Raw genomic sequence first — 57,671 nt, forward strand, 5'->3', positions numbered from 1 at the left:
GGCTCGGGCGCCCGGCTGCGCGAGCGGGTCGCCCCGCAGCTGCCGGGCGCGACCTGGTACGAGGTCGGCGGCGGCACGCTGGACGACGCCGTGCGGCTGGCCGACGAGATGAAGTCCGGCCGCTACGACGCCGTGGTCGGGCTCGGCGGCGGGAAGGTCATCGACTGCGCCAAGTACGCGGCGGCCCGCATCGGCCTGCCGCTGGTCGCGGTCGCCACCAACCTCTCCCACGACGGCATCTGCTCACCGGTGTCCATCCTGGACAACGACGCGGGCCGGGGCTCCTACGGCGTGCCCACGCCCATCGCGCTGCTGATCGACACCGACATCATCCGCGAGACCCCGGTGCGCTTCGTGCGCTCGGGCATCGGGGACGCGGTGTCGAACATCTCGGCCGTCGCCGACTGGGAGCTGGCCAACCGGGTCAACGGCGAGAAGATCGACGGCCTCGCCGCAGCCATGGCCCGCCAGGCGGGCGAGGCGGTGCTCCGGCATCCCGGCGGCTGCGGCGACGACGCGTTCCTCGCGGTGCTCGCCGAGGGCCTGGTGCTGTCCGGCATCGCCATGTCGATCGCCGGCCACACCCGCCCGTCCTCCGGCGCCTGCCACGAGATCAGCCACGCGCTCGACCTGCTCTTCCCCAAGCGGGCCGCCAGCCACGGCGAGCAGGTGGGCCTCGGCGCCGCCTTCGCGATGCATCTGCGCGGCGACACCGAGGGCTCGTTCCTCATGGCCGCCTCCCTGCGCAGGCACGGGCTGCCGGTGCTGGCCGAGGACATCGGGTTCAGTGTGGACGAGTTCGTCCGGGCCGTGGAGTTCGCGCCGGAGACCCGTCCCGGCCGGTACACGATCCTGGAGCACCTGGACCTCTCCCCGGAGCGGATCCGGCAGGCGTACGCCGCGTACGCGGCCTCGCTGGAGCGCTGATCCGCCGCCGGTCAGCGACCGGTTTGACCCGTACGGGACGCCCCCCGTACTCTTGACCGTCGGCGTGTCAGTTGAACATGCCACATCCCCGTAAACCTTCTCCTCCCGGTCGCCTGGGTGCGGTCGGGAGAGGTCGTTCATGGCGTTCTGCCGGTCCGGCTGGCCTGCGGGGGTGCCGTCCTTCGAGCGAAAGTGAGATCCGCGTGTACGCCATCGTGCGCAGCGGTGGTCGCCAGCACAAGGTTGCTGTCGGCGACATCGTTGAGGTTGACAAGATTTCCACGGCCAATGTCGGCGACACGGTCGAGCTCTCGACCCTGCTCGTCGTCGACGGTGACTCCGTGACCAGCGACCCGTGGGTGCTGGCCGGCATCAAGGTCCAGGCCGAGGTCGTGGACCACCACAAGGGCCAGAAGATCGACATTCTGCGCTACAAGAACAAGACCGGCTACCGCCGCCGTCAGGGCCACCGCCAGCAGTACACGGCGATCAAGGTCACTGAGATCCCCGCGGCTGCGAAGTAAGGGACTGAGAAGACATGGCACACAAGAAGGGCGCATCGTCCACCCGGAACGGTCGCGACTCCAATGCCCAGCGGCTCGGCGTGAAGCGCTTCGGCGGTCAGGTCGTCAGCGCTGGTGAGATCCTCATCCGCCAGCGCGGCACCCACTTCCACCCCGGCGCCGGCGTCGGCCGTGGCGGCGACGACACGCTGTTCGCCCTCCAGCCCGGTGCGGTGGAGTTCGGCACCCACCGCGGCCGCAAGGTCGTGAACATCGTTCCGGTCGCCTGAATCCCCGATTCACGGCCGCGAGCGTAAAAGCTGCGCGAGGCGGACCTCACTTCCCGGTCGGGAAGGCGGGTCCGCCTTTCGCGTGTTGACATAGGTATTACCCGTACTTTTCTGGAGGCACCGAACCATGACCACCTTCGTGGACCGCGTCGAACTGCATGTCGCCGCGGGTAACGGAGGCCACGGCTGTGCCTCCGTCCACCGTGAGAAGTTCAAGCCGCTGGGCGGCCCCGACGGCGGCAACGGCGGGCGGGGCGGTGACGTCATCCTGACCGTCGACCAGTCGGTGACCACGCTGCTCGACTACCACCACTCCCCGCACCGCAAGGCCACCAACGGCAAGCCCGGCGAGGGCGGTCACCGCTCCGGCAAGGACGGCCAGGACCTGGTCCTCCCCGTCCCCGACGGCACGGTCGTCCTGGACAAGGCCGGCAACGTGCTGGCCGACCTCATCGGCCACGGCACCTCCTACGTCGCCGCGCAGGGCGGCCGGGGCGGCCTCGGCAACGCGGCGCTCGCCAGCGCCCGCCGCAAGGCCCCCGGCTTCGCGCTGCTCGGCGAGCCCGGTGACCTCAGGGACGTGGTCCTGGAACTCAAGACCGTCGCCGACGTGGCCCTGGTCGGCTACCCGAGCGCCGGCAAGTCCTCGCTGATCTCGGTGCTCAGCGCCGCAAAGCCGAAGATCGCGGACTACCCCTTCACCACCCTGGTCCCCAACCTCGGTGTGGTGACCGCCGGTTCGGCCGTCTACACCATCGCCGACGTGCCCGGCCTCATCCCCGGCGCCAGCCAGGGCAAGGGCCTGGGGCTGGAGTTCCTGCGCCACGTCGAGCGCTGCTCGGTACTGGTGCACGTGCTGGACACCGCCACCCTGGAGTCCGACCGCGACCCGCTCACCGACCTCGACATCATCGAGGAGGAACTGCGCAGCTACGGCGGCCTGGAGGACCGGCCCCGCATCGTCGTGCTCAACAAGATCGACGTGCCCGACGGCAAGGACCTCGCCGAGATGGTCCGCCCCGACCTGGAGGCGCGCGGCTACCGCGTCTTCGAGGTCTCCGCGGTGGCCCACACCGGCCTGCGCGAGCTGACCTTCGCCCTCGGTGACCTGGTCGGCCAGGCGCGCGCCGCCAAGCCGCAGGAGGAGGCGACGCGCATCGTCATCCGGCCCAAGGCCGTGGACGACGCGGGCTTCACCGTCACCCGCGAGGAACTGGACGGCGAGCCGCTGTACCGGGTGCGCGGCGAGAAGCCGGAGCGCTGGGTGCGCCAGACCGACTTCAACAACGACGAGGCCGTCGGCTACCTCGCCGACCGCCTCAACCGCCTCGGCGTCGAGGACCGGCTGACGAAGGCGGGCGCCCGCGCGGGCGACGGCGTCGCCATCGGCCCCGAGGAGAACGCGGTCGTCTTCGACTGGGAGCCCACGGTCACCGCGGGCGCCGAGATGCTCGGCCGCCGGGGCGAGGACCACCGCCTGGAGGAGGAGCGCCCGGCGGCCCAGCGCCGCAGGGACCGCCAGGCCGAACGCGACGAGGCGCAGAAGGAGTTCGACGACTTCAAGCCCTTCTAGGACGCGGAAGTCAGCCACTCGGGCCGGGAACGCGGCGCCGGACACCCTCGTTGAACAGGGTTTCCGGCGTCGCTCCCGGCCTTCTCGTCACCCGCGGGGAGGGGGTCTGACCGATATATGACCTCTTGGCGAGTAACCTTTTACCGCTTTCCCCCGTCTAGTCAGCCGACTTGGCACACGGGAGGCGCTCACGCGCCATGGGGGAAGAACACACAGTGAAGATCGCATTCCTGGTCCGCGACCTCTGCCACATGGGCGGGGTGGTGAGCGCGACCCAGAACCTGGCCGGGGCGCTCGCCGAGAGGCACGAGGTCGAGATCGTCGCGCTGCGCAAGGTCCGTGACGAGTCGTACTTCCCGCTGGATCCGCGGGTGACGGTCCGGGCACTGACCGACCTGCGTCCCCACTCGCCCGTCTCGGACGTGGACGATCCGCTGGCCGACCGCTTCACGCTGGTCTACCCGCCGAACACCGGGGTGAAGAAGCCGGTGGTCAGCCGGCTGGCCGAGCTGCGGCTGCTCCAGTACCTCGCCACCACCGACGCCGACGTGGTGGTCAGCTCCAACCCGCGCATCACCGTGCTGCTGGCGCACGCCCGGGGGGACTTCCTGCGGGTCGCCCAGGAGCACTCGATGCCGCTCGTCTACGCCGACGACGTGAAGAAGAAGCTCTTCCCCGCGTACCTCCACCTGGACGCGCTGACCGCGCTCACCCCGGAGGAGACCGACAGCATCGCCGGGCAGGTGCCCGGCGTCCGCGACCGGCTCGCGGTGATGCCCAACTGCGTTCCGGCCGCACCGGTCCGCTCACGCGGCACGAGCAAGGTGGTCGTGTCCGCCGGCCACCTCACCGACAACAAGAACCACGTGCTGCTCGTCGAGGCGTTCGCCCGGGTGCACGCCGAGGCCCCGGACTGGAGCCTGCGGATCTACGGCAGCGGCGCCGAGAAGGCCCGGCTGCGGGCCCGTGTCCATGAACTGGGCCTGTCCAACAGCGTGTTGCTGATGGGGCAGGCCGCGCCGGTGACGCCCGAGTTCGGCAAGGGATCGCTCTTCGTGCTGCCCTCCAAGCGGGAGGCGTTCGGCAACGTCCTCGTGGAGGCCATGGCGGCGGGGCTGCCCGTGGTCAGCACCGACGCGGACCACGGGCCCCGCAACATCGTCACCGACGGCGAGGACGGCCTGATCGTGCCGTGCGGCGACGTGGACGCCCTGGCCGAGGCCGTCCTGCGGCTGGTGCGGGACGACGAGCTGCGGCGGAAGATGGCCGAGGCGGCGGTGCGCGGCGCCGAACGGTTCCAGGAGAGGGCGAGCCGCGAGCGGTTCGAGGAGATCATAGAACAGGCGTACGCCCGCAAGGAGCTGCCCCGCGACGCCACCGTACGGGTAGACGAGCAGGGGAGCCTGCACGTCGCCGTGGGCCCGCTGCCCGCGGGCGCCGAGGGCGCCGACCTGCTGCTGCGCAAGGAGGGCAGGGCCCCCGAGGAGCGCCGGTTCGCGCTGACCCCCGGCGGCGACGCGCTCGTGCCCTGGGACGGCGGACTCCCGCAGGGCACCTGGCAGTTGGCCCTGGCCACCCCGGCGGGCGCCGAGGTGCCGCTGACCGCCGGCGGCTTCGGCTGCGACACGCGGGACCTCCTCGCGGTCGAACTCCCCCGCACCGAGGGCCCCGCCCTCGCGCTGCTGCTGCCGCACCGGGACGCGGACGGCCGGCTGCGGGTGCGCAGCGTGCTGCGCGCGACGCACGCCGAGGCCCGGACCGCCGCCGTCGACGAGCGGACCCTGCGGCTGCGGGCGTGGCTGTGGGGCGTGGCGGCCGGCGAGGGCGCGGTGCTGGAGGCCGTGCACCGGCGCGACAGCAAGCGCGTACTGGCCTTCCCGCTCCAGGACGCCGGGGACGGCACCGTGACCGCCGTCGTGGAATGCGCGGCCCTGGCGGAGGAGCACACCGGCGGGACCGGCTCGGAGATCGTCTGGGACTTCTGGGTGCGCCCGGCGGCCGGTGCCGAGCGGGTGGCACTGGCGAAGCTGGCCACCGACGTGCTCAGCCCGATCGACGTGTTCGTGCTGCCCAGGCCCGTGCTCGTCACCGAGGAGGCCGTGGCGGGCGCGCTCCAGGAGCGGTCCTTCTCCCTGGGCGGGCGCGCCCTCCGGGAGGCGAGGCGGGTGCTGAAGCCGGCCCCGCGACCGAAGCCGGAAGTGCGCCGCCGGGAGACCGAGCTGCGGCCCTACTTCACCCTGACCGGCCAGTTCGCGGTGAAGACCGTCCGCCTGTGAGGACACCGGGACGCGAGAAGGGGCCGGGCCCGGAGGACATTCCCTCCGGGCCCGGCCCCTTCCTCCGCGTGCGGGCTCAGATCTCCTTGGCCTGCTCCAGCATCCGGTCCACGACCCGCGCCGAGGCGTGGCCGTCGTCGAGGTCGCAGAACAGGTGGTGGAAGCGGTCGAACCGCTCCTGGTACTCCGCGGACACCGTGTCGATGTCGCGGATCGCGCTCACCAGGTCCTCGGAGTTGTCGATCAGCGGGCCGGGCGAGTCCTGCTCGAAGTCGAAGTAGAACCCGCGCAGCTTGTCGCGGTAGTGCTCCAGGTCGTACGTGAAGAAGAGCATCGGCCGCTTGAGGTGGGCGTAGTCGAACATCACGGACGAGTAGTCGGTGATCATGATGTCCGCCGCCAGGTACAGGTCGGCGATGTCCGGGTACTCCGAGGCGTCGAAGACGAATCCGTTGCCCGCGCCGGGCACCGCGTCGACCACGTTGGAGTGGCGGCGGATCAGCAGCACGTGGTCGTCGCCGAGGCGGCGGCGCGCGTCCTCCAGATCGATCCGCAGGTCGAACAGGTACTGGCCGGCGCTGTGCGACTGGTCGTCGCGCCAGGTCGGCGCGTACAGGACGACCTTCTTGTCCTTCGGGATGCCCAGCGACTCCTTGACCTTGTCCGCGATCTTGTCCTTGTCCGGGGAGTACAGGTAGTCGTTGCGGGGGTAACCCGCCTCCTGGATCTCACCGTCGTAGGAGAAGGCACGCTTGAGGATCGGCGTGGAGAAGCGGTTGGAGGAGACGAGCAGGCTCCAGTTCTTCGCCTCCAGCGCCAGCCGGTTCTGGTACTCGCGGTCGAAGTAGAGGGTCTCGATGTCGTGACCGATCTTCTTCAGCATGGTGCCGTGCCAGGTCTGCACGATGACCTGCCCGGGGCGGCGTTCCACCCACTCGGGCAGGTGCCCGTTGGTGACGATGTAGCGCGAGGTGGCCAGTGCCTCGAACCACTCCCGGCCCCACATGCGGACCTTGTCAGCGGTGGGCGGCAGCACCACCTGGCCGTCGCGCACGGCCCACAGGAACTTCATGTCGCTGCCCCGGCGCAGCAGTTCCTCGTGCATGGCACGCGGGCTGTCCGAGTACTGCTTGCCGTTGTAGCTGAGGAAGAACACCTGGTCACGCAGCGGCTGCTCGCGGCCGGGCTCGTACACCTCGCGGCGCAGCTGGAGCATGCGGTACGGGCCGCGCTCCAGGTCGGTCAGCTCCGAGCGGCAGTTGAGCTGCGGGAAGTCGCCCCAGCGGCTCTCGAACCAGTAGCGGCGGCCGCCCAGTTCGGTGTGGAGCGGGAACTGCGCGGCGGCGAGCCGGTCGATGACGAACTGGGCGTCCGGCACACTCTCGTTCTCGCTGCGCAGCAGCAGGTTCCAGCGGCCGGCCTTCAGCGGGACCCCGCCGGAGCCGCCCATCACGGACGGGTCGAAGGACACGGTGAAGGTGCCGTCGTCCGCCCAGTCCACCGACGCCCTGCGCTCGTCGAAGCGGTTGCTGGCCTTGAGCACCAGCTCCGAGCCGATCAGCTCACGCGAGGCACGGCCGCCGACCGCGATCCTGCCCTCCCGGACGGCGACCGAGGTCAGCACGGCCCGGCGCACCCGGCCGACGATCTTCAGGTAGCCGTTGTTGCCGGAGATCAGGGAGACCTCACGGTTGGCACCCGCCTGGCCGAAGGACTCGGGCACGTCGGCGGAGAGGTCCGCGAGGCCCTCGCTCATGACACTGCCGAACTGGCGCTGCGTCCCGTCCGGGGACTTGGCCAGCAGCGCGACACTCCACAGCCGGCGCTCGGGCTGGGCGTGATCCTCGACGTCCTCGCTGGCCAGCAGCACCACGTCGGACAGCGGCACCCGGCTCTGGAACGTGGTGCGCGTCCCCGCGCGGCCGACGTCGATCGGGTACCAGCGGACCTCGCCGCTCCTGGCGTTGGTCAGCCGCAGCGACAGCTCCTCGCCGGACTTCAGGTCGGTGCGCAGCTCACCGTCGATCTCGACCGAGTCCGCGGTGATCCGGCGGTCGGTGATCAGCGCGCGCACCTTCTCCACGCGCAGCTTGAGCGCGCCGCGCTCCACGACCGGCAGCATCCGGAAGTCGTCGTCCAGCCACTGGTACGGCGCGAAGTTGGCCGCCGCGCCGCCGCGCGCCCACACCGCGCTGCGGCGCACCAGGCCGGAGGCGTAGACGTTGATACCGACGTGCCACAGGCCCTCGCGCCAGGCGCCGCCCTTGCGCAGCTTCGCCGGGTCCAGCTCCAGCTCCCAGCCGGCCCAGTCGTAGTTGTAGCGCTTCTGGCCGGAGTCGGTGGTGGTCTCCGGGCGGTAGACGTTCTTCGCGGGGAGGAACATGCGCTGGCGCGAACCGGCCCGCTTGAGCTGGACGACCTTCAGGCTGCTCCGCTTCGCCGACATGTCGATCTTGTCGATGTAGGCGTCGCCGGTCAGCAGCAGCTTGCCGTCGCGCCAGGTCGCCGCGCGCAGCGGGGCCCGCAGACCGAGGTCGCCGTCGATGCGCAGCGCGGCCTTGGGCAGCTCGAAGCCGCTCTCCTGAAGCGTGCGGAAGCTGGCGTACTTGCGGAAGGTGCCGGAGACCTCGATCGGGTCCTTGCGGCGCTGGGAGGCCAGCAGGGCGATCAGCTCGGGCATGGCGTGCTTGCGCACCAGCAGCCACTGCACGCGCAGGTCCGTGGGGAGCGCCATGACGATCTTCGGGTCGATGGTGTCCAGGAAGCGGTTGGTCGCCTCCAGGAACGCCTCGTGGAACTCGGCGGTCGCGTCCGGCACGACCCGCAGGAACAGGCGCAGGTCGTCGCGGAGCACCCGGTCGTCGTACTGGCGCTTGTACTCGGCGAACTCGGCGCCGGACTGCTGGGCGAGGTAGTCGCTGACCATGCTGACCGCGGTCACCCGGTCGCGGATGGCCTGCGGCTCGCGGCGGCGCTGGGTGATCGAGGGGGCCGACTCGCCCTCGCGCAGCCGCCAGTAGTACGTCGGCTCGCCGATGATGTCGACCGCCTCGGCCTTGTAGTGCGCCGGGAGCACGACCGGGATGTCCTCGTGCAGGATGCCCTCGGGGAAGGAGAAGCCCTGGCCCTCCCAGAACGTCCGGCGGAAGACCTTGTTGCAGGCGATGCGGTCGGCGACCAGCTTCGGGATCTTCGAGATGTGGGTGCGCTTGCGGGCCTCCCCGGCCAGCATCTTCAGCAGCGGCACCTGCCAGGAGCGCTCGCCCTTGAGGTGGAAGACGTTGCCGGTGGCGAAGTCCGAACCGGTCTCGTCCAGGCTGCTCACCATCAGCCGGTAGGCGTCCGGCGGGATCACGTCGTCACTGTCGACGAAGGTCAGGTACTCGGCGCCGGCGGACATGTGCGCGATGCCCGTGTTGCGGGCCGCGCCGAGACCGGCGTTCTCCTTGCGGATGAGGCGGAACCGCTCGTCGCGGGCCGCGTATTCGGCGGCTATCGCGGCCGAGTCGTCGGGTGAACCGTCGTCGACCATCAGGACCTCGAGGTCCTCGAAGGTCTGCGCCGCCAGCGAGTCGAGGCAGGCGGGCAGGTAGCGCTCCACGTTGTAGATGGGGACGATCACACTGAGCCGAGGGGCCATGGTCGGGTTGTCTCTCCTCATGAGTGGTCAGGCCCGCTCGAGCGGTTCGAGCGCCTGCGGGGGAGTCGGTGCGTGGTGACGGTCGGCGAACGGGACGAGGGGCAGCATGTCCTCCTCGCCGAGGAATACCCGGCGCACCACTCGCTCGGCCGCGCGGCCGTCGTCGAATTCGCAGTAGCGCCTGCGGAAGCGGTCACGGTAGCGGGCCGCCTCCGGCCCGTCGTACTCGCCCGATTCGAGGAGCCTGATCAGCTCCGCCTGCGAGGTGGCCACCGCGCCGGGCGGCTCCTCCATCAGGTTGAAGTAGGTGCCGCGCACCGCCGAGTAGATGTCCCAGTCGGAGGCGTAGACGATGACCGGCCGGTCCAGCACCGCGTAGTCGAACATCGCGGAGGAGTAGTCCGTGATCAGGGCGTCCGCGGCGAGGTACAGCTCCTCCACGCGCGGGTGGCCCGAGACGTCGACGATACGGCCGCTGCGGCGCAGCTCCTCCACGTGCGGGGAGTTGCCGTAGAAGTAGTGGCCGCGCACCATCAGCGTGACGTCCGGGCCGAGTTCGTCGGCGAGCCGGACCAGGTCGAGGCTGGGGGTGAAGCCGGCCTGGTACTCGCGGTGGGTCGGCATGTACAGGAACGCCCGCGTGCCCTCGGCGAGTTCGAGGGAGGCGCGGGCCCGGCGCACGTCCTCGGCGGTGGCGTTGACGAGGATGTCGTTGCGCGGGTAGCCGGTCTCCAGCGAGACGTAGGAGCAGGGGTAGACCCGCTCCCACACCGTGGTGGAGAAACGGTTGGAGCTGAGGCTGAAGTCCCAGCGGTCGCAGCGCTCCAGGAGCTTGTCGAAGCTCATGCTGGTGGACGCCGGGTACTTGCGCTGGTCCAGGCCCATGGTCTTGAGCGGGGTGCCGTGGTGGGTCTGGAGGTGGATCTGGCCCTCACGCTTGACCACGCTGTCCGCGAAGTTCACGTTGTTCACGAGGTACTTGGCGCGAGCCAGCACCGACCAGTACTCGCGCGAGCCGACCCGCACGAACTCGTGCCCGGCCGGCACCCGGTCCACCGCGTCCGCCTGGACCGCCCACACCCGGCGCACGTTCGGCGCCAGCCGGGCCAGTTCGGCTTCGATGGCGGCGGGGTTGCAGGAGACGCTGCGGCTCCAGTAGGCGGAGAACAGCGCCAGGTTCTCGTCCAGCGGCAGCTTGAGCTGGGACTGGTAGAACACGCCCATCGCGTTGCGCTTGGACTGGTTCAGGGTGGTGCGGGCCCGGCGGCGGACCGCCTGGCGCAGCTTCACCGCGCCCAGCGCGCCCGCCATCGTCAGGTACGAGCCCCGCTCCAGCATCGCGTACTTGTGGCCGAGGTTGCCGCCGGGCCGGGCGAAGCCCTTCGGCAGCCGGGCCCGGTAGTCGGCGGAGGCGCGGCGGAAGAACTCGGCCCGCGCGTTCTGCGGCAGCCGGCCGGGCTTGGTGAGTACGGTGAGGTAGTGGTCGACCATCTTGCGGAACAACGGCCCGCGCCACTGGTCGAGTTCGGGGTGCGCGTCCAGGAAGCCGAAGACGCGGGCGTACTGGTCGAAGACGTCGAAGTGCTTGCGGCTGACCGTCTTCAGGATGTTGCCGCCCTCGCGGCGCTGGCGGTACATCACGCAGACCCGGTCCAGCACGGCGATGTGCTCGGCACTGATCATCGAGCAGAACGTCCAGGGGGCGTCCTCGTAGTAGCCGGGCGGGAAGCTCAGGCCCATACGGAGGACGAAGTCGCGGCGGTACGCCTTGTTCCACACGATCTGGAGCAGGTCCAGCAGCTGCGGACGCCCGGACAGCGGGAAGGACTCCGGCCCGTCGGGGCGGAGCAGGGCGGCGCGCATGTTCGGGCGGACCCTGCCGTCCCAGTAGCTGCGCGCGTAGTCGTAGACGAGTATCTCCGGGTCGCCGGCGGCCTCGAGCCGCCCGGCTATCGCCCGCAGCGCGCCCTCGGTGAGGGTGTCGTCGCTGTCGAGGAACAGGAGGTACTCGCCCGTCGCCTTCTCCATGCCCGCGTTGCGCGCACGGCCGAGACCCACGTTCTCCGTGAGGTGAATCACGTGAACACGGGGGTCGCGCTCGGCGTACTCGTCCAGAATGGCGCCCGAGGCATCCGGGGAACAGTCGTCGACGGCGATGACCTCGAAGTCCGGGAAGTCCTGTTCGAGGATCGAGTCGAGGCACTCCGCGAGGTACGCCTGCACCTTGTACGCAGGGACGACGAGAGAGAGTTTGGGCATCCTTTACAACCTGTTCCGAGAACCGATCACGTGAGTGTGGGCCGGGACCGGAGTGAACCTTGAGTGAACTCTGTCCGCCGACGGGCCCAATCGTGCCGCCGCCACAGAGTACAAGGACGCTCCCGCAGCGCGAATCGCTCCTTTCCGTCGCGCGGAGTGGTCCACCTCATATCTCCGCCCGAATCACTTTTAGGAATGTCCGTCACGGAATGTCGGATTCGATTTTCCCCGGACCATCAAGGAGTCTGCTGCCGGTAGTGAACTTCGAGGAGGCCCTGGAATGAGCTGGCTGGTCACGGGAGGCGCCGGGTACATCGGCTCGCACGTGGTGCGCGCGATGACGGCGGGCGGCGAGAGCGTCGTCGTGTACGACGACCTGTCGACGGGCAGTGCCGACCGGGTCCCCGCCGGGGTGCCGCTGGTCGTGGGCAGTGTGCTGGACCAGGAGCTGCTCGAAGGCACCCTCCGCGAGCACGGCGTGACCGGCGTGGTGCACATCGCCGCCAAGAAGCAGGTGGGGGAGTCGGTCGAGCGCCCGCTCCACTACTACCGCGAGAACGTGACGGGCCTGCAGAGCCTGCTCGCCGCCATGACGGCCACCGGTGTGGAGCGGATCGTCTTCTCCTCCTCCGCCGCCGTCTACGGCATGCCCGACGTCGACCTCGTGACCGAGGACACCCCGTGCGCCCCGATGAGCCCCTACGGGGAGACCAAGCTCGTCGGTGAGTGGCTCATCGCGGCCGCCGCCCGGGCCCACGGTCTGCGCGCCGTCAGCCTGCGCTACTTCAACGTCGCCGGGGCGGCCGCGCCCGAACTCGCCGACGAGGGTGTGTTCAACCTCATCCCCATGGTCTTCGAGCGCCTGGAGGCCTCCGAGGCCCCCCGCATCTTCGGTGACGACTACGCCACCGAGGACGGCACCTGCGTGCGGGACTACATCCACGTCCAGGACATCGCCTCCGCCCACCAGGCCGCCGCCGTCCGGCTGCGCGAGGCCCCCGAGGGCACCTCGCTGGTCCTCAACATCGGTCGCGGTGAGGGAAGTTCGGTCAGGGAGATGGTGGACCGCATCCTCAAGACCACCGGCAACGAGGACGTCACCCCCGAGGTCACCGAGCGCCGCGCCGGCGACCCCGCCCGGGTGGTGGCCGCCGCCGGCCGCATCCGCGCCGAACTGGGCTGGACGGCCCGGCACGGCCTGGACGAGATGATCGACTCCGCCTGGCAGGGCTGGCGCCACCACCACGGCTGATCCCGGACAGCGAGAAGCGCCGGTGCGGACGTCCGCACCGGCGCTTCACCGTCCTCACACCTTCAGGTCCGCCGCGTCGCCCATCACCACGACCGGATGCCGCTTCGGATCCAGCGTGCGCAGCAGGTACTCCATGTCGGCCTTCGACTGGCTCACGCACGCCGACGTGCCGCTGCCGTGGTCCATGTGGAGCCAGATGCCGCCGCCCTTGGACTGCCCCTGCGGGCGCGTCTGGTCGTTGGGCGGGGTGCCCTTGACGCGGTTGTAGTCGATGGCGATGACGAGGTCGAAGTCGTGCCGGTACGACTTCTTCCAGTAGCTCGGCGCCCGGAAGGCCGCCGACTCGGTGTAGGGCAGCTTGGCCTCGGGCTGGGCCAGCACCCCGCCGGCGTCGCTGAGCGTGAACACCCCGACCGGGCTGCGCAGGTCGTTCTCGTGATGATCCGTCGTCCAGCCCCTGCGGCCGTTGTGGGTGGCCCAGGCACGCTCCCGCGTCCAGGTCTGCCCCTGCTTCGTGTACAGCGCCGCGCCGGAGTCCGCCGAGTTCCGCCCCTTGCCCGAGACGACCAGGACCTGCCGGGAATCCTCGGGCACGCGCTCCCACAGCCGGTCACCGACACCGGGCACCCGCTTCAGGCCGGCCTGCGGGGCCTTTTCGTCCTCCTGGGTCCGCGCGGACGCCGGGTTCTTCTTCTCGGACTTCCCCGGACCCCCGCACCCCGTCGCCCCGAGGACGAGCAACGCCCCGCCCGCCGCAGCCGCAACCGCTCGCACCGCACCGCCATTTCGCATGGGCTCCATGGTCGCAGAACGCCCCCCGTCCCTACGCCGTACCCTCACCGCCCCCGTCGTCCGCCTGCTGGAACCCGGCTGCACCGGCCACCGGCATTCCCGTAGATTGCGGGCACACGGACCGGGGCGAGAGGGGAAGCGGGCAAGGTGGCAAGCGCAAGGCAGACCGTGGGCGAGGCCCGGCGGATCGTCGTCAAGGTGGGGTCCTCCTCGCTGACCACCGCCGCCGGCGGACTCGACGCGGACCGGGTGGACGCGCTGGTCGACGTGCTGGCGAAGGCGCGCGGCGGCGGGGACAAGGAGATCGTGCTGGTCTCCTCGGGCGCCATCGCCGCCGGACTCGCGCCCCTGGGGCTGGAGCGCCGCCCCAAGGACCTCGCCCGCCAGCAGGCCGCCGCCAGCGTGGGCCAGGGACTGCTGGTCGCCCGGTACACCGCCTCCTTCGCGCGCTACGGCGTCCGCGTCGGCCAAGTCCTGCTCACCAGCGACGACATGAGCCGCCGGGCCCACCACCGCAACGCCTCCCGCACCCTGGACAAGCTGCTGGCGATGGGCGCCTTCCCGATCGTCAACGAGAACGACACCGTCGCCACCGACGAGATCCGCTTCGGCGACAACGACCGGCTGGCCGCCCTCGTCGCCCACCTCGTCCACGCCGACCTGCTGGTCCTCCTCTCCGACGTCGACGGGGTCTACGACGGCGACCCCGCCCGCCCCGGCACCTCCCGCGTCGCCGAGGTGCGCGGCCCGGCCGACCTCGCCGGAGTGGAGATCGGCAGCGCGGGCAAGGCGGGCGTCGGCACCGGGGGCATGGTCACCAAGGTCGAGGCGGCCCGGATCGCGGCCGCCGCCGGCATCCCCGTGGTCCTCACCAACGCCGTGCACGCCGCCGACGCCCTCGCGGGCGGCGACACCGGCACCTGCTTCCACCCCACCGGCAGGCGCTCGGCGGGCCGGCTGCTCTGGCTGCAGCACGCCTCCGCCCCGCAGGGCTCCCTCACCCTGGACGACGGCGCGGTGCGCGCGGTGGTGGAGCGGCACAGCTCCCTGCTGCCGGCCGGTATCGCCGCCGTCAGCGGCGAGTTCAGCGCCGGGGACCCGGTGGAGCTGCGGGACCGGGCCGGGCACGCGGTGGCGCGGGGACTGGTGAACTTCGACGCCAGGGAGCTGCCGCAACTGCTCGGGCGTTCGACCCGCGAGCTGGCACGCGAGCTGGGCCCGGCCTACGAACGCGAGGTCGTCCACCGGGACGACCTGGTACTCCTGCGCCCCTGACCGGCGGCGCGGCGCCGGAAATGCCGGGCGGGACGGAGGACCCCGGTGGGGGACGTTCCGTAAAACCGCCACGCGGAGCCCGGCGGCCTGCTCAACTTTGTTGCGGGGGCGTGTTGAAGGGACACGTCCCGTCAAGGGGCCATGCGTGAAGGAGGCCGTCGTGAGACGAGTCCGTCCTGGGGCGGCGTCCCGCGGTGCTCTGACGAGCGTCGCGGCGGGGGACACCTACGAGGAGCCCACGGACCTGCCCCGCCTGTGGCACGTCACCCTCAGCGTCTCCGGGGAGCACGTCCCCCTCCAGGATCTGCGGCGGGCCCTCGAACAGCTCGCCCACGACCACCCCTTCCTCCTGACCAGCAGATACGCCGGCGACCACGCGGAGATCCGGTACTGGGAGGAGGCCCGCGACCTGCACGACGCGGCCGCCGTCGCGCTGCGGCTGTGGGGCGAGCACCGGCAGACCGCCGGGCTGCCGCCCTGGGAGATCGTCGGCCTGGAGGTCATCGACCGCGAGACCTACCACCAGCGCATCGCCGAGGGCTACGGGCCGGCACCGGCCACGCCCGTGGGGGTGCACCCGTTCTGAAGGGGCCCCACGCCCCGTCTCGCGGTGCGGAACAGCCTCCGGAGAGCCTCGCGCCCCGCACTACCCTTCCCCCATGACCACGCTCTCCCCGTACGACTCCCTCTCTCCGGTCACGCAGGCCGCCTACCGGGCCAAGGCGGCCGCATCCGCCCTCGCGCCGCTGCCGCGCGCCGACAAGGACGACGCGCTGCTCGCCGTCGCGGACGCGCTGGAGGTCCGCACCGCCGAGATCGTGGCCGCCAACGGCCGTGACGTGGCCAGGGCGCGGGAGAACGGCACCAGCGAGTCCGTCGTGGACCGGCTCACCCTCACCCCCGAGCGGGTCCGTGCCATCGCCGCCGACGTGCGCGACGTGGCGAAGCTGCCCGACCCGGTCGGCGAGATCGTCCGGGGCAACACCCTGCCCAACGGCATCGACCTGCGCCAGGTCCGCGTCCCCCTCGGTGTCGTCGGCATCATCTACGAGGCCCGCCCGAACGTCACCGTCGACGCCGCCGCGCTCTGCCTGAAGTCCGGCAACGCCGTCCTGCTGCGCGGCTCCGCCTCCGCCTACGAGTCCAACACCGCCCTGGTCCGGGTCGTCCGGGACGCCGTCGGGGGCGCCGGGCTGCCCGCCGACGCCGTGCAGCTCGTGCCGGGGGAGAGCCGGGAGAGCGTGCGCGAGCTGATGCGTGCCCGCGGTCTGGTCGACGTGCTCATCCCCCGCGGCGGCGCCTCCCTGATCCGGACGGTGGTCAGCGAGTCCACGGTGCCCGTCATCGAGACCGGCACCGGCAACTGCCACGTCTACGTCGACGCCGAAGCCGACATCGACATGGCCGTCGACATCCTGGTCAACTCCAAGGCCCAGCGGGTCAGCGTCTGCAACGCCGCCGAGACCCTGCTGGTCCACCAGGACATCGCCGCCGCCTTCCTGCCCCGGGCCCTGGAGGCGCTGGCCGACGCCGGGGTCACCGTGCACGCCGACCCGCGCGTCCTGGCCCACGCCGAGGGCACGAGGGCGACCGTGGTGGAGGCCGTGCCGGAGGACTGGGAGACCGAGTACCTGTCGTACGACATCGCCGCCGCCGTGGTGGACTCCCTCGACAAGGCCGTCGAGCACATCCGGCTGTGGAGCTCCGGCCACACCGAGGCGATCGTCACCACCAGTCAGCAGGCGGCCCGGCGCTTCACCCGTCTGGTGGACTCCGCCACGGTCGCCGTGAACGCCTCCACCCGCTTCACCGACGGCGGCCAGTTCGGCTTCGGCGCGGAGATCGGCATCTCCACCCAGAAGCTGCACGCCCGTGGCCCCATGGGCCTCCCGGAGCTGACCAGCACCAAGTACATCGTCACCGGTGACGGCCACCTGCGCCCCTGAGTGTGCGGGCATCTCCACGAAGCGGCCACGGGACGGCGGACGAATTTCTGTACCGTCTGCCCAAATTGACCCCCCAGGTCTACTCTGGACCCGTGCCGGAGGACGTGGGGGGCGCGCCGTTTCCCGACGGCTGGGAGCCCGACGACGACCACGACCGCGGAAGGCCGGACGAAGAGTTCGCCTCCGTGGTGTTCGACGCGGCCTTCGTCGCCGCAGCCACCGTCCACGAGCCCACCGCCGTGGAGCGCCTCCTCGCCGCCGCCGAGGCGAGAGCCGAGGCTGCCGAGACCGACGCCCGCCGCACCCACGCCCCCGCCGACCCCTACGACGAGGGCTACGGCCCAGACGGCACCGGTTTCGGCCACGACCTCGACGACGACCTCGACGGCCGCTACGCCCACGACGGCCACGAGAGCCCCCTCGCGGGGCTGCGCTGGCACCGCCCCGTGGCCTGGCTGCTCGCCGTGGTGATGGGCGTCGGCATGGTCGCGCTTGCCTTCGCCGCCGTCTACCGGGGCGCCTCCGCCGGCAACCGCGACCGGGTGCCCGCCCCCGCCTCCACCGGCCTCGGCCGGGACGGCGCGGCCGTCCCCTCCCTCACCGCCGAGCAGTCCCGCCCGGCCGTCCCCGCGGTTCCGCCCACGCGCTGACCTCGCCCGACGCTCTTGGTGGGAACCTGACAGAAGTTGTCGCGTACCGGCGCGTTTACCCGAGGCCGCCGCGACCTACCCTGAAGGTATGGGCGGGCCTGGAGACCCACCGGACGGCACCCCCGAGGGCGCCCCCGGCGGTGCCGAGGACGAGTACCGATCCGTCGTGTTCGACGAGTCGTTCGTGCGTGCTGCCCGCCTCCAGGAGTCCTCCGCCCACGAGCGCGTCAGCGACCACGCCCCCGCCGTACGCCGCCGCCCGCCCCTGCGCCGGGGCATCAGCAGGCAGGTGATGGTGCTCCTGCTGCTGCTCGCCGTGGCCTTCGGCACCGCGGTCTTCATGGGCTTCCGTCACCCGTACGGCGCAACCCCCGTCAGGAGATCCACCGAGCCGCTGCGCATGAGCGTCGTCCCCCTCGCCCCACGCGGCCCGGTGCCCGGCGCGCCCGACGCCGGCACGCTGTACGCCCGCAGCCCGGCCACCCGGTTCGCGGTGGGCCTCGCCGGCATCCCGCTGCCCCCCTCCCAGCCCACCGCGCACTTCTCCGACAGCCAGGTCCTCGCGGCCCTCGACACCGCCCGCAAGTACGTCCTGCACTCCGCGCTCGACCCCGACGTGCTCACCGGCCGCCAGGTACGCCCCGTACGGGCCCTGATCGCCGCCGACCAGCTCGACCAGTTCGACCGGAGCATGAACGCCCCCACCGCCGACGGCAGGCACGCGCCCACCGGCTGGATGGTCCGCTTCGACCCCGCCCGCACCGCCCTCGCCGACGACGACATCCGCACCCGGGGCGCCCTGACGGTGACCGAGTCCGACCCCGCCACCCTCCAGGTCGTGGCCGACGGCACCTTCGTCTACGCCCTGCGCGCCGCCGGCACCGAGGGAAGGACCCCGGTGTCCCTGTTCACCGTGCGCCGCGAGCTGACCTTCCGCTTCGACCGCGAAGCCCTGCGCATCGGCCAGACCCGGCTGACCGTCTCCAGCACCGAGGCGGGCCCGCTCTCCTGCGCCGGGGACACCACCGCCTACCTGCGGCCCCTGCTGGCCGGCGAGCACGCCAAGCCGGGCGGGCCTCCCGGCACCGACCCCTACGGGACCGCCGCGCCCTCCCTGTGCGGCACACTCGCCGACACCGCCCAGCCGCACATGTGAGCGCGGGCGGTCAGCTCCCCGCCGGGGCGTCCTTCGCTTCACCGTCCTGCGGGGGCTGCCCGGTGAAGCCGTCGAAGCCCCGCCGCACCCGGCCGCCCAGGCCGCCCGCGCCGCCCGCGAGGTCCGAGACCAGCTTCATCAGCGGGTCCTTGCTGGTGCGCACCTCGCTCGCGTAACTCGCGGCGGACTGGCGGAAGGACTCACCGACCCGGGCGTCCTTGTCCTCCTCGCGGCGCGGGTAGTGACCGTCCATGATCCGCTGGAAGTCGCGCGAGTCCGCCCACTTCTTCAGCTCGGCCGCCCGGATCGTGGTGAAGGGGTGCGAGCGGGGGAGCACGTTGAGGATCTTCAGTACCGAGTCCCGCAGGTCGCCCCCGGCCTCGTACTCCTCGGCCTGCTCCAGGAACGCGTCCACGTTCATCTCGTGCAGGTGGTTGCCGCCCGCGATCTTCATCAGGCCGCGCATGGACGCCCGCAGGTCCTGGCCCACCAGCAGCCCCGCCCGGTCGGCCGACAGCTCGGACTTGCGGAACCACTCCCGCAGCGCCGTCACGATCGCCATGATCGCCACATTGCCCAGCGGGATCCACGCCACCTTCAGCGCCAGCGAGGTCAGGAACAGCAGCACCGTGCGGTACACCGAGTGACCGGACAGCGCGTGGCCCACCTCGTGGCCCACCACCGCCCGCATCTCCTCCTCGTCCAGCAGCTCCACCAGACCCGTGGTCACCACGATCACCGGCTCGTCGAGCCCGATGCACATCGCGTTCGGCTTCGGGTCCTGCGTCACGTACATCGCCGGGACCCTGTCCAGGTCGAGGATGTAGCAGGCGTCCCGGAGCATGTCACCGAGGTGGCCGAACTGACGGTCGGAGACCCGTACCGAGTCGGACAGGAACAGCAGCTTCAGGCTCCGCTCGGGCAGCAGGCCGCTCAGTGCCTTGAACACCGTGTCGAAACCGGTCAGCTTGCGCAGCGCCACCAGGGCGGAGCGGTCCGCCGGATGCTCGTAGGCGCGCGAGGAGATCCCCGGGAAACGGCTGCGGTGCCTGCCCGGCACGCGCTCCCGGCCGGCCTGCTCGTGGCGGTCGTCGGACATGTCTTCCCCCTGCGTCTCGGAAACCCGCTGCGCCCCCCGGACCGGGCCCAGCCTAGGCGGATATACCGTGGACGGGCAGCACCCCTAAGGAGCCGAGTCATGGAGCACCACCCCGCAGCCGCCTGGCTGACCGAGGCCGCGTCGAGCGCCGTCCAGCAGCAGGGACCGGGCAACCTGCTCCGGATCGTGCTGATCGTCATGGTCGTGGGCTGCGCGCTGACCGGCTTCTTCCTCCTGCGCGGCTACAAGCAGAAGGACGACTGACGTCTCCTCGGGGTTCCCGCCGGGCCCCGCACGCCCCTTTGCCGGAGTCGGCGTGATCGCCGAGGGGGTACCCGCTTACGATGGGCAGACGTCTTTATCCCGCCCACACGCGATAGGTCACGCCGAAGATGAGCCTCCACAGCACCGCTGCCCAGTTGGTCACTCTCGCCGCCGAGGGCGCAGAGCACGGCGGCAACCACAACAGCCTGAACCCCGCGATCACCGGCGGCGGCGCCCTGTTCGTCCTGCTGCTCCTGCTGTGGATCACCACCCGCTTCAACCGCGACCGCTGAGCCCCGGCCGGTCCCCGGCGAGAAGCCGCAGGCCGGGCCGGTAGGGTCTGCACGCATGGGAGAGCACGACATGCCTACCGGTCCGGCGGAGGGCACCGTCGACGAACGGCAACGGGGCACGGCGGACCACGGCCCCGCCCGCACGGGCCGGCGCAGGCTCGGCGTCATGGGCGGCACCTTCGACCCGATCCACCACGGGCACCTCGTCGCGGCCAGTGAGGTCGCCGCCCGGTTCCGGCTGGACGAGGTGGTGTTCGTGCCCACCGGCCAGCCCTGGCAGAAGTCGCACCGGGCCGTCTCCCCGGCGGAGGACCGCTATCTGATGACGGTCATCGCCACCGCGGAGAACCCCCAGTTCTCCGTCAGCCGCATCGACATCGACCGCGGCGGCCCCACCTACACCGTGGACACCCTGCGCGACCTGCGCGCCCTCAACCCCGACACCGACCTGTTCTTCATCACCGGCGCCGACGCCCTCGCCCAGTTGCTCACCTGGCGCGACTCCGAGGAACTCTTCTCCCTCGCCCACTTCGTCGGCGTCACCCGCCCAGGCCACCAGCTGACCGACGCCGGCCTGCCCGCGGGCGGTGTCTCCCTGGTCGAGGTGCCCGCGCTGGCCATCTCCTCCACCGAGTGCCGGGCGAGAGTCGCCAAGGGGGACCCCATCTGGTACATGGTCCCGGACGGGGTCGTCCGCTACATCGACAAGCGCGAGCTGTACCGCGGCGAGTGAGCCGAGAGGGGCACCGGTGAACGACCGATACGAAGCTGGGTACGGCGACGGCAGTCACGGGGGGGACCAGTACGAGATCGTCGGCTACGACGACCACGGCCGCCCGGTGTACCAGCAGGTCCCGTCCGGCGGGCAGCCGCAGCAGCAGACCTACGACCCCTACGGGCGGCAACAGGGCTACCCCCAGGGCGGTTACGGCACCGGGCAGCAGCAGCCCGTACCGTCCGGCCACGACCCCTACGGGAGGGGGAGCGCCCCCTACGACCCGTACGGGACCGCCGCCCACGACCCCGCCCCCGGTCACGACCCCTACGGGCAGGCCGCGACCGGCGCGCAGCAGCCGAGGGTCACCGAGCAGACGGCCTACATCCCGCAGCAGGCGAGGCCCGACGGGGAAGGGAAGACCGCGGCGTCCCCGGCCGAGGGCCAGGAAGCGGGCGAGGACGGGGAGTTCGCGTTCGTCGAGGAGCCGGACGGCGAGTCCGAGGACGTCATCGACTGGCTGAAGTTCACCGAGAACCGCACCGAGCGCCGCGAGGAGGCCCGCCGCCGCGCCCGCAGCCGGATCGTCGCCCTCTGCGTGGTCGCCGCCCTGGTCGTCGCGGCCGGCGCCGGCTACCTCTGGTACGCCGGGAAGCTGCCCGGCCTCTCCTCGTCCGGCACCGCGAACGGCACCACCGCGGCCGCCGGCGCCCAGAAGCGCGACGTGATCGTGGTCCACCTGCACGACACCGGGAAGCGCGGCACCTCCACCGTGCTGCTCGTCGACAACACCACCACCCGGCGCGGCACCACCGTCCTGCTCCCCAACTCCCTCGCGCTGAGCGACGATTCGGGCAGCACCACCACGCTCGCCAAGTCGGTGGACGACGACGGCTCCTCCGGCACCCGCGACCAGCTCGACACGGTCCTCGGCACCGACATCCAGGGCACCTGGCGGCTGGACACGCCCTACCTCCAGAACCTCGTGGAACTGGTCGGCGACATCGAGATCGACACCGACACCGACGTGCCCGACCCGGACGCCGGGAAGAAGGGCGCCGCCCCGCTGGTGCACCAGGGCAAGGCGCAGACCCTCAGCGGCAGGATGGCCGTCGCCTACGCCACCTACCGGGGACCCGGCGAGACCGAGAACGCCCAGCTCAAGCGGTTCGGTGACGTCATGCAGGGTGCGCTGCGCAAGCTGTCGTCAGACCCGTCGGCCGCGACGACCACGGTGCAGACCCTCGCGCAGATCCTCGACCCGCCGCTGACCGACAAGGACCTGGGCACCTTCCTCGCCAGGCTGGCCGACCTCGCCAAGGACGGGAAGTACCGGACGGTTCCGCTGCCCGTGCAGGGCGACGGCACGCTGACCGCCCAGACCAGCGACAGCGTGGTCAGGAACATCCTGGGCGGAGCCGCCAGGAGCCCCGGCGCCGGCACCGCCGTCCGGGTCGCCGTACAGAACGCCACAGGTGCCAGGGACGACACCGAGAAGGCCCGCGTGACCCTGCTGGGCGGCGGCTTCGGCTTCATCGAGGGCGGTACCGCCCCGGGTGCCAGGAGCGCCTCCGAGGTGCTCTACTCCGACCCCGCCGGCAAGCAGAACGCCACCGAGGTCGCCAAGACCCTGGGCCTGCCCGCCGGCTCCGTGACCAAGGGCGCGGTCTCCTCCGGCGCCGACGTCCTCGTCGTTCTCGGCCAGGACTACCGGCCCGCCGCTCCCTGACCGGCCGGGCCCACCCCACGTGCACACCGGAACACGTGGGGTGGGCCCGGCCGCGCGTGAGACCCTTGGAGTCCTGGTGCCACCGGCGGGCGCCCCGCCCCCGGCCGGGCCCACCCGAGTCCTCGCACCCCGCACCCCGTCCTCGAACGAAAGCCGCACAGTGACCGCCACCGACCGTTCCCTCGACCTCATCAACACCGCCGCCCAGGCGGCCGCCGACAAGCTCGCCCACGACGTCATCGCCTACGACGTCAGCGACGTGCTGTCGATCACGGACGCCTTCCTGCTGGCCTCCGCGCCGAACGACCGCCAGGTCCGGGCGATCGTCGACGAGATCGAGGAGCGCCTGCTGAAGGAGCGCGGCGCCAAGCCCGTCCGCCGCGAGGGCGACCGCGAGTCCCGCTGGATCCTGCTCGACTACGTCGACATCGTCGTCCACGTCCAGCACAGCGAGGAGCGCGTGTTCTACGCCCTGGAGCGCCTGTGGAAGGACTGCCCCGAACTGGAGCTTCCCGAGGAGGCCCGCGCCACCCGCGGCAAGGCCGAGGAGCACGCCAAGCTGCACGCGGACGAGGCCGGTGACGAGCCCGGCCAGGAGCGCTGATGAGCGCCACCGGTGAGGTGACCGACCGTACGGGCCCGGGCCGCCGCATCATCCTGTGGCGGCACGGCCAGACCGCGTGGAACGTCGAACGCCGCTTCCAGGGCACCACGGACGTCGAGCTCACCGGGACCGGCATCGCCCAGGCCCGCCGGGCGGCCCGGCAGCTCGCCTCGCTCCGCCCGGACGCGATCATCGCCTCGGACCTCAGGCGCGCCTCGGACACGGCGGGTGAGCTGGCCGCCCTCACCGGCCTCCACGTCGTCCGCGACGAGGCACTGCGCGAGACCTACGCGGGCGTCTGGCAGGGCCTGACGCACGAGGAGATCATCGCCAGGTTCGGCGACGACTACGCCGCATGGAAGCGCGGCGAGCCGGTCCGGCGCGGCGGTGGCGAGCTGGAGACCGAGGTCGCCGACCGGGCCGCCCCCGTCGTGCTGCGGCACACGGAGAAGCTGCCCGAGGACGGCACCCTCGTGGTGGTCAGCCACGGCGGCACCATCCGTACGACCATCGGCCGGCTGCTCGGTCTGGAGTCGCACCACTGGGAGAGTCTCGGCGGGCTGACCAACTGCTGCTGGTCGGTGCTCGGCGAGGGCGCCCGCGGCTGGCGGCTGCTGGAGCACAACGCCGGCACCCTGCCCGAGCCGGTCCTCGGCGACGACGACTGAGCCGCACCGAAGCCCCCCGGCCGGGGCCCCGGGACCCGGATTTCACTTTCCGGCAGGTCACAGGCTAAAGTTCTTCTTGTTCGGCCCGCGGAGCGGGAAGGACGCGAGGGGCTATAGCTCAGTTGGTAGAGCGCCTGCATGGCATGCAGGAGGTCAGGAGTTCAATTCTCCTTAGCTCCACAGATCGGCACTCCTGGTGGGTGCGCAGAGATCGGTGATGAAGATCCCGTCCCCTCGAGGGGCGGGATCTTCTTCTTGTCCCCCGCTCCGGCCGCCCGCTTGAGTCGTTCGCGTTCCAGGGTCGTATACCTCCGGGAACGGTCTTCGCCAGGGGGCGACCGTGTCCGGACCGGTACTGAGGCGTCGCTGACCGTGCAGGCCCGGCCGTGGCAGAATCAGACGGCCGGAAGGGGGCTCGGCCCGACGGGAGGGAGTGGCGATGCCTGCGAGCATCCTTGGAGGTTCCGCGCACGTGGCCCGTGGCCATAGCTGGAGCTGAGCGATGGGTGCACACAGGCGGAAGTGCGACTGGTGCGGGAGCGGCACCCCGATCGTCCGCGACATGGAGCCGATCAACCCCGACTACCAGTACTGGTGCGAGGAATGCGCACGGGCGCTGATCATAAAAGGCGACCCCATCGAGACGTACCGCGAACTCGAGGGGGAGCCGATCTACGGCCGGCTGCTGGAGGAGCACTGCACGCTCAAGCGGTTCTACTCGTTCGTCACGGCATAACGGACATTCCGTCCGCGTCCGTGCCGAGAGTGGGCCGGTGCGGGAACCGATTTGGTGTTCCACCCCCTGGTCCGTGTAAAGTTGGCATCGCCGCCGGGGAAACCGGGCGGAAAACAGCAAGGGGCTATAGCTCAGTTGGTAGAGCGCCTGCATGGCATGCAGGAGGTCAGGAGTTCAATTCTCCTTAGCTCCACAGGAAACGAAGGCGGACCGTCGTAAAGACGGTCCGCCTTCGTCGTGTTGGCGGATCTCGTCGGCGAGCGGGCGGGCCGTCCTCGTCCCGGGCGGCCCGCCCGCTCGCCTCAGCGGCCCAGTGCGCGCCGTCCCCGCCCCTGGGAGACCACCGGGAGGTTCCGGGCGGGCGCCTGGCCGCGGGTGTCCTCCTCGATGCGCAGGGCGAGCGCGGGGCAGCGGCGCACCGCGCGCAGTGCCTTCGCCTCCGCGTAGCGCGGGACCTGGGCCTGGGCGACCGTCGGGAAGCCGTCCGCGCCCAGCTGGAAGACCTCCGGGAGGATGTCCGCGCACAGCCCGTGACCCCGGCACAGCGTCCAGTCGACGTAGATCTTCTGGCGGCTGCCGCCCGAGTCCTCCGGCGCCGCGCCGCCCGTGAGACCGGCGGGGAGCTGGCCGCCCTCGAACAGCGGCAGCACGCCCTCCACGGGGCGTCCGCAGCCGTTGCCGAGGACATGGGCGGCCAGGTCGTCCGTGAACGCCTTGATGGTCGACTCCAGGAACATCGCCGAGCCGTCCGGGTGCGAGCACGCCCCGCGCCGCTTCACGTTCTTGGCGACCTGCTTCAGCGCCTCCAGCGCGGCCGGGCCGCCGCCGTTGATGATGTCCTCCATGCCCCGTGCGGCGGCGGGCAGCCCGAGGTAGCACGGGCCGCACTGCCCGGCGCTCTCGTCGGCCAGCCACTGCGCCACCCGCAGCGACTCGCCCAGCGGGCACGTCTCCTGACTGATCGGCAGGATCGCGCCCGCGCCCAGCGCACCGCCCACCGCCTCCAGCGAGTTGCGGGAGACGACCGCCTCGTTCACCGTCGCCGCGTCGATCCACTTGCCGTGGTACCCGCCGGTCAGCACACCCTGCGGCACCGGCGGGGCGCCCGCCAGCTGGAGGATGTAGCGCAGCGGCACACCCGTGGGGGCCTCGATCACCATGGGGCGGGCGACCGCGCCGGACACCGTCAGCATCACCGTGCCCGGCTCGTCGTACAGACCGGTGTTGCCGTAGCGCTCGGGACCGATGCGGGCGGCGATGGCCAACTGGGCGAAGGTCTCCGCGTTGGAGAGCAGGGTCGGGGCTCCGCCGACGCCGCTCTGCGAGGCGCTGATCTTGCGGCCGGGCGGGATCGCCGGGCCGCCGTCCACCGAGCGGATCAGGGAGGCGGCGGCGCCGGTGACCATGCGCACCGGGTTGCGCTGCACCCAGGCGCGCAGGGCCGAGCGGCGCGAGTTGCTCAGGCCGCGCTCGGCGAGGGCCGCCTCCATCGAGCGCTGGGTGGACTCGCGGGTCACGCCGATCACCAGCGTGCGCGCGCCCATCGCCTCGGCGCACAGCAGCGCGCCGTCCAGGATCAGGTGCGGGGCACGGTTGATCAGCACCGTGTCCTTGCGGCAGGCCGGCTCGTCCTCGCTGCCGTTGACGACCACGACCGGGCGTACGCCCTTCTTGATCGCCGCCTCGGCGACCGCGCGGAGTTTCTTGTGGAAGGGGAAGCCCGCGCCGCCGCGCCCCTTGAGATGGATCTTCTCGGCGAGCTGCGCGAGCTGCTCACCGCCGAGCGGCTCCAGCGGCCCGTGCACCTTCAGGTGCATGGGCAGGTCGAGCCGCTCCACAAGGTCGAAACCCGACGTGAGCTGGGGAAGTCCGACCACGCGGACCTCGGGGACGTCGGGAAGGGCCTCGTTCACCTATGGCCTCCGGAAGGCGTGTTCCAGGGCTCGCCCGAACCCGGCGCGTCGTACCCGGCGCCGGGGACCGCTTCAGAGGCGGGGCCGCTGTTGAACGTTTCGAAGGAGTTGTACGTCCCGTACCGGGCGTTCGTCTCACCGGTGTCGTACACATCACTTCCGCCGTACCCGGGGGCGCCCGGATCGCCATAGGCGGGGATGTTGTATCCGGTGTCCTGCATCGGGTCGTAGGAGGAGGGCGGGGCCTCGCCGACCGGGGGCGGGGACGGCACCGGCCAGCTCGGCCCGGAGCCGGCGGGGTTCACCGTCTGCCGGACGGTGCCCGGGCCGCCCGCGGTGCGGTAGGCGGCGGCGAAGCCGGGGTCCGGGGCGGGGGCGGCCGGGGACTGGTACAGCGGCCCGGAGGGGGTCTCGGGGGCGCGGCGGGGCTCGCGGCGGTTGTCGAACCCGGGCTCCTCGCGGCGGCTCCGGCTCGCCTCCAGGCGGTCCAGGTCGGAGGCGTCGGCGCCGCCGAAGAGGCCGACCACGCGGTCGGCGAGCCGGTGCTTGACCGGGCGCGGGGCGGCGCGCAGCGCCAGGCCGGCCATCACACCCAGCAGGGAGAGGCTGTAGAGGATCACGAAGACCGGCTTGGCCTGGCGGCCCGCGTACAGCCCATGCACCAGTGCCGCGCACCACGCCGGGTAGGCGAGCATGTGCATCGCGCGCCAGCGGGCGGCCACGGGGGCCGGGGTGGCGAAGTTGCTGCGCAGGGCGCCGGTGACGCCGACGAAGACCATCAGCAGGCCGGCCAGGGAGCCCAGGCCGATCAGCCCGCCGCTGCCGGTGACGCCGAGGGAGAAGGGGACCAGGGCCGCGATGAGCTGGGTGTGTTCCAGCGCGATCTTGGTGGTGATGTGCAGCAGCAGGAACGCGATCGAGGCGACCGCCGTCGTCCGGTGCACCGCCTGGCCGATGATCCGCTGACGCGTGTTGAGCAGCACCCGGTCCTGGGCGACCAGGCCCCAGATGACCGAACAGCTCAGCGAGACGAGGGACAGCACGCCCGCGCCGAAGTTCAGGAACTCCTGGAACTGGCTGCCTCCCACCAGCACGACCACCGGTATGAGCAGCAGGACGACAGCGGACGCCACACCGTAGGCCGACCGGCCGGGCTTGGGGAGCGAGCTGTTACTACGACGAGGGTTCATGGGGGCAACTCCGAGCAGTTTCGGGAAGGCGGTCCCGCTGCCGAACTCTAGGTGGAGCCATACCGATCAGTACGAGGATTGAGTTATTGCGTTGTTATCAAAAGACGAATCACCTGCGGCGTCGTCCCTTAGTGACTGTTACGCGAAGTAATCCTTGACCCGGATTCAGATCTGGCGGCCGTACGGACATGTCTCACCTGCATACGCACGCGCGTCGCGGCTTGCTCAAGGGCTGCGGTACCCTAGCGCCATGCGTGCTGTACGCCTTCTGCTTAGCGAGCCGCGCTGATCAGTACCGACCACCGGTCGCACCGGGCGGTCGGCATCGGCGCGGCGTCCCCTCCTGTGTGAGGGGCTTTTTCGTTTCCGCGGGCAGAGACGATCGATGGAGCTTTGAGGATCATGAGCGAGACGAACCCCGCCGCCACCGCTGCCGCGCCGGCGGAGGCCGCGCCGCACCGCTACACGGCCGCCCTCGCGGCCGAGATCGAGGCACGCTGGCAGGACTTCTGGGACCTCGACGGCACCTACGCCGCGCCGAACCCCACCGGTGACCTGGCGGACGACGCCGAGCTGGCGGCGAAGCCCAAGAAGTTCATCATGGACATGTTCCCGTACCCCTCCGGCGCGGGCCTGCACGTCGGTCACCCGCTGGGGTACATCGCCACCGACGTCTACGCCCGCTTCCAGCGCATGACCGGGCACAACGTCCTGCACACCCTGGGCTTCGACGCCTTCGGCCTGCCCGCCGAGCAGTACGCGGTGCAGACCGGCACGCACCCCCGCGTGTCCACCGAGGCCAACATGGAGAACATGAAGGCCCAGCTCCGCCGGCTGGGCCTGGGCCACGACAAGCGCCGTTCGTTCGCCACGATCGACCCGGAGTACTACAAGTGGACCCAGTGGATCTTCGTCCAGATCTTCGACTCCTGGTACGACGACGAGGCGAAGAAGGCCCGCCCCATCTCCGAGCTGGTCGCCCTCTTCGAGTCCGGTGAGCGCCCCGTACCGGGCCACACGCGCGCGTGGAGCGAACTGACCGCCGCCGAGCGCGCCGACGTGCTGGGGGAGTTCCGGCTGGCCTACGCCTCCGACGCGCCGGTCAACTGGTGCCCCGGCCTGGGCACCGTGCTGGCCAACGAGGAGGTCACCGCGGACGGCCGCTCCGAGCGCGGCAACTTCCCCGTCTTCAAGGCCAAGCTGCGCCAGTGGAACATGCGCATCACCGCCTACGCCGACCGCCTGCTGTCGGACCTGGACGGGCTGGACTGGCCCGAGGCCATCAAGCTCCAGCAGCGCAACTGGATCGGCCGCAGCGAGGGCGCCCGTGTCGACTTCCCCGTCGACGGGGAGCGCATCACCGTCTTCACCACCCGCCCCGACACCCTGTTCGGCGCCACCTACATGGTGCTGGCCCCCGAGCACCCGCTGGTGGAGAAGTTCACCCCCGAGGCGTGGCCCGAGGGCACCCGTGAGGCGTGGACCGGCGGCCACGCCACCCCGGCCGAGGCCGTCGCCGCCTACCGCGCGCAGGCCGCGGCCAAGTCCGACGTCGAGCGCCAGGCCGAGGCCAAGGACAAGACCGGCGTCTTCACCGGTGTGTTCGCGGTCAACCCGGTCAACGGCGAGCAGGTCCCGGTCTTCATCGCCGACTACGTCCTCATGGGCTACGGCACCGGCGCCATCATGGCCGTCCCCGCCCACGACACCCGCGACTTCGCGTTCGCCCGCGCCTTCGAGCTGCCGATCCGCTGCGTGGTCGAGCCGACCGACGGCCGCGGCACCGACACCTCCACCTGGGACGACGCCTTCGTCTCCCACGACGCCGAACTGGTGAACTCCGCCGGCGAGTCCGTCACCCTCGACGGCCTGCCCGTCCCCGAGGCCAAGGCCCGCATCACCGAGTGGCTGACCGGGGCCGGCATCGGCGAGGGCACCGTCAACTTCCGGCTGCGCGACTGGCTGTTCAGCCGCCAGCGCTACTGGGGCGAGCCCTTCCCGATCGTCTACGACGAGGACGGCATCGCCCACGCGCTGCCCGAGTCGATGCTCCCGCTGGAGCTGCCCGAGGTCGAGGACTACAGCCCGCGCACCTTCGAGCCCGACGACGCCGACACCCAGCCCGAGACCCCGCTCTCGCGCAACGACGAGTGGGTCCACGTCACCCTGGACCTGGGCGACGGGCGCGGCCCCCGCAAGTACCGCCGCGAGACCAACACCATGCCCAACTGGGCCGGTTCCTGCTGGTACGAGTTCCGCTACCTGGACCCGCACAACGACCGCCGGCTGGTCGACCCGGCCGTCGAGCAGTACTGGATGGGCCCGCGCGAGGGCATGCCGCACGGCGGCGTCGACCTGTACGTCGGCGGCGCCGAGCACGCCGTGCTGCACCTGCTGTACGCCCGCTTCTGGTCCAAGGTCCTCTTCGACCTGGGACACGTCTCGTCCGCCGAGCCGTTCCACAAGCTGTTCAACCAGGGCATGATCCAGGCGTACGTCTACCGCGACAGCCGCGGCATCGCCGTCCCCGCCGCCGAGGTCGAGGAGCGCGACGGCGCCTTCTGGTACCAGGGCGAGAAGGTCTCCCGGCTGCTCGGCAAGATGGGCAAGTCCCTGAAGAACGCCGTCACCCCGGACGAGATCGCCGCCGAGTACGGCGCCGACACCCTGCGCCTGTACGAGATGGCGATGGGCCCCCTGGACGTCTCCCGCCCCTGGGACACCCGCGCGGTGGTCGGCCAGTTCCGGCTGCTCCAGCGGCTGTGGCGCAACATCGTCGACGAGAACACCGGCGCACTCACCGTCACCGACGCCGACCCCGGCGAGGACACCCTGCGCGCCCTGAACAAGGCGATCGACGGCGTGGGCCAGGACCTGGAGGGGCTGCGCTTCAACACGGCCATCGCCAAGGTCACCGAGCTGAACAACCACCTGACCAAGGCGTACGGCAGCGGTGGCGCCCTGCCCCGCACGGTCGCCGAACCGCTGGTGCTGATGATCGCCCCGCTGGCCCCGCACATCGCGGAGGAGCTGTGGCGCAAGCTGGGCCACACCGACTCCGTCGTCCACCACGACTTCCCGGTGGCGGACCCCCGGTACCTGGTCGACGACACCGTGACCTGCGTCGTGCAGATCAAGGGCAAGGTCAAGGCCCGCCTGGAGGTGGCGCCGGACATCTCCGACGAGGAACTGGAGAAGGCCGCGCTGGGGGACGAGAAGGTCGTCGCCGCGCTGGGCGGCGCGCCGATCCGCAAGGTGATCGTGCGGGCCCCGAAGCTGGTGAACATCGTCAGCGGCTGAGAGGACGCGCCCCGCCGGGCGCCCGGTGACCCGGGCGCCCGGCCGCGTGTCGGGGCGATCCCCTACGGGCAGGTTCCGGGTTCCGATGGAACCCGGGGCCTGCCCGGTGCGTTTACCGTGGAGAACGAGGCGGCTCGCGGCCGCGTCCTGAGGAGGAACGCGTCATGGAAGCAGTGATCACCGTGTTCGCCGTGCTCTTCGTGCTGCTCGTCGCCCTCGGCACCTACGCCACGGTGAAGGCGGTCGGCGCCGCCAAGCGCGGCGTGGACCGCACCATCGCCCAGGGCCGCCGCACCGTCGAGGACCACACCCTGCGCGCCAAGTCGCTCAGCCGCCCCGGCCCCGCCGGTGAGATCGCCCAGCTCCGGCTCAGCCTGCGCACCTCCCTGCGCGCCACCCAGGACGCCCTGCACGCGGGGCCGGCCGAGGACGCCTCGCTGAAGGAGTCCCTCGGCCTCTTCGAACGCCTCAGCGTGCACGGCCGAGAGCTGGACGTCGTCCTCAAGCACCTGGAGTCCGAGCCCGACCGCGCCACGCTCACCGCCCGCCTGCCCGAGCTGCGCACCCGCACCGAGCGCATCACCGCCTCCGCCGACTCCCTGCGCTGGGCCGCCCGCGACCGCGCGAGCCGCTTCGCCGAGGACGACCTCGACGCCCTCAGCTCCCAGATCGACATCGAGGCGGGCGCCCTGCGGCACTGGACCACCGCCACGGGCCAGACCACCGCGCCCTGGCCCGAGGCCCCGGCCGCCACCGACGAGGCCGCCGCCCGCCGCCAGACCTGGCCCCAGGAGCCGGCGGCACAGGCCATCAACCCTCCCGCCGCCCGGCCCGCCCACCCCTGGCAGAAGAAGCCGCGCCCGGAGAGCACCACCTGAGGCGGGGCGACCTCCGCCGGGGCTGGACTGCCGTGCCGGAGCTACGGCAGGTAACCTCCAGCTCATGTCCCGCCATGTCGCTATCGTCACCGATTCAACGGCCTACTTGCCGCCGGGGCTGATGGAGCGCCACGGCATCACCTCGGTGCCGCTGACCGTGGTGCTCGGCGACCAGGCGCTCGAAGAGGGCACCGAGATCTCCACCCGCTCCCTGGCCCAGGCCCTGCAGAAGCGGCGCCCGGTCACCACCTCCCGTCCGAGCCCCGAGGAGTTCGCCCGCGCCTACCGCGAGATCGCTGACACCGGCGCCGACGGCATCGTCTCCCTGCACCTCTCCTCCGAGCTGTCCGGCACCTACGACGCGGCCGTACTGGCCGCCCGCGAGGCGCCCGTACCGGTCCGGGTCGTCGACACCGGCATGGTCGCCATGGCCCTCGGCTTCTGCGCCCTGTCCGCCGCCGAGGCCGCGGAGGGCGACGGCACGGTCGACGAGGCGGTGACGGCCGCCGAGAAACGCGCCGCGGGCACCTCCGCCCACTTCTACGTCGACACCCTCGACTACCTCCGCCGGGGCGGCCGCATCGGCACCGCCCAGGCCCTCCTCGGCTCGGCCCTCGCCGTCAAGCCGCTGCTCAGGCTGGAGAACGGGCGGATCGATCTGCTGGAGAAGGTGCGTACGGCGTCGAAGGCGATCGCACGGCTGGAGGAGATCGTGGCGGAGCGGGCGGCCGGGGCGGAGGTGGACATCGCCGTCCACCATCTGTCCGCGCCCGAACGCGCCGCGGCGTTGGCGGACCGGCTGCGGGAACGGGTGCCGGGACTGGCGGAGTTGCATGTCAGCGAGGTGGGTGCGGTGATCGGGGCGCACACCGGCCCCGGTCTGCTGGGGGTAGTGGTCTCCCCGCGTTGAGGAATGCCCGCGGCGCCCGGAGCCGGCCCGACGGGTCGTCCAGGGCGGCCGTCCGCCCGTGCGGGTGACGGAGTTGTCCACAACCAGGCTCCTCTCCACGGAAATCGACCAAGATCCACTTTTTCCGACGGGGTGTCCGATCCTCGGTTCATGACACTTCGACCACTGCCCCGAGCGGCCACCATGACCAGCGGTCCCGGCAGGGGGCCTTCCTCCGACAGCCGTGTGCGGTGCCGGCCTTCCCCCGGGCGGGGGCGCGGCCGGCACCGGGCGCCGGTGCCCGGGGAGGAGGCGCGCCGCCGGGCCGGGCAGTTGTTCGGCGAGGCTCCGGGCGAGTCGGGAAGTGGGCCGCCGGGGGGCCTGGACGCCGGGGTCGCGGGTGCCGGTTCCGGCTGGCGGGAGCGGGCCGGGCTCGCGCTGCGGGACCGGGTGCCGACGTGGGTGCAGGCGCGGTGCGCGGTGGAGCGGCGAGGGGTCCTGGCGCTCGGGGTGGTGCTGGCGCTGGCCGTCGTGCTCGCCGGGCAGCACTTCTGGGCGGGGCGTACGGAGAGCGTGAGCGCGCCGCAGGTGGTGCGGGAGTCTCCGGTGCGGGAGAAGGAGGCGGAGGGGCCGGAGCGGCCGGCGGCCGTGCCCGCCTCCGCTTCGCCGGGTGGGCAGATCGTGGTCGACGTCAGCGGGAAGGTGCGTGATCCGGGGATCCGGCGGCTGCCGTCGGGGTCGCGGGTGGCGGACGCGTTGCGGGCTGCCGGGGGAGTGCGGCCGGGGGTGCGGGCGGAGGGGCTGAACCGGGCCCGGTTCCTGGTGGACGGAGAGCAGATCGTGGTGGGGGCGCCGGGTGCTCCGCCTCCGGTGGGTGCGGGTGCGGGTGCGGGTGCGGTGCCGCAGGCCGGTGGGGGGCCGTCGGCTCCCGTCTCGCTCGGTACGGCGACGGTCGAGCAGCTCGACACGCTGCCCGGCGTGGGACCGGTGCTGGCTCAGCGCATCGTCGACTACCGCACCCAGCACGGCGGTTTCCGCTCGGTGGACGAACTGCGCCAGGTGGACGGCATCGGTGACCGGCGCTTCTCGGACCTCCGCGCCCGGGTCGGGCCGTGACCGCCGAGTCCGGCCCCGGGGGGAAGGGCGACTCCCATCCCCGTCAGGAGGGCCCGGTCGACCTGCGGCTGGCAGGGCCCGCGCTCGCCGCGTGGGCAACGGCGGCGCTGGTACTGGACGTTCCGCCGGCCTGGAGCCTGAGCGTGGCGGCCGTCTGCCTCGCCGGCGGGGTCGCGCTGCTCCGCGCGCATCCCGGCCGGTGCCGCGTTCCGGTCGCCGCGGTGCTGCTCTGTGTCGCCGCGTCCGCCGTTTCGGCGGGGCTGCACGGGGCCGACGTACGGCGCGGCCCGGTGCCGGAGGTGGCGCGGAGGTACGGCACGGTGGCGGTCGAGGTGGAGCTGACCGGCGACCCGTGGCTGAGCAGGCCCCGGGTGCGGGGGGATCATGCGGCGCCGGTGGGGGTGCTGGCCCGGGGTGAGGTGCGGAGGGTGGGGGAGGAGGGGGTGGGGGGAGGGGAGGGGGCCCTCACCAGAAGTCCCGTACTCCTCGTCGTGGACGCGGACGTACCGGCGCCCGGAGCGCGAGGCGGCGGGTCCGGGGCACGGGCGGGCTGGCTCCGCCTGCTCCCCACCACCCGGCTCCGCCTGACAGCTCGGCTCGCACCCCCCACGACGGCCGGCGACCGCACCGCCGCCGTCCTGCGCGTACGGAACTGGCCGCCTCCGGAAATCGTCTCGGGCCCGACCGCACCGCAGCGCCTGGCGGGCCGCCTCCGAGCCGGCCTACGGCAAGCGACCGAGGAACTGCCCGCGGACGCACGGGCGCTGCTGCCCGGCCTCGTCGTCGGCGACACCTCCCGCATCAGCCCCGAACTGGACGAGGCCTTCAAGGCGACCGATCTGGCGCACACCCTGGCCGTCTCCGGAAGCAACCTCACCATCCTGCTCGCCCTCCTCATCGGCCCACCCGGCATGGCCGGCCTCGCCGAACGCCGGGGCGTCGCCCCCTTCCTGGGCCTCTCCCTCAGAACCACCGCCCTGATGGCGGGCGCGCTGACCGTGGCGTTCGTGATCGTGTGCCGTCCCGACCCCAGCGTGCTGCGGGCGGCGGCGTGCGGTTCGGTCGCCCTGCTGGCCCTGGCGACCGGCCGCCGCAGATCGCTCGTACCGGCGCTGGCCACGGCCGCGCTCCTGCTCGTCCTGTACGACCCCTGGCTGAGCCGGAGCTACGGCTTCGTCCTCTCGGTCCTGGCGACCGGCGCGCTGCTTCTGCTGGCGCCGCGCTGGAGCGAGGCGCTGCTGCGGCGCGGGGTGCCCGCCCGGCTCGCGGAGGGGCTGGCGGCGGCCGCGGCGGCCCAGGCGGCCTGCGCGCCGGTCGTGGCGGTGCTGTCGGCGCGGGTGAGCCTGGTGGCGGTGCCGTGCAACCTGCTGGTCGAGCCGGCCGTGGCTCCCGCGACCGTCCTCGGGTTCGCGGCGCTGGCCGCGGCACCGACGGCGATGCCGTTGGCCAAAATGCTGGCCCGGTGCGCGGGTTGGCCCGCCGGATGGATCGCCACCGTCGCCCGTACCGGCGCGGCCCAGCCCGGTGCGGGCGTGGACTGGCCCGGCAGCTGGCCGGGAGCGCTGCTGCTGGCCGCCGTCACCGTGGCCCTCGCCCTCCTCGGCCGGCGCCTGATCCGGCACCCCTGGTGGTGCGGCGCGCTCGCCCTGCTCCTGCTGCTGGTGGTCGTACGCCCCGCCCCGCTGACCCGCGCGGTCACCGGCTGGCCCCCGCCCGACTGGCGGTTCGCCATGTGCGACGTCGGCCAGGGCGACGCCACCGTACTGTCCGCCGGACCCGGTACCGCTGTCGTGGTGGACGCGGGCCCCGATCCGGCATTGGTCGACCGCTGCCTGCGCGAGCTGGGCATCACCCGCATCCCCCTGGTCGTCCTGACCCACTTCCACGCCGACCACGTGGGAGGGCTCTCCGGGGTGCTGCGCGGCCGCTCGGTGGCCGCGATCGAGACCACGGGGTTCGCCGAGCCAGCCGACCAGGCCGAGTCCGTGCGCCGCGAGGCGGCCACCCACCACATCCCTCTCACCACGGCGGCGGCGGGAGAGGAACGCCGAGTCGGCCCGCTGACCTGGCGCGTCCTGTGGCCGCAGGCGGACGCACCGGCGCCCCCGGACGGCCCGAACGACGCCAGCATCACCCTCCTGGTCCACACCGCCGGTCTCCGTCTGCTGCTCCTCGGCGACCTGGAACCCCCCGCCCAGCAGGAACTGCTCCGCACGCCCCGGGCAGCCGACCTGTCCCGAGTGGACGTCCTGAAGGTCGCCCACCACGGCTCCGCCTACCAGGACCCCGCCCTCCTCCACCTCGCCGCCCCTCGCGTGGCCCTCATCTCCTGCGGCACCGGCAACCCGTACGGTCACCCTGCCCCCACGACCCTGGCCGCCCTTCGCTCCACCGGGGCCGCGGTCCTGCGCACGGACCGGGACGGGGCGCTCGCCCTCACGGGGACGGGGGGACCGCACGGCGGGATGAAGGTGATGCGGGACTGAACGCCCCACCACCCCCCACACTGGCCCCATGAACTCCACCTGGACCGGCGCCTATCTCCGGCGCCTCGGCGCGCAGCGCCCCTCGTACGCCGGCACCGAAGCCCTGCGGGACCTGCACCTGCGCCACCTGCGGGCCGTGCCCTTCGAGAACCTCTCGATACACCTGGGCGAGCCCGTCGTCCTGGAAGAGGGAGCACTGCTGGACAAGGTGGCCGCGCGCGGCCGGGGCGGCTTCTGCTACGAACTCAACGGTGCTTTCGGCCTGTTGCTGGCCTCCCTCGGTTACGAGGTCCAGTACCTGGCGGGCCGGGTCCACGGGGACGACGGACGGCTCGGTATCCCCTACGACCACCTGGCCCTGCGGGTCAGGACGGCGGACGGCGGCGATCTGATCGCCGACGTGGGGTTCGGGGCGCACAGCCACGGCCCGTTGGGCATCGGGGAGCGGGGCGACCAGGCGGACCCCGGCGGGACCTTCCGGGTGGTGGAGGCCGGCGAGGACCTGGACGTGCTCCTGGACGGCAGGCCGCAGTACCGCCTGGAGACCCGCCCCCGCGCGCTCCCCGACTTCCGCGCCGGAGCCTGGTGGCACTCGACCTCGCCGGAGTCGCACTTCACCCGGTCCCTGGTGTGCTCGCGGATCACGGAGGACGGCGGGCGGATCACGCTCGGCGGGCGGACGCTGACGACGACGGACGCCCACGGGCACCGGACGGTGGACGAGCTGGGAACCGACGACGAGGTGCTCGCGGTGTACCGCGACGGGTTCGGGATCGAGCTGGGCGAGGTCCCCACGATCCGGGATGGTCAATTCGGGTGACTTCCGGCACAGGCGCCGTACTCCCGTGATGTGGGACCGTTTTGCTCGAAATCCGCATCAGTGATCGAATGAATTTTCGTCAGTACGGGATGCCGAGGCGCCGAGAGGCGCACAGGAACCGCGTACACGTCCGGCCGGTGGCTGGAGAAGCGAACGGACCGGGTCCACCGGGCGAGTCCACCGGCGGCGGTCCGCACCCCGGCCGACGCGGGCGTGCTGAGCTGCCGGGTGCTCGACCCGGTCAACCAGCCGGTCGCCGCGGCGGAGTTCACCGTCAGCGACAGCCCCGGGCCGCAAGGTGGTCACCGGCGGCACCGATCCGTACGGCTCCTTCCTGGCGACCGTCCCGGCCGGCGAGTACCGGCTCGCGGTGTCCGCCGAGGGGTACACGCCCTACCGCGCCACGGCCATGGTCGCGGAGAACTCCCTCGCCTCGCTCGGGGACGTGACCCTCCAGATGGCGCCCTTGGCCGGGCCCCCGACGCGCGGCGACCGGGACGTCGACCCCGTCCACTCCCCCATCGTCTTCACCGCCCGGCACATCGGACCGGCCCGTGTCCACGGCCGGTTCAACTCCCTCGCGGGCGCGGTACGGATCGCCGACCGGGTCGAGAACTCGGCGATGCACGTGGTGATCGACGCGGCCTCCATCGACACCGGTTCCGGATGCGTGACGACCACCTGCGCTCGCCCGACTTCCTCGACGTGGGGCGGTACCCGACGCTGGAGTTCCACAGCGAACGGTTCGTCCGCCGGGGCGGCAGCCGCCGGGCCGTCACCGGCGCGCTCTCGCTGCACGGCGTGACCCGCACCGTCACCCTCGACACCGACCACCTCGGCCTCGGCCTCGGCATGGAGGGCGAGACTCGCGCCGCCTGCCGCGCCACCACCGAACTCCACCGCGACGACCACACGATCAACTGGCAGACCTTGCTGGCCCGTGGCATCGCGGCGATCGGACCGAGCATCCGGGGCGACCTGGACGTGCAGATCGTGCCGCGCGTCCTCGCACGCTGAACGCGCCCCCGGGCCGAGTGAGCGCACCGGGCCGGGCCTCCCGCCGGCCCGGCCTCCGCGACGCCCACCCCGCGTCCCCGCCTCCGCCCCGTACCGGACAATGGCCGCGTGAGCGATGTGAGACATGTGCTGGTGCTGCCCGACCGTGACGCCGCCGAGGAGGCGGCCGAGGCGCTCGGGGCGCGGTTCGGCGTCGGCGAGGAGCCCCGGCTGGTACGGGACGCGCTGGCCGGCGAGGACGACGCGGAGGACGCCCAGTGGCTGCTGCTCCTGCGCGACGAGGCGGCCCGGCTGGACCCCGCCGAGCTGGACGCCTTCGCGGCCGAGTGGGAGGGCTGGCGGGAGGAGCCGTAAGCCCGCGCCCCGCGCCTCCGTGCCCTGCGCCTCCGCGCCCCTGACCCCCGCCTCGGGGTCCGCTCAGGGACCGGCCGGGGTGCATGCCCGGTTGGTTGTCCGTGCCGCGTGGGATGCTGTCAGTGATGGCAAGAAAGACTGCGAACGACGACCCTCTCGCCCCGGTGACCCTTGCCGTGGGCCAGGAGGACCTCCTGCTCGACCGTGCCGTGCGGGAGGTGGTGGCCGCCGCCAGGGCCGCCGACGCCGACACGGACGTACGCGACCTCACCCCGGACCAGTTGCAGCCCGGCACCCTCGCCGAGCTGACCAGTCCCTCGCTCTTCGCCGAGCGCAAAGTCGTGGTCGTACGCAACGCACAGGATCTCTCCGCCGACACGGTCAAGGACGTCAAGGCGTACCTCGGCTCGCCCGCCGAGGAGATCACGCTCGTCCTGCTGCACGCGGGTGGTGCGAAGGGCAAGGGACTGCTGGACGCTGCCCGTAAGGCGGGCGCCCGCGAGATCGCCTGCCCGAAGATGACCAAGCCGGCGGACCGGCTGGCGTTCGTGAGGGGGGAGTTCCGGGAGTTCGGGCGGTCCGCGACGCCCGAGGCGTGCCAGTCGCTGGTCGACGCGATCGGCAGCGACCTGCGCGAGCTGGCCTCCGCGGCGGCCCAGCTCGTCGCCGACGTCGAGGGCACGATCGACGAGGCCGTGGTCGGCCGCTACTACACGGGCCGGGCCGAGGCGTCGAGCTTCACCGTCGCCGACCGGGCGGTGGAGGGGCGTACGGCGGAGGCGCTGGAGGCGCTGCGCTGGTCGCTGTCGACCGGAGTGGCACCCGTGCTGATCACCAGTGCGCTGGCCCAGGGCGTGCGGGCCATCGGCAAGCTGTCCTCGGCGCGCGGCGGCCGGCCGGCCGATCTCGCCCGTGAGCTGGGGATGCCGCCGTGGAAGATCGACCGGGTCCGGCAGCAGATGCGGGGCTGGACGCCGGACGGGGTGTCCGTGGCGCTGCGCGCGGTCGCCGAGGCCGACGCGGGCGTCAAGGGCGGCAGTGACGACCCGGAGTACGCGCTGGAGAAGGCGGTCGTGACCATCGCGAGGGCGGCCCGCTCCCGGGGGCGGGCGTAGGGCCTCTCGTTCGGATCATGCCGGGCTCGCGGGGGCCGGTGCCGCCCCCGCGGCGTTGCCGTCGACCGAAAGACCCGGACGGAACAAGCCTCAGGCCCCGGTGCCTCCCTGGGAAGGAGAGGCACCGGGGCCTGAGGACCAAGATGGTGAAGCCACACCCGCGTGGCGAACGCAGGCCGCGTGCGGCTTCGGGATGCCGGACGGGAGCGGATAGAGAGGGCCCGCTCGTGAGTCCCTCCGGCGGTCAGATCAGAGGGAGGTTCAGCCCTTGAGGTCCGCGACCTTGGCCGAGAGCGCCGACTTCTTGTTGGCGGCCTGGTTCTTGTGGATGACGCCCTTCGAGACGGCCTTGTCGAGCTGACGCGCGGCAGCGCGCTGGTACTCGGTGGCCTTCTCGACGTCACCCGCGGCAGCGGCCTCGCGGGCCTTGCGGATCGCGGTCTTCAGGGAGGACTTGACGGCCTTGTTGCGCAGCCGAGCCTTCTCGTTGGTCTTGATCCGCTTGATCTGGGACTTGATGTTCGCCACGAAAGGAGCCTTTACAGGTTCAGGCACGGGCCCGTGAAAGGTCCCGTACCGGTGATCCAGAAATTTGTCGTCGCGCCTCGCGCTGAGAGGGCATGAGGCACAGCGCTCTACAGTACCAGCGGCCCCGGCGGCGGCCCAAAACGCTTCCCGGTCGTTCCCCGTGGGACCATGGAAGCTACGTATCGATCCGACCCGAGGCATAAGGCGCCTCAAGAGACAGGACCCTGCGTGCCCGCGACCCCTAACAACGTGCCCGAGCCGAGCCGTACCGCCCCGGCGCTGATCCGCAACTTCTGCATCATCGCGCACATCGACCACGGCAAGTCCACGCTCGCCGACCGGATGCTCCAGCTCACCGGCGTCGTCGAGCAGCGGCAGATGCGTGCTCAGTACCTCGACCGGATGGACATCGAGCGCGAGCGCGGCATCACGATCAAGTCCCAGGCGGTGCGTCTGCCCTGGGCCCCGACCGAGGGCCCCGACCAGGGCACGACGCACATCCTCAACATGATCGACACGCCGGGCCACGTCGACTTCACCTATGAGGTCTCGCGGTCGCTGGCGGCGTGCGAGGGAACCGTCCTCCTTGTCGACGCCGCCCAGGGCATCGAGGCGCAGACCCTCGCCAACCTGTACCTGGCGATGGAGAACGACCTCAAGATCATCCCGGTGCTGAACAAGATCGACCTTCCGGCCGCTCAGCCGGAGAAGTTCGCCGAGGAGCTGGCGAACCTGGTCGGCTGCGACCCCGACGACGTGCTGAAGGTCTCCGCGAAGACCGGCCTCGGCGTCGACGCGCTGCTGAACAAGGTCGTCAAGGAGATCCCGGCCCCGGTCGGCGACGCTGATGCCCCGGCCCGCGCGATGATCTTCGACTCGGTCTACGACTCCTACCGCGGTGTCGTGACGTACGTGCGTGTCATCGACGGCCAGCTCAACAAGCGTGAGCGCATCCGGATGATGTCCACCGGCGCCACCCACGAGCTGCTGGAGATCGGCGTCAGCTCGCCGGAGATGCTCCCGGCCGACGGCCTCGGCGTCGGCGAGGTGGGCTACCTGATCACCGGTGTGAAGGACGTCCGCCAGTCCAAGGTCGGTGACACCGTCACCAGCCAGGCCAAGGGCGCCACCGAGGCGCTCGGCGGCTACAAGGACCCGAAGCCGATGGTCTTCTCCGGCCTGTACCCGCTGGACGGCTCCGACTACCCCGAGCTGCGCGAGGCGCTGGACAAGCTCCAGCTCAACGACGCCGCCCTGGTCTACGAGCCGGAGACCTCCGCCGCCCTCGGCTTCGGTTTCCGCGTCGGCTTCCTCGGCCTGCTGCACCTGGACGTGATCCGGGAGCGGCTGGAGCGCGAGTTCGGACTCGACCTCATCGCCACCGCGCCCAACGTGGTCTACCGCGTGGTCATGGAGGACGGCACCGAGCACACGGTGACCAACCCGAGCGAGTTCCCCGAGGGCAAGATCGCCGACGTGTACGAGCCGGTCGTGCGCGCCACGATCCTCGCGCCCTCCGAGTTCATCGGCTCGATCATGGAGCTGTGCCAGACCCGGCGCGGCACCCTGCTCGGCATGGACTACCTCTCCGAGGACCGGGTCGAGATCCGCTACACGCTGCCGCTCGCGGAGATCGTCTTCGACTTCTTCGACCAGCTCAAGTCCAAGACCCGCGGCTACGCCTCCCTGGACTACGAGCCCACGGGCGAGCAGAGCAGCTCCCTGGTCAAGGTCGACATCCTGCTGCACGGCGACAAGGTGGACGCCTTCTCGGCGGTCACCCACAAGGACCAGGCGTACGCCTACGGTGTCCGGCTCGTCGCAAAGCTGCGCGAGCTGATCCCGCGGCAGGCGTTCGAGGTGCCGATCCAGGCCGCCATCGGTTCGCGGGTCATCGCCCGCGAGACCATCCGCGCCATCCGCAAGGACGTCCTCGCCAAGTGCTACGGCGGTGACATCTCCCGTAAGCGGAAGCTGCTGGAGAAGCAGAAGGAGGGCAAGAAGCGGATGAAGATGGTGGGTTCCGTGGAAGTTCCCCAGGAGGCGTTCATCGCGGTGCTCTCCAGCGACGACGGCGCCGGAAGCTCGGGCAAGGGCAAGAAGTAGCCCGGGACCGCGCCGCGCCCGCGGAGTGAAACGGGCAAAATGGGGCCCGCCGTACACGCGTACGGCGGGCCCCCGCTCGTCCGGGGGGCCGCCGGGAGGCCGATCCTGAGGGGATTCCCGCGTGAAGTCACAGGCCGTGGCCTCTTACGCGGTGGCCGGTCGCCCCTTACCCTGATCCCTGCTCGCTAGTTACTCGCGGGTTAAACAACAGCTTCGAACCAGTGAGTCCACCCAGCCGCACCGAGTCAGCCGCACCGTCGCGGGCCCCGGAGGATGTCGTGAGCGACACACAGACCCTGATCGAGAACCGTCCGCCGTCCGTGGCCGCCCTCTTCCTGGAGCGCGTGGCGGCCACCCCGGACGCCGAGGCCTACCGGTACCCGGTCCCCGCGGCCTCCGGTGAGGGCCCCGACGAGTGGCGGTCGCTGACCTGGGCCCAGGCGGCGGAGCGGGTCTACGCGATCGCGGCCGGCCTGATCGAGCTGGGGATCGAGTCCGAGCAGCGGGTGGCGCTCGCCTCCTCGACCCGGGTCGAGTGGATCCTGGCCGACCTCGGCATCATGTGCGCGGGCGGCGCCACCACCACCGTCTATCCGCAGACCAACGCCGACGAGTCGGCGTTCATCCTGTCCGACTCCGAGAGCCGGGTGCTGATCGCGGAGGACGCGGCCCAGGTCGCCAAGGCGCTGGAGCGGCGGTCCGAGCTGCCCGCGCTGACCAAGGTCGTCGTGATCGACCCGGCGGGCGCCGAGACGGGCGACTGGGTGATCACCCTCGCCGAGCTGGAGCAGCGCGGCACCGCCTACCTGGAGCAGCACCCCGAGCTGATCAAGGAGCGGGTCGGCGCGATCACCCGCGAGCAGCTCGCCACCCTCATCTACACCTCCGGCACCACCGGCCGCCCCAAGGGCGTGCGGCTGCCGCACGACAACTGGGCCTACATGGCGCGCGCCATCGGCTCGACCGACCTGGTCACCACCGACGACGTGCAGTACCTCTGGCTGCCGCTCGCCCACGTCTTCGGCAAGGTGCTCACCTCCGGCCAGATCGAGGTCGGCCACGTCACCGCGGTCGACGGCCGGGTGGACAAGATCATCGAGAACCTGCCCGTGGTCCGGCCGACCTACATGGCCGCCGTGCCGCGCATCTTCGAGAAGGTCTACAACGGCGTCGCCGCCAAGGCCCGCGAGGGCGGCGCGGCCAAGTACAGGATCTTCCAGTGGGCCGCCGAGGTCGCCCGCGAGTACGCCAAGGCGTCCCAGGACAGCTTCCGCCGCACCGGCACCCCGTCCGTGCCGTTCGCGCTGGCCGCCAAGCACAAGGCCGCCGACGCCCTGGTCTACGGCAAGCTGCGCGAGGCGTTCGGCGGCAGGCTGCGCGCCTGCGTCTCCGGCGCCTCCGCGCTCAGCCCCGAGATCGGCTACTTCTTCGCCGGCGCCGGCATCCACATCCTGGAGGGGTACGGGCTCACCGAGACCTCCGCCGCCTCCTTCGTGAACCCCGGCGAGGCGTACCGCACCGGCACGGTCGGCAAGCCGCTGCCCGGCTGCGAGGTGCGCATCGCGGACGACGGCGAGATCCTGCTGCGCGGCCCCGGCGTCATGGAGGGCTACCACCGGCAGCCCGAGAAGACCGCCGAGGTGCTGGAGTCCGACGGCTGGTTCCACACCGGTGACATCGGCGAGCTGTCCGCCGACGGCTATCTGCGCATCACCGACCGCAAGAAGGACCTCATCAAGACCTCCGGCGGCAAGTACGTGGCGCCCGCCGAGGTCGAGGGCCAGTTCAAGGCGGTCTGCCCCTACGTCTCCAACATCCTGGTGCACGGCGCCGACCGGAACTACTGCACCGCCCTCATCGCGCTCGACGAGCCCGCGATCCTCCAGTGGGCCGCCGAGAACGGCCTGGAGGGCAGGCCCTACGCCGAGGTGGTGGCCGCGCCGCAGACCGTGGAGCTGGTCGACGGGTTCGTGAAGCAGCTCAACGAGGGCCTGCAGCGCTGGCAGACCATCAAGAAGTTCCGGCTGCTGCCGCGCGACCTGGACGTGGAGCACGGTGAGATCACGCCGAGCCTGAAGCTGAAGCGGCCCGTGGTCGAGCGGGAGTACCGGGGCCTGATCGACGAGATGTACAACGGGACCCGCGAGGCCTGAGCGGTCGCCGCCGGGGTGTCTTTTCGGCCGCCCCGGCGGGTTCTCTTTCGGCCATGACCGGAATTGACCGTGTTCTGGCCGGGCGGTGACTCAGTTCGCCGCCGCGGGCGTTCACTTCGGTGACTCGGTGCTTATGCGTCCCGTCTTTCTGTCACCCTGGCCGCATGGACATGGCGGCCATACCCGTGCAGCGGGCGGGCGGCGCCGGGGCGGACGAGGCACCGGCGCCCTTCGGCGCGCGTCCGCTCGCCGAAGGCGGGGCCACCCTCCCCGGCAGCCCCGCCGCCCCCGGATCGGCCCGCGCCCTGGTCCGCGCCGCGTTCACCGACTGGGCCGCCCTCGGCCTCACCGAACCCGGCGGCGCCACCCGGCTCGAAGAGGACGCCACCGCCGTCGTCAGCGAACTCGTCACCAACGCCGTCGTCCACGCCGGGACCGAGATCCAGGTCGACTGGCGGCTGGAGGAGAGCGGCGCCCTCGTGGTGGAGGTCCACGACCACCACCCCGCCCGCGCCCCGCGGGACCCCGCCGACGACAGCCCGTACGAGGTCTCCGAGCACGGGCGCGGGCTGCGGCTGGTCGCCACGCTCGCCGAGTCCTGGGGCGTCACCTACCGTTCCGGCCGCAAGACCGTCTGGGCCCGGCTGCCGCCCGGCGGCGCCGAGGAGCCCGACGGTCCCGCGCCCGCCCCCTCCCTGGTCGCCGCCGAGGCCCTCGCCCCGCAGGCGCAGCGCGCCGCCGGCGACCGGGACTGGCTCGGCCGGGGCGCCCTGTCCTTCCTGGCCGAAGCCTCCGACCTGCTCGCCGGACAGCTCGACGAGAACCTGGTCGCCGCCCTCACCGGCCAGTTGATCGTGCCCCGGCTCGCGGACTGGTGCGCGATCTGGCTGGAGGACGAGGCGACCGTCCGCGGCGGCGGTGACGGGCCCGCCCGGGTCTGGCACGCCAGCGAGGCCCGCACCGAGGACCTCCAGCGGGCCCTGGAGAAGGAACCCCCGCGCTCCCGCCACACCGTGCGCTCGGGCCCCGAGCCCTACCCCTGGCCCGGCGCCGCGCTCGGCCCCGAGAGCGCCCACGGCACCGCCCTCGCCTACCGGCTGGTCGCCGGCGGGCGCCCGCTCGGCACCCTTCTCATCGGCCGCTGCGGACTGCTCGCCTTCCCCGACGAGGTCACCGGCCTGATCGAGGACCTCGGCCGCCGGGTCGCCCTCGCCATCGGCGCCGCCCGCCAGTACGCACGCCAGGCCACCATCAGCGCCGTGCTCCAGCGCGGCCTGCTGCCCGGCGCCGTCGCCGAGATCCCCGGCATGACCAGCGCCCTGGTCTACGAACCCCGCGACCAGGGCGGCCCCAGCGGCGACTTCTACGACCTCTTCCCGGCCGGACACGGCCGCTGGTGCTTCGCCGTCGGCGACGTCCAGGGCAAGGGCCCCGAGGCCGCGGTCGTCATCGGTCTCGCCCGTCCCTGGCTCCGGCTGCTGGCCCGCGAGGGGTACGGCGTCGCGGACGTCCTCGACCGCCTCAACCAGCTCCTCCTGGACGACGCCACCGAGGCCGCCGACGCCGCCGCCCGCGCACTGATCGCCGCCGGAGGCGGGCCCTTCGCCCCCGGCGACGGTCCGCAGACCCGGTTCCTGTCCCTGCTCTACGGTGAGCTGACCCCCTTCGACGGCGGAGTCCGCTGCACCCTCGCCTCCGCCGGGCACCCGCTGCCCCTGGTGCTGCGCCCCGACGGGCAGGTCGGCGCCGCCGCCCGCCCGCAGACCCTGCTCGGCGTGGTCGAGGACGAGACCTACACCAGCGAGACCATCGAACTGCGCCCCGGCGACAGCCTGCTGTGCGTCACCGACGGGGTCACCGAGCGCCGCTCCGGGACCGACCAGTTCGACGACGGCGACGGCCTCGCCCGCGCCCTCTCCGGCTGCACGGGCCTGAGCGCCGAGGACATCGCGGACCGCATCCGCGACCTCGTGCACGGCTTCGGCGAGGACGCGCCCGAGGACGACCTCGCCCTGCTGGTGCTCCAGGCCCAGTGAAGGAGCGGTGACCGGGTCCCGCGCGGTGCGGGACAATGGAGGACATGCCTTCCGCACTCCCCGACGGCGAGTCCGTCCCCGACGACGGCGCGCTGCCCGCCGCCGCGCTCGCCGGTGCCGCCGAGCGGCCCCTCGGGTTCTATCTGCACGTCCCGTACTGCGCGACCCGCTGCGGCTACTGCGACTTCAACACCTACACCGCCACCGAGCTGCGCGGCACGGGCGGGGTGCTCGCCTCGCGGGACAACTACGCGGACACCGTCGTGGAGGAGATCCGGCTCGCCCGCAAGGTGCTCGGCGACGACCCCCGCGAGGTCCGTACGGTCTTCGTCGGCGGCGGTACGCCCACCCTGCTGGCCGCCGGGGACCTGGTGCGGATGCTGGGCGCGATCCGCGACGAGTTCGGCCTGGCGCCCGACGCCGAGATCACCACCGAGGCCAACCCGGACTCCGTCGACCCGGCCTACCTGGCCACCCTGCGCGAGGGCGGCTTCAACCGGCTCTCCTTCGGCATGCAGAGCGCCAAGCCGCACGTGCTCCAGATCCTCGACCGCACCCACACCCCCGGCCGCCCCGAGGCGTGCGTGGCCGAGGCGCGCGCGGCCGGATTCGAGCACGTCAACCTCGACCTGATCTACGGCACCCCCGGCGAGTCCGACGACGACTGGCGCGCCTCCCTTGAGGCGGCGCTCGGAGCGGGCCCCGACCACGTCAGCGCCTACGCCCTGATCGTCGAGGAGGGCACCCAGCTCGCCCGGCGCATCCGGCGCGGCGAGGTCCCGATGACCGACGACGACGTGCACGCCGACCGGTACCTCATCGCCGAGGAACTGCTCACCGCGGCGGGCCTCGACTGGTACGAGGTCTCCAACTGGGCCACCTCCGACGCGGCCCGCTGCCTGCACAACGAGCTCTACTGGCGCGGCGCCGACTGGTGGGGCGCAGGCCCCGGCGCCCACAGCCACGTCGGCGGAGTGCGCTGGTGGAACGCCAAGCACCCCGGCGCCTACGCCGCCGCCCTCGCCGCCGGCCGCACCCCCGGCGCGGGCCGCGAGGTCCTCTCCGACGAGGACCGCCGCGTCGAACGCGTCCTTCTGGAGCTCCGGCTGCGCGACGGCGTCCCGCTGACCCTCCTGAAACCGGCCGGCCTCGCCGCCGCCGGCCGTGCCCTGGCCGACGGCCTCCTCCGCCCCGAACGCCACGCCGAGGGCCACGCGGCCCTCACCCTGCGCGGTCGGCTGCTGGCGGACGCCGTGGTGCGGGACCTGGTGGACTGATCCCGGCCGGCCCAGCGGCCCCGGAAGCCTCCCCGGCGTCAGGCCTCGCCGCCGCCCGGGGCCGTTACGAAGTCGATCAGCTCCTCCACCCGCCCGAGCAGCTCCGGCTCGAGCTCCCGGTAGGACGTCACCTTCGCCAGGACCGCCTGCCACACCGCGCCGGTGTTCTCCGGCCACCCCAGCGCCGTGCAGACGCCCTTCTTCCAGTCCTGGCCGCGGGGGACCCGGGGCCACGCGGGGATGCCCAGAGCCGACGGCTTCACGGCCTCCCAGATGTCGATGTACGGGTGGCCGACCACCAGGGCGTGCTCACTGGTGACCGACTGCGCGATGCGCCACTCCTTGGTGCCGGGCAGGAGGTGGTCCACCAGGACACCGAGACGGGCGTCGGGGCCGGGGCCGAATTCGGCCACGATGGCGGGAAGGTCGTCCACGCCCTCCAGGTACTCCACGACCACGCCCTCGACGCGCAGGTCGTCGCCCCAGACCTTCTCGACCAGCTCGGCGTCGTGCCTGCCCTCGACGTAGATCCGCCCGGCGCGGGCCACGCGGGCGCGGGCGCCGGGGACGGCGAGCGAGCCGGAGGCGGTGCGGGCGGGCCGCACCGGGGCGGCGGCGGCCGGGCGGACCAGGGTGACCGGCCGGCCCTCCAGCAGGAAGCCGCGCGGCTCCAGGGGGAACACCCGGTGCTTGCCGAAGCGGTCCTCCAGCGTCACCGTGCCCGCCTCGCAGCGGATCACCGCCCCGCAGAACCCGGTACCGGGCTCCTCCACCACCAGTCCCGCCTCCGCCGCCACCTCGGGCACCGGCTGCGGCTTCTTCCAGGGGGCGGTCAGGTCGGGGGAGTAGAAACGAGGGTGCGGGCCCGAAGGGCCCTCGTGGGAAGGGCGGTGACGGGAGACGGGTGGGCGCATTCAGCAGACGATAGGAGAAGTCCCGGCCAGGTACTCAGGACACGCCGAAACGGGCCGCCAGGGCGTCGCGTTGGCGTCGCACGAAGGCCGCGCCGACCGCCGCTCCGTGACCGGGCACGTACAGCGCGTCCTCGCCGCCCAGGGCCAGCAGCCGGTCCAGAGCGTCCGGCCAGCGGGACGGCACCGCGTCCGGGCCCGCCTGCGGCTCGCCGGACTCCTCCACCAGGTCGCCGCAGAAGACGACCTCGGGGGAGCCGGGTACCAGCACCGCGAGGTCGTGGGCGGTGTGCCCCGGCCCGACGTTGGCCAGCAGCACCTGACGGCCGCCGCCGAGGTCCAGCGTCCACTCGCCGGACACGGCGTGCGCGGGCGCCACCAGGGCGCTTACGGCGGCCTCGGCCTCTTCGGCCGGGACGCCGTGCCCGACCGCGTCCCGGAGCAGCGCCTCCCGCTCGTGGCGGGACACCACGTCCAGCCCCACCGCCCCGTAGACCTCCGCCCCGGCGAAGGCGGGGGCACCCAGGACGTGATCGAAATGGGGGTGGGTCAGCGCGAGATGGGTCACATCCCGCCCGGCCAGCGTCCGTGCCGCCGCGCGCAGCGCGGCCCCCTCGGCGAGGCCCGACCCGGCGTCCACCACCAGTGCCGTGCCCGCGCCCACGACCAGCCCCACCGTGCAGTCCCAGCCCGGCAGCCGGCACCGGCCCACCCCTTCGGCCAGGCGCTCCCATCCGAGGTCTTCCCAAGTCACGGTCATACCAGGACGCTAGCCGGGGACGAGCCGGGTGGACGGCACCGACCTTGCCCGGTGAGTACCCCACGGCCGTACACTGGCCGGGGACGTCTGGCACTCGCACGCGCAGAGTGCCAGGCGGGACACCGCGAGGGCCGTGGGGCGACGTGACGGAGGTGCGCATGCTGAGCGAACGCAGGCTGCAGGTACTGCGCGCCATCGTGCAGGACTACGTCGGCACCGAGGAGCCCGTCGGCTCCAAGGCCCTCACCGAGCGGCACAGTCTCGGCGTCTCCCCGGCCACCGTGCGCAACGACATGGCCGCGCTGGAGGAGGAGGGGTTCATCGCCCAGCCGCACACCAGCGCCGGGCGCATCCCCACCGACAAGGGCTACCGGCTCTTCGTCGACAAGCTCGCCGGCGTGAAGCCGATGACGGCGCCCGAGCGGCGCGCGATCCAGAACTTCCTGGAGGGCGCGGTCGACCTGGACGACGTCGTGGCCCGCACCGTCCGGCTGCTCGCGCAGCTCACCCGGCAGGTCGCCGTGGTGCAGTACCCCTCGCTGACCCGGTCCACCGTGCGGCATGTGGAACTGCTCTCACTCGCGCCCGCCCGCGTGATGCTCGTGCTGATCACCGACACCGGCCGGGTGGAGCAGCGGATGGTCGACTGCCCCGCCCCGTTCGGCGACGCGTCGCTCGCGGACCTGCGCGCGCGGCTCAACAGCAAGGTGGCCGGGCGCCGGTTCAGCGACGTACCGCGACTGGTCGAGGACCTCCCCGATGCCTTCGAGGCGGAGGATCGCGGTACGGTCTCCACAGTGCTCTCCACTCTGCTGGAGACACTGGTCGAGGAGAACGAGGAACGGCTGATGATCGGCGGCACCGCCAATCTCACCCGTTTCGGACATGACTTCCCCCTGGTGATCCGGCCCGTGCTGGAAGCCCTGGAGGAGCAGGTCGTGCTCCTCAAACTCCTCGGCGAAGCCAAAGATCCGGGCGTGACCGTGCGTATCGGGCACGAGAACGCCCACGAGGGACTCAACTCCACGTCCGTCGTGTCGGTCGGCTACGGTTCGGGCGGCGAGGCGGTTGCCAAGCTCGGCGTGGTCGGACCGACCCGCATGGACTATCCGGGAACGATGGGAGCGGTACGCGCAGTGGCACGGTACGTCGGACAGATCCTGGCGGAGTCGTAAGTGGCCACGGATTACTACGCCGTTCTCGGCGTGCGCCGCGACGCGTCGCAGGATGAGATCAAGAAGGCGTTCCGCAGGCTCGCGCGCGAGCTGCATCCGGACGTCAATCCCGATCCGAAGACCCAGGAGCGGTTCAAGGAGATCAACGCCGCCTACGAGGTGCTGTCGGACCCGCAGAAGAAGCAGGTCTACGACCTCGGCGGCGACCCCCTCTCACAGGCCGGCGGCGCCGGTGGCGCGGGCGGATTCGGAGCCGGCGGCTTCGGCAACTTCTCCGACATCATGGACGCGTTCTTCGGAACGGCGTCGCAGCGCGGCCCGCGCTCGCGCACCCGGCGCGGCCAGGACGCGATGATCCGGATCGAGGTCGAGCTGGACGAGGCGGCCTTCGGCACGACCAAGGACATCCAGGTCGACACCGCGGTCGTCTGTAACACGTGCAGCGGCGAGGGCGCCGCCCCCGGCACCTCCGCGCAGACCTGTGACATGTGCCGCGGCCGCGGCGAGGTCTCCCAGGTCACCCGGTCCTTCCTGGGCCAGGTCATGACCTCCCGCCCCTGCCCGCAGTGCCAGGGCTTCGGCACCGTGGTCCCGACCCCGTGCCCCGAGTGCGCGGGCGACGGCCGGGTCCGCTCCCGGCGCACCCTGACCGTGAAGATCCCCGCCGGTGTCGACAACGGCACCCGCATCCAGCTCGCGGGCGAGGGCGAGGTCGGCCCCGGCGGCGGCCCCGCCGGCGACCTCTACGTCGAGATCCACGAGCTGCCGCACTCCACCTTCCAGCGGCGCGGCGACGACCTGCACTGCACGGTCACCATCCCCATGACGGCCGCGGCCCTCGGCACCAAGGTGCCGCTGGAGACGCTGGACGGCATGGAGGAGGTCGACATCCGGCCCGGCACCCAGTCCGGCCAGTCGATCCCGCTGCACAACCGGGGCGTCACGCACCTGCGCGGCGGCGGCCGGGGCGACCTGATCGTGCACGTCGAGGTCACCACCCCGACCAAGCTCGACGCCGAGCAGGAGCGGGTGCTGCGGGAGCTGTCCAAGCTGCGCGGCGAGGAGCGGCCCACGGGGCAGTTCCAGCCCGGGCAGCAGGGCCTGTTCTCCCGGCTGAAGGACGCGTTCAACGGACGCTGACGGCGGGGGGCGCCACGCGCGCCCCCACGCCCGGGCCGGATTCGGACTTGTCCCTGCGGACATGACACCATGCGGGCATGTCCTCCGCACTGGCCGATCTCGTCGTGCATCCGATCGTGCAGGCCCCGATGGCGGGCGGTGTCGCCGTGCCGGAACTGGCCGCCGCCGTCTCCGAGGCCGGAGGGCTGGGCTTCCTCGCCGCCGGCTACAAGACCGCCGACGGCATGTACCGGGAGATCAAAAGGCTGCGCGGGCTGACCAGCCGCCCCTTCGGCGTCAACCTCTTCCTGCCCCAGCCCGCCCTCGCCGAGCCCGGCGCCGTCGAGCTGTACGCGCAGCAACTGGCCGGTGAGGCCGCCTGGTACGAGACCGAGGCAGGCGACCCCGACGGCGGCCGCGACGACGGCTACGACGCCAAGCTCGCCGTCCTGCTGGACGATCCCGTCGCCGCCGTCTCCTTCCACTTCGGCGTGCCCGACCCGGAGGCGCTGACCGCGCTGCGCCGGGCCGGGACCGTCACCCTGGTCACCGCCACCACGGTCGAGGAGGCCCGCGCGGTCGAGCGGGCCGGCGCGGACGCGGTGATCGCGCAGGGCATCGAGGCGGGCGGCCACCAGGGCACCCACCGCGACCTCGCGGAGAACGACGGCACCGGGCTCGGCCTGCTGTCCCTGGTCACCCAGGTCGCGCAGGCCGTCCGGATCCCGGTCGTCGCCGCCGGAGGCGTCATGCTCGGCGCCCAGATCGCCGCCGTCCTCGACGCCGGGGCCACCGCCGCCCAGCTCGGCACCGCCTTCCTCGCCACCCCCGAGTCCGGCGCCCCCGACGTCCACAAGCGGGCGCTGACCGACCCGGTGTTCCCGCGCACCGAGCTGACCCGCGCCTTCTCCGGACGCCCGGCGCGCGCCCTGACCAACCGCTTCCTGCGCGAGCACGGGCCGTACGCCCCGGCCGCCTATCCCGACGTGCACCACCTGACCTCGCCGCTGCGCAAGGCCGCCACCGCCGCCGGGGACGCCCAGGGCATGTCGCTCTGGGCGGGCCAGGGCCACCGGCTGGCCCGGCCGCTGCCCGCCGGCGAGCTCGTCCGCACCCTCGCCGCCGAACTCAACCTCGTACGGGGCGAGTCGGGGCGTCTGTACCGACCAGTCCGAGTCCAGGGAGGGGACGCGCGATGACCGCGCCCGTCTTCGTCGTCGACCACTTCCGCACGGACGGCACCCGGTACGTGCTCGACGGACCCGAGGGACGGCACGCCGTGTCGGTGAAGCGGCTGGAGCCCGGCGAGGAGGTCGTCCTCACCGACGGCGCCGGACGTCACGCGCTCTGCCGGGTCACCGGCACCGAGGGCAGGGACCGGCTGATCGTCGACCTGACTGAGGTGCGCGAGGAGCCCGAGCCCCGGCCGCGCGTCACCGTCGTGCAGGCGCTGCCCAAGGGCGACCGGGGCGAACTCGCCGTCGAGACCATGACCGAGACCGGGGTCGACCGGATCGTGCCCTGGCAGGCGTCGCGCTGCATCACCCAGTGGAAGGGCGAGCGGGGGCTCAAGGCGCTGGGCAAGTGGCGCTCCACCGCCCGCGAGGCCGGCAAGCAGTCGCGCCGGGTCCGCTTCCCCGAGGTCGCGGACACCGCCTCCACCAAGCAGGTCGCCGCGCTGCTCGCGCAGGCCGACTTCGCCGCCGTGCTGCACTCCGACTTCGACCACGAGTCGGTCCCGCTGGCCACCGCCGAACTCCCCGCCGAGGGCGAGATCGTGCTCGTCGTCGGCCCCGAAGGCGGGGTCTCCCGCGACGAGCTGGCCCTCTTCGAGGGGGCCGGCGCCCGCGCCTGCGTCCTCGGCCCGACCGTCCTGCGCACCTCCACGGCCGGCACCGCCGCCACCGCCCTCCTGCTGGGCCGCACCGGACGCTGGTCCTGACGCGGAACCGGCGCGGGTGCGCCTGCTCGTCACGGACTTCGCCGCCCGCTACCGCTTCTACGCCGAAGTCCTCGGCCTGCGGCCCCAGTCGGGCGCGGCCCGGGGCCCGTACGAGAAGTTCAGCCCCCGCGCCGGGTCGGCGGGCATCGCCCTCCAGGACCGCGCCTCGACGGCGGACGTCCTCCCCGAGCTGACCGGTCCCGCCGGCGGCCACCGCTCCCTGGTCGTCCTCCGTGTGGACGACCTCGACGCCTACTGCCGCCGGGATCACGGACCGGGGCGCCGAACTGGTCCACGGCCCGGCGGACTTCACCGACCGCATGCGGGTGGCCCATCTGCGGGACCCGGAGGGGAACCCGGTGGAGTCGCAGGAGTGGCCGCTGATGCGGGGCTGACCGGCCCGCGCCGCACATTCGGGTGACTGGCCGTATGCGGCCTTCCGCAGCGGGTACGGCGGTGGGACGCTGGGGCGCATGGGGGCTTCTTCGCGTGGGATCCGGGTGCTGGCCGCCGGCGGGCTCGCGGCGCTCGCCGTCGGCACGGTGACGGCGTGTCAGCCGGGTGACCTGGGGGCGGCCTCGGTCGCGTACACCACCGACTCGACGGCCACCGACGCGCTGAAGAAGCGCGACGTGGACGTGAGCTGGCTGACCTGTACCGGGCGGCAGGACGGCGGTCCGTCGTCGGCCGGCGGGTCGCCGGGCGAGTCCACCGTGGTCACCGTCGACTGCCGGGGCAGAACCAGGGACGGGCGGGACATCACCGTCACCGGCAAGGTCACCCGCGCGGTGAACGGGGCCTGTGTGCGCGGAAACCTCGTCGCCGAGGTCGGCGGACGCCAGGTCTTCCGGGTGAGCGGACTCGGCGACTGCGACGCCACCCCCGCCTACACCCCGCCCGCCACCTACCGGCCGCCCGGACAGCCCGGGCCCGGGGTGACCGTCACCGTCACCCGCACCCTGTGGTGCGAGAACGACCCCTCGTGCCGGCCCGTCCAGGGCAAGTAGCCGGGCGGGGGGCAGGGGAGTGATCAATTCCGGGTCCCGGTCGGGACGTTCGCGCGTAGGGTGATCGCGTGACTCACGGTGCTGCCACGGAAAACGCCGCCTCGTACCTCCGATTCCCCCATGTGCGGGGCGACTTGGTCACCTTTACCGCCGAGGACGACGTCTGGGTGGCCCCGCTGGACGGCGGCCGGGCCTGGCGGGTCAGCGCCGACGGCGTCCCCGTGAACCACCCCCGCATCTCGCCCGACGGCACCACCCTCGCCTGGACCTCCCACCGCGACGGCGCCCCCGAGGTGCACACCGCCCCCGTCGACGGCGGACCCTCCCGGCGCCTCACCCACTGGGGCAACGCCCGCACCCAGGTGCGCGGCTGGACCCCCGACGGCGAGGTACTGGCGGTCAGCGCCGCCGGACGCCACAGCAGCCGCCACAGCTGGGCCCGTGCCGTCCCGCTCGACGGCGGCCCGGCCGCCACCCTCCCGTACGGTCCCGTCGGCGCCGTCGCCCACGGCCCGCACACCGTGCTGCTGTCCGCCACCATGAACCGGGACGCCTCCGCGTGGAAGCGCTACCGGGGCGGCACCGCGGGCAAGCTGTGGATCGACCGGGACGGCGGCGGCGAGTTCGTCCGGCTGCACGAGGACCTGGACGGCAACCTCGAGTACCCCTCCTGGGTCGGCGACCGCATCGCCTTCCTCTCCGACCACGAGGGCACCGGCGCGCTGTACTCCTCCCTCGCCGACGGCTCCGACCTGCGCCGTCACACCCCGCTCGGCGGGTTCTACGCCCGGCACGCGGCGAGCGACGGCACGCGTGTCGTCTACGTCGCCGCCGGGCGGCTCTGGGTGCTGGACGACCTCGACGGCGCCGAACCGCGCCGCCCCGGCATCCGGCTCGGCGGCCCCCGCACCGACCTCCAGCCCTTCGTCCTGGACGCCGCCCGCTGGCTGGACTCCGCCACCCCCGACCACACCGGCCGCGGCAGCGCGGTCGCCGTGCGCGGCACCGTCCACTGGGTCACCCACCGCGCCGGCCCGGCCCGCGCCCTCGCGGCGGAGCCCGGCGTGCGCGCCCGGCTGCCGCGCGCCTTCCGCGCGGGCGGCGAGGAGTGGGTGGTGTGGGTGACCGACGCCGAGGGCGACGACGCGCTGGAGTTCGCCCCCGCCACCGGCCTCGCGCCCGGCACCGCCCCGCGCAGGCTCGCCGCCGGCCGTCTCGGCCGCGTCCTCGAACTCGCCATGTCCCCGGACGGCACCCGTGCCGCCGTCGCCTCCCACGACGGCAGGCTGCTGCTGGTCGAGCGGGAGACCGGTGAGATCCGCGAGGTCGACCGCAGCGAGCACGGAGACCCGCACGGCCTGGCCTTCTCACCCGACTCCGGCTGGCTCGCCTGGGCCCATCCCGGCCCGCGCCCGCTCTCCCAGATCCGGCTCGCCGCCACCACCGACCTCACGGTCACCGAGGCCACCCCGCTGCGCTTCGCCGACTACGAGCCGGTCTTCACCCTCGACGGCCGCCACCTCGCCTTCCTCTCCAACCGTGCCTTCGACCCCGTCTTCGACACCCACGTCTTCGACCTGGCCTTCGTGGAGGGCGCCCGCCCGCACCTCATCACCCTCGCGGCGACGACACCGTCCCCCTTCGGCCCGCAGCGCCACGGCCGCCCCTCCGGCACCCCCGACCGGGACGAGACCCCCGGCGCGGAGGGCACCCCGACGACCCGTGTCGACCTGGACGGGCTCGCCGACCGGATCGTGCCCTTCCCCGTCGAGGCCGCCCGGTACGGCAGCCTGCGGGCCGCCAGGGACGGCGTGCTCTGGCTGCGCCACCCGGTACGCGGCGTCCTCGGCGCGTCCCGCGCCACGCCGGACGCCCCCGACCCCAAGACCGAGCTGGAGCGCTACGACCTCGTCCAGCACCGGCTGGAACACCTGGCCGCCGACGCCGACGAGTTCGAGGTCAGCGGTGACGGCCGCCGCGTGCTGCTGTGGAGCGACGGCAGGCTCCGCGTCGTCCCCGCCGACCGCCGCGCCCCCGACGACGAGGACGGCGACGCCCGTGTCACCGTCGACCTCGGCCGCGTCCGGCACACCGTCGACCCCGTCGCCGAATGGCGGCAGATGTACGACGAGACGGGCCGGCTCATGCGGGACAACTTCTGGCGCCCCGACATGGGGGGCGTCGACTGGGACGGCGTCCTGGACCGCTACCGTCCCGTCCTCGAACGCGTCGCCACCCACGACGACCTGGTGGACCTCCTGTGGGAGGTGCACGGCGAACTCGGTGCCTCCCACGCCTACGTGATGCCGCGGGGGAGCTGGGGCGAAGGCGCCCGCCAGGGACTGCTCGGCGCCGACATCTCCCGCCACGAGGACGGAAGCTGGCGCGTCGACCGGGTCCTGCCCTCGGAGACCTCCGACCCCGAGGCCCGCTCCCCGCTCGCCGCGCCCGGCGTCGCCGCACGCCCCGGCGACGCCCTCCTCGCCATCGGCGGACACCCCGTGGACCCGGTCACCGGCCCCGGCCCGCTGCTGCTCGGCACGGCCGGGAAGCCCGTCGAGCTGACCATCGGCCCGGCCGGCGGCGGCGAACCCCGGCACGCGGTCGTCGTCCCGCTCGCCGACGAGGAACCGCTGCGCTACCACGCCTGGGTCGCGGCCCGCCGCGCCCACGTCCACGAACGCTCCGGCGGCCGCCTCGGCTATCTGCACGTCCCCGACATGCAGGCCCCCGGCTGGGCCCAGATCCACCGCGATCTCCGTGTCGAGGTCACCCGCGAGGGTCTGGTCGTCGACGTCCGCGAGAACCGGGGCGGCAACACCTCCCAGCTCGTCGTCGAGAAGCTGGCCCGCCGCATCGTCGGCTGGGACCTCCCCCGGGGCATGCGCGCCGAGAGCTACCCCCAGGACGCCCCCCGGGGTCCGGTGGTGGC

The 57,671-nt window shown here is 72.5% G+C and carries 45 protein-coding genes, 2 tRNA genes and 2 pseudogenes (1 of these 49 running past the window's edge); 40 read left to right on the top strand and 9 right to left on the bottom strand.

Annotation, left to right across the window (positions count from 1 at the left end; translation table 11 throughout):
• The 5 genes from ACWCV3_RS23385 to ACWCV3_RS23405 form a co-directional block, all read left to right on the top strand.
• Positions 1–927 (top strand): iron-containing alcohol dehydrogenase family protein (locus tag ACWCV3_RS23385; protein ID WP_451227428.1); only part of this gene is annotated, 927 nt, incomplete at its 5' end.
• Positions 928–1,130: 203 nt separating this feature from the next.
• Positions 1,131–1,451, top strand: a complete 321-nt coding sequence (gene rplU / locus ACWCV3_RS23390; protein WP_030815038.1) for a 50S ribosomal protein L21 — start codon at positions 1,131–1,133, stop codon at positions 1,449–1,451.
• Between the two features lie 14 nt (positions 1,452–1,465).
• Complete coding sequence (gene rpmA, locus ACWCV3_RS23395; protein ID WP_030815036.1) at positions 1,466–1,720, top strand: 50S ribosomal protein L27; 255 nt, start codon at positions 1,466–1,468, stop codon at positions 1,718–1,720.
• A gap of 127 nt (positions 1,721–1,847) precedes the next feature.
• Positions 1,848–3,293 carry a GTPase ObgE gene (obgE, locus tag ACWCV3_RS23400; protein WP_451227432.1) on the top strand — a complete coding sequence of 482 codons (1,446 nt, stop codon included), beginning with the start codon at positions 1,848–1,850 and terminating at the stop codon, positions 3,291–3,293.
• A 215-nt stretch (positions 3,294–3,508) separates the two neighbouring features.
• Positions 3,509–5,569, top strand: coding sequence for a glycosyltransferase family 4 protein (locus tag ACWCV3_RS23405; protein WP_451227435.1), 2,061 nt, complete (start codon positions 3,509–3,511; stop codon positions 5,567–5,569).
• Positions 5,570–5,645: 76 nt separating this feature from the next.
• Here the strand turns inward: ACWCV3_RS23405 and ACWCV3_RS23410 are convergent, their stop codons facing one another.
• Entirely contained in the window at positions 5,646–9,209 is a 3,564-nt protein-coding gene (locus tag ACWCV3_RS23410; RefSeq protein ID WP_451227438.1) for a bifunctional glycosyltransferase/CDP-glycerol:glycerophosphate glycerophosphotransferase, read from the bottom strand.
• 27 nt (positions 9,210–9,236) lie between these two features.
• Entirely contained in the window at positions 9,237–11,468 is a 2,232-nt protein-coding gene (locus ACWCV3_RS23415) for a bifunctional glycosyltransferase/CDP-glycerol:glycerophosphate glycerophosphotransferase (RefSeq protein ID WP_451227441.1), read from the bottom strand.
• Positions 11,469–11,748: 280 nt separating this feature from the next.
• Between ACWCV3_RS23415 and galE the strand changes: the two genes are divergently transcribed.
• Positions 11,749–12,720: a UDP-glucose 4-epimerase GalE gene (gene galE, locus ACWCV3_RS23420; RefSeq protein ID WP_451227444.1), complete on the top strand. Its 972-nt coding sequence runs from the start codon at positions 11,749–11,751 to the stop codon at positions 12,718–12,720.
• Positions 12,721–12,774: 54 nt separating this feature from the next.
• Here the strand turns inward: galE and ACWCV3_RS23425 are convergent, their stop codons facing one another.
• Positions 12,775–13,512, bottom strand: coding sequence for a L,D-transpeptidase family protein (locus ACWCV3_RS23425; protein WP_451227447.1), 738 nt, complete (start codon positions 13,510–13,512; stop codon positions 12,775–12,777).
• Positions 13,513–13,680: 168 nt separating this feature from the next.
• Here ACWCV3_RS23425 and proB point away from each other — a divergent pair, with 168 nt between their 5' ends.
• The 5 genes from proB to ACWCV3_RS23450 all read left to right on the top strand — a co-directional run bounded on the left by proB (position 13,681) and on the right by ACWCV3_RS23450 (position 18,539).
• Positions 13,681–14,787, top strand: coding sequence for a glutamate 5-kinase (gene proB, locus ACWCV3_RS23430; RefSeq protein WP_451227599.1), 1,107 nt, complete (start codon positions 13,681–13,683; stop codon positions 14,785–14,787).
• Positions 14,788–14,947: 160 nt separating this feature from the next.
• Entirely contained in the window at positions 14,948–15,373 is a 426-nt protein-coding gene (locus ACWCV3_RS23435; protein WP_451227449.1) for a hypothetical protein, read from the top strand.
• A 73-nt stretch (positions 15,374–15,446) separates the two neighbouring features.
• On the top strand, positions 15,447–16,733 hold the full coding sequence (locus tag ACWCV3_RS23440) for a glutamate-5-semialdehyde dehydrogenase (protein ID WP_451227452.1): 1,287 nt from the start codon (positions 15,447–15,449) through the stop codon (positions 16,731–16,733).
• 92 nt (positions 16,734–16,825) lie between these two features.
• Entirely contained in the window at positions 16,826–17,383 is a 558-nt protein-coding gene (locus tag ACWCV3_RS23445; protein WP_451227455.1) for an SCO2584 family spore wall biosynthesis protein, read from the top strand.
• Between the two features lie 88 nt (positions 17,384–17,471).
• A complete protein-coding gene (locus ACWCV3_RS23450) occupies positions 17,472–18,539 on the top strand; it encodes an SCO2583 family membrane protein (protein ID WP_451227458.1) in 1,068 nt (355 codons plus the stop codon).
• A 10-nt stretch (positions 18,540–18,549) separates the two neighbouring features.
• Here ACWCV3_RS23450 and ACWCV3_RS23455 read toward each other — a convergent pair whose 3' ends face one another.
• Positions 18,550–19,638 carry a M48 family metallopeptidase gene (locus ACWCV3_RS23455; RefSeq protein ID WP_451227461.1) on the bottom strand — a complete coding sequence of 363 codons (1,089 nt, stop codon included), beginning with the start codon at positions 19,636–19,638 and terminating at the stop codon, positions 18,550–18,552.
• A 99-nt stretch (positions 19,639–19,737) separates the two neighbouring features.
• Here ACWCV3_RS23455 and ACWCV3_RS23460 point away from each other — a divergent pair, with 99 nt between their 5' ends.
• The 9 genes from ACWCV3_RS23460 (at position 19,738) to ACWCV3_RS23500 (ending at position 24,840) form a co-directional block, all read left to right on the top strand.
• A complete protein-coding gene (locus ACWCV3_RS23460) occupies positions 19,738–19,902 on the top strand; it encodes a hypothetical protein (protein ID WP_451227464.1) in 165 nt (54 codons plus the stop codon).
• Between the two features lie 128 nt (positions 19,903–20,030).
• Positions 20,031–20,195: a hypothetical protein gene (locus ACWCV3_RS23465; protein ID WP_451227467.1), complete on the top strand. Its 165-nt coding sequence runs from the start codon at positions 20,031–20,033 to the stop codon at positions 20,193–20,195.
• 55 nt (positions 20,196–20,250) lie between these two features.
• On the top strand, positions 20,251–20,928 hold the full coding sequence (gene nadD, locus ACWCV3_RS23470) for a nicotinate-nucleotide adenylyltransferase (protein WP_451227469.1): 678 nt from the start codon (positions 20,251–20,253) through the stop codon (positions 20,926–20,928).
• Positions 20,929–20,944: 16 nt separating this feature from the next.
• The gene (locus ACWCV3_RS23475; protein WP_451227472.1) at positions 20,945–22,639 is read left to right on the top strand and encodes a LytR C-terminal domain-containing protein; all 1,695 of its coding nucleotides are present in this window, start codon (positions 20,945–20,947) and stop codon (positions 22,637–22,639) included.
• Positions 22,640–22,799: 160 nt separating this feature from the next.
• Complete coding sequence (rsfS, locus tag ACWCV3_RS23480; RefSeq protein ID WP_030814988.1) at positions 22,800–23,243, top strand: ribosome silencing factor; 444 nt, start codon at positions 22,800–22,802, stop codon at positions 23,241–23,243.
• Positions 23,243–23,911: a histidine phosphatase family protein gene (locus tag ACWCV3_RS23485; protein ID WP_451227475.1), complete on the top strand. Its 669-nt coding sequence runs from the start codon at positions 23,243–23,245 to the stop codon at positions 23,909–23,911. The genes rsfS and ACWCV3_RS23485 overlap by 1 nt, the downstream gene beginning before the upstream one ends.
• 107 nt (positions 23,912–24,018) lie before the next feature.
• Positions 24,019–24,091 (top strand) — tRNA-Ala (locus ACWCV3_RS23490).
• Positions 24,092–24,413: 322 nt separating this feature from the next.
• Complete coding sequence (locus ACWCV3_RS23495) at positions 24,414–24,647, top strand: hypothetical protein (protein ID WP_006136074.1); 234 nt, start codon at positions 24,414–24,416, stop codon at positions 24,645–24,647.
• A 120-nt stretch (positions 24,648–24,767) separates the two neighbouring features.
• A tRNA-Ala gene (locus tag ACWCV3_RS23500) sits at positions 24,768–24,840 on the top strand.
• A 109-nt stretch (positions 24,841–24,949) separates the two neighbouring features.
• On the opposite strand, the gene ACWCV3_RS23505 is transcribed toward ACWCV3_RS23500, so the two are convergent.
• Both ACWCV3_RS23505 and ACWCV3_RS23510 read right to left on the bottom strand, forming a co-directional pair.
• On the bottom strand, positions 24,950–26,560 hold the full coding sequence (locus ACWCV3_RS23505) for an NADH-ubiquinone oxidoreductase-F iron-sulfur binding region domain-containing protein (protein WP_451227478.1): 1,611 nt from the start codon (positions 26,558–26,560) through the stop codon (positions 24,950–24,952).
• Positions 26,557–27,750 (bottom strand): cytochrome b/b6 domain-containing protein, encoded by a 1,194-nt coding sequence (locus ACWCV3_RS23510; protein ID WP_451227481.1) that lies wholly within the window; start codon positions 27,748–27,750, stop codon positions 26,557–26,559. Before ACWCV3_RS23510 ends, ACWCV3_RS23505 begins: the two co-directional genes overlap by 4 nt.
• Positions 27,751–28,152: 402 nt before the next feature.
• Between ACWCV3_RS23510 and leuS the strand changes: the two genes are divergently transcribed.
• From leuS to holA, 9 genes and pseudogenes are all read left to right on the top strand, one after another.
• Positions 28,153–31,050, top strand: coding sequence for a leucine--tRNA ligase (leuS, locus tag ACWCV3_RS23515; RefSeq protein WP_451227483.1), 2,898 nt, complete (start codon positions 28,153–28,155; stop codon positions 31,048–31,050).
• Positions 31,051–31,214: 164 nt separating this feature from the next.
• Positions 31,215–31,928: a hypothetical protein gene (locus ACWCV3_RS23520; RefSeq protein ID WP_451227486.1), complete on the top strand. Its 714-nt coding sequence runs from the start codon at positions 31,215–31,217 to the stop codon at positions 31,926–31,928.
• A gap of 64 nt (positions 31,929–31,992) precedes the next feature.
• Complete coding sequence (locus tag ACWCV3_RS23525; RefSeq protein WP_451227488.1) at positions 31,993–32,838, top strand: DegV family protein; 846 nt, start codon at positions 31,993–31,995, stop codon at positions 32,836–32,838.
• 150 nt (positions 32,839–32,988) lie between these two features.
• The gene (locus tag ACWCV3_RS23530) at positions 32,989–33,933 is read left to right on the top strand and encodes a helix-hairpin-helix domain-containing protein (RefSeq protein ID WP_451227491.1); all 945 of its coding nucleotides are present in this window, start codon (positions 32,989–32,991) and stop codon (positions 33,931–33,933) included.
• Positions 33,930–36,419 carry a ComEC/Rec2 family competence protein gene (locus ACWCV3_RS23535; RefSeq protein ID WP_451227494.1) on the top strand — a complete coding sequence of 830 codons (2,490 nt, stop codon included), beginning with the start codon at positions 33,930–33,932 and terminating at the stop codon, positions 36,417–36,419. Before ACWCV3_RS23530 ends, ACWCV3_RS23535 begins: the two co-directional genes overlap by 4 nt.
• A gap of 28 nt (positions 36,420–36,447) precedes the next feature.
• Positions 36,448–37,239: an arylamine N-acetyltransferase family protein gene (locus ACWCV3_RS23540; protein WP_451227497.1), complete on the top strand. Its 792-nt coding sequence runs from the start codon at positions 36,448–36,450 to the stop codon at positions 37,237–37,239.
• Positions 37,240–37,380: 141 nt separating this feature from the next.
• A pseudogene (locus tag ACWCV3_RS23545) lies at positions 37,381–38,256 on the top strand (YceI family protein).
• Between the two features lie 108 nt (positions 38,257–38,364).
• On the top strand, positions 38,365–38,610 hold the full coding sequence (locus tag ACWCV3_RS23550; RefSeq protein ID WP_451227500.1) for a hypothetical protein: 246 nt from the start codon (positions 38,365–38,367) through the stop codon (positions 38,608–38,610).
• Positions 38,611–38,735: 125 nt separating this feature from the next.
• Positions 38,736–39,725 (top strand): DNA polymerase III subunit delta, encoded by a 990-nt coding sequence (holA, locus tag ACWCV3_RS23555; protein WP_451227502.1) that lies wholly within the window; start codon positions 38,736–38,738, stop codon positions 39,723–39,725.
• 261 nt (positions 39,726–39,986) lie between these two features.
• Here the strand turns inward: holA and rpsT are convergent, their stop codons facing one another.
• Positions 39,987–40,253, bottom strand: a complete 267-nt coding sequence (gene rpsT / locus ACWCV3_RS23560; protein WP_030814907.1) for a 30S ribosomal protein S20 — start codon at positions 40,251–40,253, stop codon at positions 39,987–39,989.
• Positions 40,254–40,481: 228 nt separating this feature from the next.
• Here rpsT and lepA point away from each other — a divergent pair, with 228 nt between their 5' ends.
• The 4 genes from lepA to hemW all read left to right on the top strand — a co-directional run bounded on the left by lepA (position 40,482) and on the right by hemW (position 47,825).
• Positions 40,482–42,359, top strand: coding sequence for a translation elongation factor 4 (gene lepA / locus ACWCV3_RS23565; RefSeq protein WP_030814905.1), 1,878 nt, complete (start codon positions 40,482–40,484; stop codon positions 42,357–42,359).
• 278 nt (positions 42,360–42,637) lie between these two features.
• Positions 42,638–44,512 carry an AMP-dependent synthetase/ligase gene (locus ACWCV3_RS23570; protein WP_451227507.1) on the top strand — a complete coding sequence of 625 codons (1,875 nt, stop codon included), beginning with the start codon at positions 42,638–42,640 and terminating at the stop codon, positions 44,510–44,512.
• A 170-nt stretch (positions 44,513–44,682) separates the two neighbouring features.
• Positions 44,683–46,548 (top strand): SpoIIE family protein phosphatase, encoded by a 1,866-nt coding sequence (locus ACWCV3_RS23575; RefSeq protein WP_451227602.1) that lies wholly within the window; start codon positions 44,683–44,685, stop codon positions 46,546–46,548.
• Positions 46,549–46,592: 44 nt separating this feature from the next.
• Complete coding sequence (gene hemW / locus ACWCV3_RS23580) at positions 46,593–47,825, top strand: radical SAM family heme chaperone HemW (RefSeq protein WP_451227510.1); 1,233 nt, start codon at positions 46,593–46,595, stop codon at positions 47,823–47,825.
• A gap of 38 nt (positions 47,826–47,863) precedes the next feature.
• Here hemW and ACWCV3_RS23585 read toward each other — a convergent pair whose 3' ends face one another.
• Both ACWCV3_RS23585 and ACWCV3_RS23590 read right to left on the bottom strand, forming a co-directional pair.
• The gene (locus ACWCV3_RS23585) at positions 47,864–48,739 is read right to left on the bottom strand and encodes a DUF3097 domain-containing protein (RefSeq protein ID WP_451227513.1); all 876 of its coding nucleotides are present in this window, start codon (positions 48,737–48,739) and stop codon (positions 47,864–47,866) included.
• Between the two features lie 34 nt (positions 48,740–48,773).
• The gene (locus ACWCV3_RS23590; RefSeq protein ID WP_451227516.1) at positions 48,774–49,496 is read right to left on the bottom strand and encodes an MBL fold metallo-hydrolase; all 723 of its coding nucleotides are present in this window, start codon (positions 49,494–49,496) and stop codon (positions 48,774–48,776) included.
• Positions 49,497–49,654: 158 nt separating this feature from the next.
• Here ACWCV3_RS23590 and hrcA point away from each other — a divergent pair, with 158 nt between their 5' ends.
• From hrcA to ACWCV3_RS23625, 7 genes and pseudogenes are all read left to right on the top strand, one after another.
• Positions 49,655–50,671 (top strand): heat-inducible transcriptional repressor HrcA, encoded by a 1,017-nt coding sequence (gene hrcA, locus ACWCV3_RS23595; protein WP_384363933.1) that lies wholly within the window; start codon positions 49,655–49,657, stop codon positions 50,669–50,671.
• Entirely contained in the window at positions 50,672–51,811 is a 1,140-nt protein-coding gene (gene dnaJ / locus ACWCV3_RS23600; protein ID WP_030814887.1) for a molecular chaperone DnaJ, read from the top strand.
• A gap of 77 nt (positions 51,812–51,888) precedes the next feature.
• Positions 51,889–52,989 carry a nitronate monooxygenase gene (locus ACWCV3_RS23605; RefSeq protein ID WP_451227520.1) on the top strand — a complete coding sequence of 367 codons (1,101 nt, stop codon included), beginning with the start codon at positions 51,889–51,891 and terminating at the stop codon, positions 52,987–52,989.
• Positions 52,986–53,732, top strand: a complete 747-nt coding sequence (locus tag ACWCV3_RS23610; RefSeq protein ID WP_451227523.1) for a 16S rRNA (uracil(1498)-N(3))-methyltransferase — start codon at positions 52,986–52,988, stop codon at positions 53,730–53,732. Before ACWCV3_RS23605 ends, ACWCV3_RS23610 begins: the two co-directional genes overlap by 4 nt.
• A 16-nt stretch (positions 53,733–53,748) precedes the next feature.
• Positions 53,749–54,127, top strand: a pseudogene (locus ACWCV3_RS23615) (VOC family protein).
• A 78-nt stretch (positions 54,128–54,205) separates the two neighbouring features.
• Positions 54,206–54,739 (top strand): hypothetical protein, encoded by a 534-nt coding sequence (locus ACWCV3_RS23620; protein WP_451227526.1) that lies wholly within the window; start codon positions 54,206–54,208, stop codon positions 54,737–54,739.
• Between the two features lie 134 nt (positions 54,740–54,873).
• On the top strand, positions 54,874–57,671 hold the 5' portion of the coding sequence (locus ACWCV3_RS23625) for a S41 family peptidase (protein WP_451227529.1). It continues 349 nt past the right edge of the window; only the first 2,798 of its 3,147 coding nucleotides appear in the window; its start codon is at positions 54,874–54,876; its stop codon lies off the right edge, out of view.

The sequence above is a fragment of the Streptomyces sp. NPDC001781 genome (assembly GCF_053596035.1).

Bases quoted from the DNA above. Each gene is read 5' to 3' on its own strand.
- rpmA (WP_030815036.1), top strand. From the start codon at position 1,466: ATGGCACACAAGAAGGGCGCATCGTCCACCCGGAACGGTCGCGACTCC.
- obgE (WP_451227432.1), top strand. From the start codon at position 1,848: ATGACCACCTTCGTGGACCGCGTCGAACTGCATGTCGCCGCGGGTAAC.
- ACWCV3_RS23410 (WP_451227438.1), bottom strand. From the start codon at position 9,209: ATGGCCCCTCGGCTCAGTGTGATCGTCCCCATCTACAACGTGGAGCGC.
- ACWCV3_RS23415 (WP_451227441.1), bottom strand. From the start codon at position 11,468: ATGCCCAAACTCTCTCTCGTCGTCCCTGCGTACAAGGTGCAGGCGTAC.
- galE (WP_451227444.1), top strand. From the start codon at position 11,749: ATGAGCTGGCTGGTCACGGGAGGCGCCGGGTACATCGGCTCGCACGTG.
- ACWCV3_RS23425 (WP_451227447.1), bottom strand. From the start codon at position 13,512: ATGCGAAATGGCGGTGCGGTGCGAGCGGTTGCGGCTGCGGCGGGCGGG.
- ACWCV3_RS23440 (WP_451227452.1), top strand. From the start codon at position 15,447: ATGACCACGCTCTCCCCGTACGACTCCCTCTCTCCGGTCACGCAGGCC.
- ACWCV3_RS23450 (WP_451227458.1), top strand. From the start codon at position 17,472: ATGGGCGGGCCTGGAGACCCACCGGACGGCACCCCCGAGGGCGCCCCC.
- ACWCV3_RS23455 (WP_451227461.1), bottom strand. From the start codon at position 19,638: ATGTCCGACGACCGCCACGAGCAGGCCGGCCGGGAGCGCGTGCCGGGC.
- ACWCV3_RS23460 (WP_451227464.1), top strand. From the start codon at position 19,738: ATGGAGCACCACCCCGCAGCCGCCTGGCTGACCGAGGCCGCGTCGAGC.
- ACWCV3_RS23465 (WP_451227467.1), top strand. From the start codon at position 20,031: ATGAGCCTCCACAGCACCGCTGCCCAGTTGGTCACTCTCGCCGCCGAG.
- nadD (WP_451227469.1), top strand. From the start codon at position 20,251: ATGGGAGAGCACGACATGCCTACCGGTCCGGCGGAGGGCACCGTCGAC.
- ACWCV3_RS23485 (WP_451227475.1), top strand. From the start codon at position 23,243: ATGAGCGCCACCGGTGAGGTGACCGACCGTACGGGCCCGGGCCGCCGC.
- ACWCV3_RS23495 (WP_006136074.1), top strand. From the start codon at position 24,414: ATGGGTGCACACAGGCGGAAGTGCGACTGGTGCGGGAGCGGCACCCCG.
- ACWCV3_RS23510 (WP_451227481.1), bottom strand. From the start codon at position 27,750: ATGAACCCTCGTCGTAGTAACAGCTCGCTCCCCAAGCCCGGCCGGTCG.
- leuS (WP_451227483.1), top strand. From the start codon at position 28,153: ATGAGCGAGACGAACCCCGCCGCCACCGCTGCCGCGCCGGCGGAGGCC.
- ACWCV3_RS23520 (WP_451227486.1), top strand. From the start codon at position 31,215: ATGGAAGCAGTGATCACCGTGTTCGCCGTGCTCTTCGTGCTGCTCGTC.
- ACWCV3_RS23525 (WP_451227488.1), top strand. From the start codon at position 31,993: ATGTCCCGCCATGTCGCTATCGTCACCGATTCAACGGCCTACTTGCCG.
- ACWCV3_RS23530 (WP_451227491.1), top strand. From the start codon at position 32,989: ATGACACTTCGACCACTGCCCCGAGCGGCCACCATGACCAGCGGTCCC.
- ACWCV3_RS23540 (WP_451227497.1), top strand. From the start codon at position 36,448: ATGAACTCCACCTGGACCGGCGCCTATCTCCGGCGCCTCGGCGCGCAG.
- holA (WP_451227502.1), top strand. From the start codon at position 38,736: ATGGCAAGAAAGACTGCGAACGACGACCCTCTCGCCCCGGTGACCCTT.
- ACWCV3_RS23575 (WP_451227602.1), top strand. From the start codon at position 44,683: ATGGCGGCCATACCCGTGCAGCGGGCGGGCGGCGCCGGGGCGGACGAG.
- hemW (WP_451227510.1), top strand. From the start codon at position 46,593: ATGCCTTCCGCACTCCCCGACGGCGAGTCCGTCCCCGACGACGGCGCG.
- ACWCV3_RS23585 (WP_451227513.1), bottom strand. From the start codon at position 48,739: ATGCGCCCACCCGTCTCCCGTCACCGCCCTTCCCACGAGGGCCCTTCG.
- ACWCV3_RS23590 (WP_451227516.1), bottom strand. From the start codon at position 49,496: ATGACCGTGACTTGGGAAGACCTCGGATGGGAGCGCCTGGCCGAAGGG.
- hrcA (WP_384363933.1), top strand. From the start codon at position 49,655: ATGCTGAGCGAACGCAGGCTGCAGGTACTGCGCGCCATCGTGCAGGAC.
- ACWCV3_RS23605 (WP_451227520.1), top strand. From the start codon at position 51,889: ATGTCCTCCGCACTGGCCGATCTCGTCGTGCATCCGATCGTGCAGGCC.
- ACWCV3_RS23610 (WP_451227523.1), top strand. From the start codon at position 52,986: ATGACCGCGCCCGTCTTCGTCGTCGACCACTTCCGCACGGACGGCACC.
- ACWCV3_RS23620 (WP_451227526.1), top strand. From the start codon at position 54,206: ATGGGGGCTTCTTCGCGTGGGATCCGGGTGCTGGCCGCCGGCGGGCTC.